The following is a 56497-nucleotide window of genomic DNA, read 5'->3' as shown; positions in this document are numbered from 1 at the left end:
TGATCGGACAGATTTTTCGCCATCGGCGACATCACCGCGCTCTGGCGCGCGCCGCTCTGGAAATCGAGCAGTTCCTTGTAGATCACGCTCGCGTACTGGCCCGCGAGATTCGGCGAATTGGCCTCGCTCATGCCGCGCGGACCGTGGCACATCGTGCAGCGCAGCGAGAGCGTCGCGCCGCGTCCGATCGACAGGCTGCTCGCGTCGTCGAGCATGTGCGGCGTGAGTTCGACCGTGCTCACCTTGTAGCCCGGCGTCAGCGAGGTTTCGCTCTGATGCCACTGGCGCGGCACGCCCGCCGCGCTGCAGATGGCGTTCCAGAGGCCCTGGAAATTCGGATCGCTTTGCGCCGAAGGCAGCCACACGAAGCCGATCAGCGCGGAGACGAAGAACGCGACGATCGTCGCGCCCACGCTCACGCGGAACCAGGGATTGCGTAACGAGAACAGGCGTTCGTCGCTCATCGCGGCGCTCCAATCGGAATCGCGGGCACGGCGGTGTCGGGCGTGGCGAGCAACTGCGCGATCGGATAACCGTAGTTGGCGACCGTGAGCGCGATCATCAGCACGATCCACAGCGCGAAGCTATTGAGCGCGACCGGCAGGCGCGGCGAGTCGTGCACTGGCGTGCTGAAGCGGTATTCCTCAGGCGCGGCCGCTTCGCTGCGATGACCTTGCCACAGCACGATGAAGAACAGCACCGCGGAAAGCACGAGGATGAAACCGCCGATCGCCGAAATCGCCACGAGCAGCGCCTGGCCCGCGAGCGCGGGATCGCTGTAATCGAAATAGGCCATGCGGCGCGGCATGCCGAGAATGCCCACCATGTGCCACGGGAACGTCGTCACGATCATGCCGATGAACCAGAGCCACAACTGCCAGCGCATGAGCCGCCAGTTGGTCAGCGCGCGGCCCGTGAGCTGCGGCCACAGATCGTAGGCGATGGCGAAGTACATGATGACGATCGCGCCGCCGTAGATCAGGTGAAAGTGGCCCGTGACCCATTGCGTGTTGTGGATCGGCTGGTCGAGCTGGTAGCTCATGTTGATGAGGCCGCCCGCGCCACCGAAGCCGAGCATCACGAACGAGAACGCCACCGCCAGCATCTGCGGGTTGTGCCACGGCAGCTTCGCGATCCAGCCGAACACGCCCGTGCCGCCGCGCAGCCGCCCCGCGATTTCGACCGACGCGCAGATCGTGAACACGGTCAGCAGCGTGGGCACCGCGACGAGCGCCGTGAACACCGACTGCAGGAACTTGAAGCCCGAGCCCACCTGCGGGTCGGTGAAGAGGTGGTGCAGGCCGATCGGCATCGCCACCACGAGGAACAGGATGAACGAGATGCGCGCCATCGAGTCGCTGTAGAGACGTCCGCCGATCGCGCGCGGAATGATCGTGTAATAGGCGATATAGGCGGGCATCAGCCAGAAGTAGACGATCGCGTGCAGCGTCCACGAGAAGAACACGCGCGCGAGGCCCGCGTCGATCGTGCTGCGCAGGCCGAGCGCCACGGGCAGGATCTGGAACAGCACCTCGATGGCCGCGCCCACGGCGGTCCAGCCCCACAGATACGCGCCCGCCACGGTCGCGAACATCGCGAGCGGCACCGGCTTGCCGCGGTTCTCGCGTTTCCACGCCGCGAGGTTCACGCCCATCAGCGCGACCCAGACCCACGAGCCCACCACCACGAGCACCACGCCGAGGTAATAGAACACGCTGCCGATCATCGGCGGATAGAAGGTGTAGAGCACCGAGGCGCGGCCGAGCGCGACGGGCACGCTCGCCGTGACCGAGCCGAGCGTGAGCAGGATGAAGCCGAGCCACGCCCAGCGCACGCCCACGAGCGGCTTTTTCAGGGCGAGTTCGGTGACGGCGTAGCCGAAGCCCATCGCGATGAGCGTGGGGAACGCGTAGCCCATCACGGTGCCGTGCTCGGTGACGGAGCGGTAATACAGCTCGGGGTCCTTGAGCCACGGATGCAGCGGGCTGCGCACGAGCATCTGCCACGCGCCCAGCACGAGCGCGACGCCGAACAGCACGAAGGCGAGCCAGAAGTGGGCGAGGACGAGGCGCTTGTTATTTAACACAGCTGAGTCTCCGCGAATTTCCCGCCTGGTTGGCCAGTTGCATGAACGCGTCGCGATCGATCACCTTCACGTGCGCCCACATGCCCTGGTGGCCCGTGCCGCAGTATTCGTGGCACGGCATCAGATGGTCGCCGGGCTTCTCGAAGGTGGTGCGGAAGGTGGAGACGTAGCCGGGCTCGACCATCGAATTCAGATTGGTGTCGGTGACGAGAAAGCCGTGCACGACGTCGGCGCTGGTGGCGCGGAAGGTGATCGGCGCGCCCGCGGGCACGACGATGCATTGCGGCGTGAACGAATACTGCTGCGCGAGCACGCGCACGGTCACCGAGCCGTCCGATTCGACCGCGCTGCCGAGATTGGTTTCGACGAACTCGCCGGAGACGTGCAGCGTTTCGGGGTCGATGGTTTCCACGCGCGAGGGCGGCATCATCGCCCAGTGCAGGCCGGTGAACACCACCATCGCCACCAGCAGCAGAACGAGCGCCACCATGAGCGTGGCCCAGCGGCGCTCCACGCGCGCGGCGACGTCGGCACTGGCGTGGGAATCGGTCGGATTCGTGGACATGGATGAGCGGCCCGCCTATTGAATGACGCCGCGAGGCAGGAACACGAGGAAGTAGAACGCGAACCAGATCGCGAACACGATGGCCGTGGCGATGCCCGCGAGCGCGAGCGCGCCGCCCGGACCGCGCCGCACGATCTCGTCGACCTGTTCGTGCTGCGGACGCTCGCCCGGCTGTTCGGGAACGGAAGTTTCGATCATCGCGGCCTCAGAAAAGCGGCGCCGAACGCAGCGCGTTCACTTCATGTTCGGAAACCGGCGTGCCGTGATTGCCCCACGCCGTGCGGATATAGGTCACCACCGCCGCCACTTCCTCGTCGGAGAGCGACTGCGCGAAGGGCGGCATGCCGTACGGCATCGGATTCTTGCGCGTGCCCGGCGCATAGCCGCCGTTGAGCACCATGCGGATCGGGTTCACCGCCGAGTTCATCTGGATCGACTGATTGTTCGCGAGCGGCGGGAAATGCGGCAGCTTGCCCTGGCCTTCGGTCGCGTGACACACGGCGCACTGCGCCTCGTAGATCTTCTTGCCGAGCGGCGCGAGCCGGTTCGCTTCCTCGGTCACGTAATTGCTTTTCGGCGATTTGTCGACTTCGCCCGAGTGGCCGGGCAGCGACTTCAGATAGACGGCGACGGCGCGCACGTCGTCTTCGGTGAGGTACTGGAAGCTGTCGTAGACGACTTCGGCCATCGGCCCGTAGACGGCGCCGCGATTCGACACGCCCGCGTGCAGCAGGTCGACGATGTCCTCGATGCTCCAGTCGCCGAGACCCGCTTCCTTGTTCGAGGTGAGCGAGGGCGCATACCAGTTCTGCAACGGAATCAGGCCGCCCTCGAAAGCCTTCGAAGCGGAGTTGCCGCCGAGCGCGTTGATGGCCGTGTGGCACATCGTGCAGTGGCCGAGACCTTCGACGAGATACGCGCCGCGATTCCATTCGGCCGACTGCTTCGGATCGGGCTTGAACTCGCCCTCGCGGAAGAACAGCGCGCGCCAGCCGAGCAGCAGCGAGCGCTGGTTATACGGGAAACGCAGCGAGTGCGCGCGATTGGGCTGATGCACGGGCTGCGTGGAGAGCAGGTAGGCGTAGATCGCGTCGGAGTCGGCGCGCGTGACCTTGGTGTATGAGGCGAAGGGCATGGCCGGATAGAGCAGCGTGCCGTCGCGCGACTTGCCGTCGTGCAGCATGCGGTAGAACTCGTCGGCGGTCCAGGCGCCGATGCCGAACTCCTTGTCCGACGAGATATTCGGCGTGTAGAGCGTGCCGAACGGCGTTTCCATCGGACGGCCGCCGCCGAACATCTTCTGCGACGGCACCGTGTGGCAGGCGATGCAATCGCCGGCGCGCGCGAGATATTCGCCGCGCGCGATCTGCACGGCGTTGGCCGCGACGGGCTTCGCGTTCGCCGCCGCGGCGGCGGCTGCGGCGCTCGCCGCATCGGCGGCATTGACCGAAGGCGCGCCAGTTTGCGCGCTCGCGCTCAGGGCGAACGCGCAGCACAAGGCCAGCGGCGCGAGCAGGGCCGTCAGGCGCGAAGGCGAGCGCGAAAGACCGCGCAGCGAAGTGAGGATTCGATGTTTGCGCACGTCGAGGCCTCGGCTAGTGGGGAACGCTGCCGCAGGCGAGCGGCAGAGGCGCGGGCGGCGCGGGCTTCGGATCGGCGGGGGCCGGCTGCGCGGCGAGCCACGCGGCGATGGCCGTAATGTCGCGCTCGGCGAGATGCGAGGCGATGTCGTGCATGCAGTCGGGGTCCGCGGCGCGGCGCGTGCCATAGCGGAACGCGCCCAGTTGCGCGCTGATGTAATCGGCGTGCAGGCCGACGAGGCCCGGAATCGCGGGCTCCATGCCGGTCAGGCCCGCGCCGTGACAGGCCGCGCACGCGGGCACGTTGCGGTTCGGCGCGCCGTTGAGCACGAGCGACTTGCCGAGCGCGAGCATCGCGGCGTCGACCTTCGGCGTGGCGGGCGGCGGGTAGGGCGGATGCTGCTGCGCGAAGAACTCCGCGATCTGCTTGAGGTAAGCGTCGGGGAGATACGCGAGCAGATAGTTCATCGGCGGATAGCTGCGGCCGCCGTCACGAAACGCGATCAGCTGGTTGTACAGATAACCGGCCGGCTTGCCCGCGAGCCGCGGGAAGTAGTCGTTGTCGGTGCCTTCGCCATGCGCGCCGTGGCAGGCGGCGCAGCCCATCACGCGCGCCTGCATCGTGTCGGGCGCGGGTTCAGCCGGCGGGGCCGCGAAAAGCGGCGCCCAGGGCAGGACGAGCGCGGCAATGAAGAGGACGAAGCGGGTTCTCAATGATTCCCTCGTTGCGGATTGTGGCGACACAAACGCGGTGCGATTCGATATCAGTTGAGGCGTCGTCCGGGTGGGGCAGCTTTCGTTCTCTTTGGCAGCCGATGTTCCGGCAGTCCGGCGCGCATCCTCTGTCGCAACATTATCAAAAAAATCGGATTCGATGCGCGCGAAGGTGTGCAAAAAATTCTTGGCGCGATTCGTGTGCACAGACGTTTGCTAACGCAACGGTGGGGCGTTGGCTTTTCTGTTTGTTTATCGTTTGTTTTCGTTCGTGAGTCCTTGCCTGGTATTTGATTCGTATCGCTAAGTAAATTTATCGGGCGCGTAAATCGTTTCGATGCGCATCCGCAAAGCGCGCTGCACGAATGCGCTGCCGGCACGGTTGTCGGATGACTGCGCGGCCGGTGATCCACACAGATGGATCGCTAAATCGTGAGTCATCAGGCGTACGGTTCAGCGCAAACCGCCAGTTGTCCGACGACGTATAATAAAACCCTAAACCGAACGACAAGGAGGGGACGATGGCCGTATCGCTCGCCGCGCCCATGCCCACGCGCACCCGCAATCTGGCCGAGCAGGTCGTCCACTTCATCAACGAGCAGATTGGATCGCGCGCGTTGAAACCCGGCGACAAGCTGCCCACCGAAAGCAGCCTCATGACCCAACTGGGTGTGAGCCGCACCGTGGTGCGCGAAGCCATTTCGCGCCTGCAGGCCATGTCGGTGATCGAGACGCGGCATGGCATTGGCAGCTTCGTGCTGGAGCCGCGCCGCGAGCCGCTCGAACTCGATGTCGTGCCCGCCAGCACGCTCAACGATCTGCTTTCGGTGCTGGAGTTGCGCATCAGCCTGGAAACCGAGTGCGCGGGGCTCGCCGCGCAGCGCGCGAGCGAACGCGATCTCGCGAACATTCGCACGGCGCTCGACGCGATCTCGGCTGCCACCCAGGCGGGCGGCGACAGCGCGGGCGCGGACCTGGCGTTTCATGTCTCCGTGGCGCGCGCCACGGGCAACCGCTATTTCGTGGACATCCTCACGCAGATGGGCGCCGCGCTCATTCCGCGTCACCGGATCGATTCGGCCGGTATTGCGCACCGCGATCCGAAAGCCTACGCCGAACTCGTGAATCGCGAGCACGAGAGCATCTTCGAGGCCATCGCGCGCCAGGACCCCGAAGGCGCGCGCGCCGCCATGCGTATGCATCTGTCGAGCAGCCGCGAAAGACTGCGCCGCGCGGCGACGGAGCAGGGCGGCAAGGTCTAGGCGCTCACCCGCCTGTCAGGCGGTATTCATCCACGCATCACGCACACAGTTCGAACCGGAACTTCTTCCCGAGCGCGGCGGCGGCGCTGGCGAGCGTGGTGAGCGTGAGGCTGGTGTCGTTCTGGTCGAGCAGACGATTGAGCGCCGCGCGGCTGGTTTTCATTTTCGCGGCCATCTGCGTCTTGGTCAGTTTCTGCGCCTTCATTTCCTGCTCGATCTGCCACGCGATGACGCGCTTGATGGCCGTCGCCGTGGATTCTTCGAGCAGTCCTTCTCCGGCGAGAAAGTCGTCGAAGTTTTCGCCGATATGCTTGTTCGCCACGTTTTGCTCCTTGCGCGCGAGGCGCGCTAGCCGTTCTTCAATTGACGTAACCGCGTTCTTGCCAGATCCAGGTCGTCTTGCGGCGTGGCTTGCGACTGCTTGATGAAGCCGTGCAGCAGGACCAGGGTGGTGCCCGCGACCGTGAAGAAGACGCGGGCGATGCGCATTGGCAAATGCACCCGGATTTCCCACAAGCCGCGCCCCAGCTTGCGCACGACCGGCATGCCCAGCGGCCAGCCGATCTGCACGACCTTGATTTCCTCGCCGATGGCCTTGCGCTCGGCCACCTCGAGTTCCTTGAGCCATCGGCGCACCGGTTCGTGACCGGCCTCCGTGCGGAAAAAATGCACGACGAGCGGTGTGTCGTGAGGGCTGAGGCGATTCGAGTGTATCAACATTGGTACGCAATATCAAGCTGATGGAGTTTGATCTTACGTAGCGAAAGGGCGCGAAAAGGATCGGCCGAATGGCCAGATCAGGCGTGGGGTTTGATGGAGATGCCGGTTCGGAGGCGAGCGGCGCGTGGTGCGCCTGAGCAGGTTATTCAGGCAACATAAGTCATCGTACAACTGAGCGCGCATACACAAATTCAGTGCGATAGAAAGCAACCACCAAGCGTACTGCAATGCCCATCAAAGCTCTATTTGACAACGAAATATCCCAATCTCCAGCCAATCGAGCAGGGTAAACACCCAATAGAATCGAACCCATCTCCCCCATACACTGTCGTCAGACAACGTACCATGAAGCGCGGCGCACGACATGCCGATGCGCCGCGCCGCTCAGGAGACAAGCCCAGATGTCCATTCCCGCCAAGCGTCACGACGACCTGCTGGATTCGGCCAGCGCCAAGGTCATGCGGCACGTGCTGCCGCTCTTTCTGATCATGTTCATCGCGAATTACATCGACCGTGTGAACGTCGGTTTCGCGAACGCGCATATGGAGGCCGATCTGGGTCTCTCCGCGGCGGCCTACGGGCTCGGCAGTGGGCTGTTCTTCATCGGCTACGCGCTGTTCGAAGTGCCGTCGAACATGCTGATGCAGAAGTACGGTGCGCGCGCCTGGCTCACGCGCATCATGGGGACGTGGGGCATTGTCGCGGGCGCGATGGCGTTCGTGCAGAACGACACCTCGTTCTATCTGCTGCGCTTTCTGCTCGGCATCGCCGAAGCGGGCTTCTTTCCGGGCGTGGTGTACTACTTCGCGCAATGGCTGCCGCAGCAGGCGCGCGGCAAGGCCGTCGCGGTGTTTCTCGCGGGCTCGGCGTTCGCCTCCGTGCTGTCCGGTCCGATCACGGGCGCGCTGCTTTCGGTGCGCGGCTTCGGCCTCGCGGGCTGGCAGTGGATGTTCCTGATCGAAGGCGCGTTCTCCATCGCGCTGTGCGCCGCGAGCTGGCTGCTGCTGAAGTCGCGCATCCGCGACGCGCACTGGCTCACGCACGACGAGCAGGGCGCGCTCGAAGCCTACATGGCGCGCGAACAGGCCGAGCGCGAAGCCGCGACCGGCGCGCACGTGCCCGTCATGCGCCTGCTGAAAGACCCGCAGATCGTGCTGTTCTGCTTCCTCTACTTCGCGATCCAGCTCACGATCTACGCGGCCACGTTCTGGCTGCCGACGATCATCCGCAAGATGGGCGGCCTCACGGATTTCCAGGTCGGCCTCTACAACGCGATTCCGTGGATGATCGCCATCGTCGCGATGTATTGCTTCGCGCTGCTCTCGGCGCGGTGGCGCTTCCAGCAGGCCTGGCTCGCGCTGGCGCTGGTGATCGCGGCGTGTGGGCTGTTCGCGTCGACTTCGTCGAATCCGGTGTTTTCGTTCGTGGCGATCTGCTTCTCGGCGATTGGCTTCAAGGCCGCCTCGTCGCTGTTCTGGCCGCTGCCGCAAGGCTATCTCGACGCCCGCGTGGCCGCCGCCGTGATCGCGCTGATCAATTCGCTCGGCAATCTGGGCGGCTTCTTCGCGCCGGCCACCTTCGGTTATCTGCAGCAGCACACCGGCTCGATCGCGGGCGGCCTGTACGGACTCGGCGTGACCTCGCTGATCGCCGCCGCCGCCGCGTTCCTCGCACGCAACAAACCGGCGCGCCGCGCGTTCGGCGACGAAGCAGAGTCCGTCCATCGTGGCGCACACTAAGGCTTTCGCCCACGACCGCGACCACTGAGGACACGCACATGCAAGACCGCTACTTTGTCTACGTCTCGAACGCCAACGACGGCGAAATCGACGTGCTGCATCTGGACGCCAACGCCGTCACGCTCACGCCGCACGCGCGCACGACGATTGCGCCGACCGTCATGCCGATGGCGCTCGCGCCGGACCGCCGCCATCTCTACGCCGTCACGCGCGGGTCGGACCTGCATCTGTATCGCTACGCCATCGACGCGCACGACGGCACGCTCACGACGCTCAGCCGCGCGCCGCTCGATTCGAGCTTCGCCTATCTGTGCGCCGATCCGCTCGGCCGCTTTTTGCTCGGCGCTTCGTATGGCGAGCATCGCGTCTGTCTGTATCGCGCGCAGGACATCGACAACGGCCTCGGCGCGCCGTTGCAGACCGTCCCGGGCGTCCAGAACGCGCATTGCGTGATCGTCTCCGCCGATGGGCGCTTCGCGTATGCCTCGTCGCTCGGCAGCGACCGCGTGTTCTGCTTCGCGCTGGAAAACGAAGGGCGCTTGCTCGAGATCGGCACCGTCGATCTGGGCCAGGGCTTCGGGCCGCGCCATCTGTGCCTGTCGCCCGACGAGAGCACGCTCTACGTGCTGAGCGAATTCCGCGCGACCGTGGCCGCGTTGACGCGCGACGCGCAGACCGGCGCGCTCGCGCCCGGACACGTCTCGCCGCGCGCCGCCGACCTCGCGCATCTGAACGACGGTTTCGCGCGCCCGAGTTCGTCGGACCCCGTGCAGCCCGATCCGGCCGAGCTGGCGAAACTGGTCTGGGCCGCCGATATCCACGTCTCGCCCGATGGCCGCTTCGTCTACGCCTCGGAGCGCACGACCAGCCGCCTGCTGACCTACGCGGTGCAGCCCGGCGGCGCGCTCGAGTACGCCGGTTTCGTCGATACCGAAACCCAGCCGCGCGGTTTCCGCCTCGATCCGTCGGGCCGCTTCGCGGCGGCCTGCGGAGAGAAGTCGCCGCATGTCTCGCTCTATCGCGTCGATGCGCAGAGCGGGGCGCTCACGCTCGCCGCGCGCTGCGCGGGCGGACATGGCGCGAACTGGGTGGAGATCGTCGCCGCGCCGGCCTGACTTTGCCACCAACCGTTTTGACCGTTTTCATCGTTTTGATCGACTGACTGGCGCGGGACGCTCGCCCGCGCCGATTTTCAACCGCGCTTTCAAGCAGGTAAGCCTTCATGTCCACACAGACCGTCCAACCGAACGCCACGCCCGTCGTGACCGAACTGCGCGTCGTGCCCGTCGCGGGCCGCGACAGCATGCTGATGAACCTCTCCGGCGCGCACGGCCCGTTCTTCACGCGCAACGTCGTGCTGCTGCGCGACAGCGCGGGCAACACGGGTATCGGCGAAGTGCCGGGCGGCGAGGCGATCCGCAAGACGCTCGACGATGCGCGCGCGTTCGTGGTCGGTCAGTCGATCGGCAATCTGCAGGCGGTGCTCAATACGGTGCGCAAGCAGTTCGCGGATCGCGACTCGGGCGGGCGCGGTCTGCAAACCTTCGACCTGCGCACCACGATCCACGCGGTGACGGCGCTCGAAGCGGCGCTGCTCGATCTGCTCGGCCAGCATCTGAACGTGCCGGTGGCGGCGCTGCTCGGCGAAGGGCAGCAGCGCAGCGAAGTGGAGATGCTCGGCTATCTGTTCTTTATCGGCGACCGGAAGCAAACCGATCTGCCGTACGCAAGCGGCGCCGATGGCCGCGACGACTGGGAGCGCCTGCGCACCGAAGCCGCGATGACGCCCGAAGCCGTCGTGCGTCTGGCCGAAGCCGCGAAGGCGCGTTACGGCTTCAACGACTTCAAGCTCAAGGGCGGCGTGCTGGCGGGCGACGCCGAAATGGACGCGGTCACGGCGCTGGCCGAGCGCTTTCCCGAGGCGCGCGTGACGCTGGACCCGAACGGCGCGTGGTCGCTGGCCGAAGCGATTCGCCTGTGCCGCGACAAGCACGACGTGCTCGCCTATGCGGAAGATCCGTGCGGCGCGGAAAACGGCTATTCGGGCCGCGAGGTCATGGCCGAGTTCCGCCGCGCGACCGGCCTGCCGACGGCCACCAACATGATCGCCACCGACTGGCGTCAGATGGGTCACGCGATCCAGCTGCAATCGGTCGATATTCCGCTCGCCGATCCGCACTTCTGGACCATGCAGGGCTCGGTGCGCGTCGCGCAGATGTGCAACGACTGGGGCCTCACGTGGGGCTCGCACTCGAACAATCACTTCGACATCTCGCTCGCGATGTTCACGCACGTGGCCGCCGCCGCGCCCGGCAAGATCACCGCGATCGACACGCACTGGATCTGGCAGGACGGCCAGCGTCTGACGCGCGATCCGCTGCAGATCGTCGGCGGCAAGGTGCAGGTGCCGCAGAAGCCGGGCCTCGGCATCGAGATCGATCTCGACGAACTGGACAAGGCGCACGCGCTGTATCAGCAGCACGGACTCGGCGCGCGCGACGACGCGATCGCCATGCAATACCTGATTCCCAACTGGACATTCGACCACAAGCGTCCGTGCCTCGTGCGCTGAACGCAAGCTCGCCCGACATCGCCATCATCACAGGATCCAAGACCATGACCACGCCGCAAGAACTCAAGCAGATCGTTTCCGAAGGGCTGCTGTCGTTCCCCGTCACCGACTTCGACGCGCAAGGCAACTTCCGCGCCGACACCTACGCCGAACGCCTCGAATGGCTCGCCCCGTATGGCGCGAGCGCGCTGTTCGCGGCGGGCGGCACGGGCGAGTTCTTCTCGCTGACGAAAAGCGAATACTCGCAGGTGATCAAGACCGCCACCGAAACCTGCAAGGGCAAGGTGCCGATTCTCGCGGGCGCGGGCGGCGCGACGCGCGTGGCCATCGAGTATGCGCAGGAAGCGGAGCGCAACGGCGCGCAAGGCATTCTGCTGATGCCGCATTACCTCACGGAAGCCTCGCAGGAAGGCATCGCCGCGCACGCGGAGCAGGTCTGCAAGGCCGTGCCGAAGATGGGCGTGATCATCTATAACCGCGCCAATTCGAAGCTCGGCGCCGACATGCTCGAACAGCTCGCGGACCGCTGCCCGAACCTCATCGGCTTCAAGGACGGCGTGGGCGAGATCGAGGCGATGGTGACGATCCGCCGTCGTCTGGGCGACCGCTTCTCGTATCTCGGCGGTCTGCCGACGGCGGAAGTCTACGCGGCCGCGTACAAGGCGCTGGGCGTGCCGGTGTATTCGTCGGCGGTGTTCAACTTCATTCCGAAGACCGCGATGGCGTTCTATCGCGCGATTGCCGCCGACGATCACGCAACGGTCGGCAAGCTGATCGACGAGTTCTTCCTGCCGTATCTGGCGATCCGCAATCGCCGCGCCGGTTACGCGGTGAGTATCGTGAAGGCGGGCGCGAAGCTCGTCGGCCACGATGCGGGTCCGGTGCGCGCGCCGCTTACCGACCTCGCGCCCGAAGAAGTGGAGCAACTCGATGCTTTGATCAGGAAGCTCGGCGCGCAGTAAGCAACAGCAGCAGAAGCGGCCACAGAAGCGAACAGGCCCGCGAGCTAATATGGCTCGCGGGCCTGTTGTATTTCACGCGTGTCGATGTGTCAGTGTTTCAATGCGCGCCGGAGCCGCCGAACAGATCGAGATTGCCGTGGTCCGCATCTTGCGCGGACGCATTTTTGCGCGGGCGGCCTGCGCCTTTTTTCTCGCGTTTCGCGCGCGGTTTGCCAAACAGGTCGTCGGGCGTGAAGCCGAATTCGGCGATGGCGGCGCGGGCGGCCGCGAGTGCTTCTTCGGCCGCCTCGGCGCGCAACGCATCGATACGCGCGTCGAGCGCGCGCTTTTCGGCGAGCAATTCGAGGTAGGTAGCCATCTGCGGTCGTGTCGAATGAAGTGAACGGGATCGCCCGATTTTACGTCAAGCGGCGCGCGCGAGGCATGTGACTTGCTAGCTGCATCGGCTGTTGCCCAATCGACGACCGACTGCCGACATGATTTCATTTCGCCTGCTGCCGCGGCGGCGCCTGATCGCCGTGCTGTGTCCACTTCTCATGACGTCCGGCTGCGCCTGGTTCGGCCCGCACATGTTGCGCACCGATCAGGTCGATTACGAGCGCGCGCTCGGCGACGCCAAGAAACGCGAGATGCTCGCGACCATCGTCGGCTTGCGTTTCGGCGATTCGCCGTCGTTCGTCGCGGTGAGCCAGATCATCGCGTCCTATACCTTCGAGGCGAACGCGGGCGTGATCGCGGAAGGCGGATCGAGCACGGCGGGCACGAGTTACGGCCAGGCGAGCGTGGGCGCGTCGTATTCGAATCACCCGACCTTCACGTTCGTGCCGACCACGGGCGAGGCGCTCGCCACCGGCTATATCCGCCCGCTGCCGACTGAACTCGTGCTGCCGCTCGCGGACAGCGGCGTGCCGATCGATTTGCTGCTGCGTCTTTCGGTGCAATCGGTGGGCGGTTTGCAAAACGCCGCGCCGCTCGGCGGACCGACCAGCGACGGCAGCCCCGGCTTTTTCGAACTGCTGCGCGCGTTGCGGCGCTTGCAGCTCGCGGGGCAGCTCACCGTCAGCTACAAGGAAGATCCGCAGGATCACACGCACCGCGTGACGATGACGCTCGGCAGCGACGGCGCGCCGCCCGAAACGAAAGCCGATCTCGACGACGTGCGCCGCCTGCTGAAACTCTCGCCGGTGGTGCGCGAATATCCGGTCGTGTACGGTCCCGCGAACGGCGACGGCCGCAGCATCCACATGGTCACGCGCTCGGTGATGGGCATTCTGACCAATCTCGGCGCGCAGATTTCCGTACCCGAGGACGACGTGAAGCGCGGCGCGACGATACCCACCGTGCATCTGATCGGCGGCGAAACGCGGCCCACGATCATCGTGCACGTCGGCAGCAAGGCGCCGCCCGATGCGTATGCCACGATCGGTTATCACGACGCGACTTACTGGATCGAGAACGACGACTTCGATTCGAAATACGCGTTGACGGTCTTGCAGAATCTGATCGCGCTCGCGCAGGCGAATCAGGATCAGAAAGCGCCGATACTCACGGTGCCGGCGGGCTAATGCGTTCGGGGCCTTGCTCGACGGCTCAGAGATACATCGCCAGCAAGGCCGTCACGAGCGCGGCGCAGCCCATCAGCAGCACCGCGAGCCACAACGAAGCGCGCGCGGGCGCACGCACGCTGGCGGGCAGGCGCTTGCGGCCCGTGAGCATCGGGCCGAGCAGATTGTGGCCCTTGGCGATCGCATAGACGACGATCGCGCACACGTGCAGCGCGACGGCCGCGGCCAGCACGTCCCAGCCGTAAGCGTGCAGCGCCGAAATCGCGTTGGCGAACGCGGCGCTCACGTGCTCGGAAAGCGGGCCTTCGTTCTCGATGTCGTTGTTGACGTAGAGGCCGCTGAGCGTCTCGACGGCCAGCAGCGCGAGCAGCAGCAACACCATCCAGCCGCCCGCCGCGTTATGGCCCACCTGGGCGTCGGGCTCGCGGCGCAATACATGGCGCAAATGCCGCCACGCGGCGGCGGGCGAGGCCACGAAGCGCGCGAAACGCGCGGTCTCGCTGCCGCACGCGCCCCACATCAAGCGGAACAGTACGAGCGCGAGCAGCGTCTCGCCCGCGCGCACGTGCAAGTCCATCCAGTTGAAATGCTGCGAAACCCACGCGACGGCCACGAGCAGCGCCGCGAGCCAGTGAAAGAGCCGCGTGGGCACATCCCAGACGCGCACGCTGCGCTCGGGCTCGGCGGCCGGCGTGGCGGAAGGCCTTGAATGGGCGGAATGCGGGGCGGTGGCGCGTCGTTCGGTATCCATGGCGGGGAGGGCCGATTCGTCAGACGATGCAGCACGCCGTGATTGGCGGCATCGCCAGATTATCGCGCGACGCCGATACGGCATAGCCTCGCGCGGCGGTTTCAGCCATACTTTCGGCCATTACTTTCGCGTGCCTTTCTCCGTCATGCGCACACTTCGAAAACAACACCTCGAATCATTTAGCCGATGAACAAGAACCGACTCGAAGCGTTCAGCGATGGCGTGCTCGCCATCATCATCACGATCATGGTGCTGGAACTCAAGGTGCCGCACGGCGACAGCATCGCGTCGCTCGCGCCGCTATGGCCGACGTATCTGAGCTATGTGCTCAGCTTCATTTACGTGGGCATCTACTGGAACAATCATCATCACATGATGCACGCGGCGCGCAGCGTGAACGGCACGGTGCTGTGGGCGAATCTGCATTTGCTGTTCTGGCTTTCGCTGCTGCCGTTCACGACCGGCTGGATGGGCGAAAACCATTTTGGACGCTGGCCGACCATGCTGTATGGCTTGAATCTGCTGCTGTGCGCGATTGCCTATGTCGTGCTGCAAGGCTGCCTCGTGCGCTATCACGGCGCGCAAAGCGCATTGGCGCTGGCGCTCGGACGCGATTACAAAGGCAAGGTATCGGTCGTGGGTTATCTGCTCGGCATGAGTTGTGCCGCCGCCGATTACGCGCATTTCGGCGCGCTGTTTTTCCTGCTGGTCGCGCTGCTGTGGCTCGTGCCCGATCAGCGCATGGAGCGTCTCGCGACCTCCGCGCACGAACATACCGAGGAATAAAAACTCGCGAGGCGGCGCGCGCGATGTGTCGCCGTGCCGCCGCCTCACAAGTCATGCGCTCACGCGCATGCGTTCATCAGCTGGCCAGATGCTTGCGCGTGGCCAGCGCCTTTGCCTTGGCGATATCCGCCTGAATCACGGGCAATCCTTCGGTCGCGGCTTTCTTCAGACCCGCATCGCGGCCCGATGCAATTTCCGCCTGAAATGCCGACAGCGTTTTTTGCTGGCCAGCGAGCGCGACCTGCTCGATATACGTCTTGTCGAATTCGGCGCCACGCAAATTCTTGATGCTCGAAAGCACGGCGGTGTCGGGATCGTCGCGCGGCACGTCCACACCGCGCGGGCTGGCGGCGCGCATCGAATCCGAGAGCTTCGTGTAATCGGCGACCAGTTGTTCCGCGAAAGCCTTCACTTCGCGATCGGTCGAACGCGAATCGGCGATACGCGCCGCGTCGCGCTGCGTGGCGACGGTTTGCGTGCCGTCCGCGATGAACGACTTGTCGGCGGCATGCAGTTCCTGCGTGGCGCCCGCAGCGGAGGCGGCCGGCGCGGCGGTTTGCGCGTGCGCGTTCAGCGAAAGCGCGAGCAGCGCGGTGGCGGAAACACTGGCGAGCGAGGCAAGCGAGAGGCGATTCATGCGAACTCCTTTTCTGCGTGATTAGTATCGATATCGCCAACGCGATTCGTGTTACGCCGAATGCACATGGCATCGCGCGTCGAATATTGTCGGCGGCCGCTGGCGTTCTGACTGCGCAACGGTTGAAGCATTCTAGAAAGGCATGGCGCGTACAGGTGCAACGATGACGTCGCTTCTGTAACGGTTGGTAAGAACGCGCGCGCACGCGAAATGCGCGGTGTGAATTCATCGCGATGTAATCTGAAGCGCGAAAGCGGTCGTGGTGTGATGCGGTTGCGCAGGCATCGATCGTGCAGTGATCGCACGCATTCGAAAGAGCCCTGATTTGCCCGGAGAAACCCGAATTCGCGACGGCGAATGCCATCGCCGGTGGCACAATACCTGCATAGATCCTGCACGACAGCAGGACATTCGAGAGACCGAGAATGTTACCCAGCACGAATCCGATGGCGGGCAAGGGGAGGCGCTTCGTCGAGCGCAGTTGGCGATTGCGCGTCGGCGGCCGCGCGCTCGCGTTTTTCTGCATGGCGTCGGTATTCGTGCAGCAGGGGCGCGGCGCGCCGTTCTGGGTGTTGCTCGTGCTCGACTGCCTGATCTGGCCGCATATCGCACGACGCGCCGCGCACGCATGGGCCGTGCCCTATCGCGGCGAACGCCTCAATTTAATGGTCGATTCCGCAATGGGCGGCGTATGGGTCGCCGCGATGCGATTCGATTTATTGCCGAGCGTGCTCATGCTCGTGATGACGAGCATGAATAACATGGCTGCGGGCGGCACGCGGCTGTTTCTGCGCGGCGTGGCCGCGAATCTCGCGGGGCTGGCGGCCGGTCTGCTGATGTTCGGCATGGCGTTCGAGCCCGCCACGCGCATGCCCACGCTGCTCGCGTGCCTGCCATTTCTCGTGATTTATCCGCTTGCGCTCGGTCTCGCCGTGTATCGCATATCGAAGAAACTCGCCGAACAATCGCGCATTCTCGAAGGCTTGAGCCGCACCGACGGCCTCACCGGTTTATTGAATCGCCGCCATTGGGAAAATCTGCTCGTGCGCGAATTCGAGCGCTGCCGCGCGACGCGCTATGCGTCGTCGCTGTTGCTGATCGATCTCGATCATTTCAAGCACGTCAACGACACGCGCGGGCATCAGGCCGGAGACGCCGTGCTGAGCGCGTTCGCCCGGCAATTGCGCGAGCATTTTCGCGCGAGCGACAGCATTGGCCGGTATGGCGGTGAGGAATTCGGCGTGGTTCTGCCGGGCGCGACGCTCACCGAGGCGCGCACGGTCGCCGAGCGTTTTGCGGGCGCAGTGCGGGCGCAAGCAAAGCACGCGGACAGCGTCTGCCCGTGCACGGTGAGCATCGGCGTGGCGCAATGCGACGAGGCGATGCACGATCACGCGGCATGGCTCAAGCGTGCCGATTCGAGCCTGTATCGCGCGAAGATGACGGGACGGGATCGCGTGGTCGCGGAGCAGGGCGAGCACGCGTGAGATGGGACGTGAAGCGCGATTTCAGCCCTTGTTTTCAGGGCTGAATCGAGCGCACGCGTGTTGTCACGTGCGCTCGATGTGTCGACGATACGTCTTCAAGGCAGCGAGATCGTGAGATTCGCCGATTGCGGGCCGAGCTTGACGATCTGCGTATAGGGCGCGAGCGTGCGCAGCGTGCTGTCGCGCAGCCACGTGCTCAGGCCGAGCCAGCCCAGCACGCCGACGAGCGCGAACACCGCGCCGATCGTCCACAGCGGCACTTCGCGCTTGAGGTGGTGCACGACTTGATCGGGCAGCGGCCAATGCGGTGCGAACGGCGCGCGCTTGCCCTTCATATGGGCGATTTCGTCGCCGATACGCGCAGTCAGATACGCGAGCTTTTCCGGCCCTTCGAGCATGTACTTGCCCTGGAAACCGAGCAGCAGGCACATATGAAAGACCTCGAGCGATTGCAGACGCGCGGCGCCTTGCGCGCGGCATTGTTCGAGATACTGGAAGAACTTCTCGCCCGCGAGCTGCTCGCCGAACAGCGTGAGCTGCAGCGGACGGCGCTCCCAGTCGGAGCGGATGCGGAACGGCGAGGACAGCACCGATTCGTCGATGGCCGCGCAGAACGCGAACTTGGCCGCATAGACGTCTTCGGCGGCGACGTTCAGCTTTTTCGCGCCGCGCTCGAAATCGCCGAGAAACTGCTGCACGCGTGCGCTGAACTCGGTGGCGTCGCCGGGCTCGCGGCCGTTCTTCAGCAGGAACAGCATGAAGAAGCCGTCGTAGAGCAGATCGAGCAGCGAGCGCACCTGATACGCAGGATCGCCGGCCGGCACTTGCGGCGTGACGGGCGGCGGCGCGACGTCGCCGAAAAGGGAGGGCGCGTTGGTCATGACGTCACCGCAATCAGTTCGAGTTTGAGATCGTTGAGGCCCGAGGGCGTGTACACCATCGCCGACTGCGCCTGAATCATGCGCTCATAAAGCGCGCTGCGCGATTCGAGCGCGAAATAGCACGCGCCGGGACGCACCGGAATGGCGGGCGGCACTTGCGGCGTGTAGACGAGGCGCACGCCCGGCATGGCCGAGAGCACGAGCTTGTCGACGTCGTCGGGCGCACCCACCTTGAAGCGCGCGGGCACGGCATCGACCAGATCGACGGCGGGCATGTCGGCCGATACGGCGAGGTAGAACGTGGTCTTGTCGTCGATCTTGCCGGAGTCGAGGCGGCCGATATGGAACGACGCACGCACTTCTTCCAGCGCGATCGCGAAGTACTGCGTGGAGATCACCGTTTCGAGCAGATCGCGCAGGATCGCGTCGAGGCGCGCAAATCCCGGGCCCGGATCGTCATGACGATAGGCGGGCAGGTCGGCGAGCGTGTGATTCTTCGAGAACGTGAGCAACTGGCCGGCGAGGCGCAGTTCTTCCTGAAAGAGCCGTTCGGGATGCAGCGCCGCGTGCTGGTACAGATGCGCGAGCGTCGCGAACGCGCCGCTCGCCGTATGCAGCAGCCAGAACGACGCAATATCTCCCGAACGGAATTCGATGATGTTCTTGGTCGGCTCGCGATGGAAACCGTAGAGCGCGTTGACCTTCGCCTGCAACGCGTCGATCAGGCGGCGCAGACGCTGATGCAGCAGCGGCGAAGCCTCGATCGCGAGGCTCGGCGGCACGAAGCTCTCGTCGGCCTCGAAGCCCGACGACGCCGTGCGCCGCACGCGCATCACCGGCACCGAGAGCAACTGGTCGCGCGGCTCCGTATGCGCCACGAGCTTCACGTTGTTCTTGAGGAACGTGATGTCGGCCTGCGCGGCGTCGGTGTAGTGATCGGCCACGCTCGACTGCTCGCTCACATAGCGCGCGACAAAACCGGCGTCGCGGTCGGGCGAATAGTTCGAGCCGTTTTCGCGCACCTGATGCAGCGCCAGATAGAACGTGAATTCGTTGATGCCTTCGGGCAGCGTGTCGAGCGCGACGGGCGGCGGCAGATCGTCGGCTTGCGGCGCGGAGTAGAGCGTGCCGTCGGGAAACACGAGCGACAACTCGCTGATGCGCAGAATATTGCTGCCGAGCGAGTCGTGATCGATGCGGATCGAGCGCACGCCCCAGTTATACGGCTGGATCGCCTGGATCGACTCGAAGAGTCGCGCTTCGTGATAGGCGTCTTGCCGCTGGAAGTGCTGAGGCCTGAGAAACAGACCTTCCCCCCAAAGCACTTTCGAGGAATAGCTCATGTTGATTCAGCGTTATGCGTCGATCGGGTCGCGCCTGGCGTGCGAGCCGCCGGCGGACTGAATTGGTTAAAGAGGTCCGTTTCCGTGCAATTCACCGCGCGACTGGGCGGTGCATTCATTCCCCATTGACACGTCGATTGCAGGCTCGATTGCAGCTTCGATTGCCACGCTTTCCGTCCCGTTTTAAATCCGCGCATTTGCCGTCGCCTATTCTCATTTAACCGCAGGTGACGGACGAAAGCAGATTGAGCGCTTGCGCCGGCTGAGCCGCATCTGCCGGGATCACCGTGCCGCTCGTGACTGTCATGGCGCAGTTGTGCAGGCCAACCATTATGCCGGATTTCTCCGATTTCGCCGGATCGAAAGCGAATTTCCAACGCTTCATTGCCGGATCGCGGAACAGCGCGACGATACCGAATGCCTGCGCCTCGCGCGAAACTTTCTCGGTCGCGTTATAGCGCTGGCCCGGAATCAGTGTGATTTCGCGCACGCTCAGCAGGTCCGCGCCCAAGGTGCTTTTTTCCTTGGCGGGATCGGTGAAAGTGTCGAACGGCGCTTGCTGAAACGAGGTCGGATCCTTGAGCGCGTAGAGGCGCACCACTAATGCGAGCGGCTTGTTGTCTGTCGCCGCATTGAGATTGCGCGCTGCATAAAGCGTGATGCCGAGATCGCGCGGGGGCTTCTGGCTATCGGGTACATCGGGCTTGCCGATGCCCGCGAGCTGCAGCGCCGCCGACGCCGCGCTGCCCAGCGCGGGCACGGCCGCCGCGCATCCGCCCAGCAAGGCGGCAGCGGCGCAGAGTATCGCCGCATTTGATGCGATTTGAATAATGCGCGCAGTCATTTTTATCGCGGGCTGAAGCCCGAACTCTCCGACAACGTTAAATAGACTTGAACGTTGGTAATGCACGGCGCATTGCGCGGGCATTATCCCCGTGATGCCTTCTCTAATTAAATTCCGGCAAATTTTCCTGACCGCAGGGCCTTGCACAATGGTTGCGCCGGAAATTATTTCCTCGCGCGACGTTTGCACCGCGTTTGCTCCGCGTTTTCGCCTTTAGTTTGCGGCTTCTGTCATGCTTCTTACTTGCTTCTCTACTTCACGCGCGGCCATTTTCTTTCAGGCACTTTTCACTGCGCAGTTGAATTATCGAAATTTGGCCTGTACTATACCCGCGCGTTGAGCAATAAGTAAAACTCTCGTTTCAATATTGAGGTGCGGCTTTTCGAGGCGAAGATCTCGGGCTGAATCCAATACAAACACAATCAAACTCTCTGGTCGGTAGAGAAAACATGAATAAGAGCGTCTTCTCGAAGCTAACGGGGGCTGTGATCGCGTGCGGCATCGTCGCGGGTTGCGCCACCCAGGGCAACAATCTTTCCGCCTCGCCCGAAGCATTCAACAAGGCGCTCGCCGATGCCGACGCGCTCTCGAAGGGCGGCGATCAGGATCAGGCCATCGCCGCTTATCAAAAGCTGGCCGCCGCCGATCCCACGCGTGAAGAACCGTGGTCGCGCATCGCGCAGATCCAGTTCCAGCAGCAGCATTACGGCCAGGCCATCGTCGCCGCGCAAGAAGCGCTGCAACGCGATCAGACCGATCGCGGCGCGAAGAGTGTGCTGGCTGTGGCCGGCCTGCGCGTGGCGACCGAGTCGCTCGGCGAACTGCGTCAGGATGCTTCGCTGCAAGGCGACGCGAAGTCGGACGCCCAGGCGCTCGCCAAGCAATTGCGCGACACGCTCGGCGAAGACGCACTGTTCCCGCCCGATCAGAGCACGAAGGCGGTGAAGAAGAAGCGCTACGTCAAGCGCGTCACCAAGGCCGCGCCGAAGGCCGCCGAAGCCGCTGAAACAGCAGCAGCGCCCGCCGCTCCGGCCGCGCCCGCAGCACCGGCACCCGCGAAGGCCGCGGGCAGCGCCGCCGATCCGTTCAGCGCGCTGCGCTGAGTTTCGAGCACCACACGCGACACGTCCGATAACAAGGTCATAACGGAAGCAGGGAGCCGTCGATGGCAAAGAAAGAAAGCATCCAGAAGCGCTTGCAGAAAGTGCGGCCGCCGCGCGTCCAGCTGACCTATGAGGTCGAGCTCGGCGATGCAATCGAAGTGAAGGAACTGCCGTTCGTCGTCGGCGTCATGGGCGATCTGGCCGGTCAATCGGAAATCGAGCAGCCCAAGCTGCGCGACCGCAAGTTCATCAATATCGATCGCGACAATTTCGACGACGTGATGAAAGGCATCGAGCCGCGCGCCGCGTTTCAGGTGGAAAACCGCCTGAGCGAAGCGGGCGGCAAATTCGCCGTCGATCTGCGCTTCAAGTCGATGGCCGATTTCAATCCCGACGAGGTCGTGGCTCAGGTCGAGCCGCTGCGCCGTCTGCTCGACGCGCGTTCGAAGCTCGCGGACCTGCGCAACAAGCTCGCGGGCAACGACAAGCTCGAAGATCTGCTGAGCGAAGTGCTCTCCAATACGCAGCAGTTGCAGGCGCTCGCGGAGAACGCACGCAAGGACCCGTCGGAAGACGAACCCAAGGGCGAATGAGGCGGGGGACGCAATGAACCAGCAAACCGCAGCCGCGCACAGCGCGGCCATCGAAGCCGAGCAAGGCGAAAGCACGTCTTCGCTGCTCGACAGCATCGTCGAGAAAAGCAAGGTCGCGAAATCGGATTCGGAGCACGCGCGTGCAAAGGATCTGATCGGCGAACTCGTGCATCAGGTGCTCGACGGCACCGTGGTCGTGTCGAACAATCTGTCCGCGACGATCGACGCGCGCGTGGCCGAACTCGACCGCCTGATTTCAGCGCAATTGAGCGCGGTGATGCATGCGCCGGAATTCCAGCGCCTCGAAAGCACGTGGCGCGGCCTCGATTATCTGTGCAAGGAAAGCAATACCGGCCAGACCATCAAGATCAAGGCGCTGCACGCACCGAAGCGCGACGTCGTGCGCGACTTCAAGAACGCGGTCGAATTCGACCAGAGCGCACTCTTCAAGAAAGTCTACGAAGAAGAATTCGGCACGTTCGGCGGCGCGCCGTTCGGCACGCTGATCGGCGACTACGAAATCACGCGCCAGCCCGAGGACATGTACTTCATCGAACAGATGTCACATGTCGCCGCGGCCGCGCACGCGCCGTTCATCGCGTCGGCGTCGCCCGAACTGATGGGCCTCGAATCGTTTGCCGATCTCGGCAAGCCGCGCGATCTGGGCAAGGTGTTCGACACCGTCGAATACGCGAAGTGGAAGTCGTTCCGCGACGCCGAAGATTCGCGCTATGTGGGCCTCACGCTGCCGCGTTTTCTCGGCCGCCTGCCGTTCAATCCGAAAGACGGCGCGACTGCCGAAGGCTTCAACTTCGTTGAAGACGTCGACGGCACCGATCACAGCAAATACCTCTGGTGCAACGCGGCGTGGGCCTTTGGCGCGCGCCTGACGGCAGCATTCGACGACTTCGGCTGGTGCGCGGCGATTCGCGGCGTGGAAGGCGGCGGTCTCGTGGAAGATCTGCCGACGCACACGTTCAAGACCGACGACGGCGAGATCGCGCTCAAGTGCCCGACCGAAATCGCCATTACGGACCGCCGCGAAAAGGAACTGAGCGACCTCGGTTTCATTCCGCTCGTCCACTGCAAGAATTCCGATTACGCCGCGTTTTTCGCCGCGCAGTCGGTGCAGAAAGCGAAGAAGTACAGCACCGATAGCGCGAATGCGAACGCCGTGCTGTCCGCGCAGCTGCAATACATCTTCTCGGTGTCGCGCGTGGCGCACTACCTGAAGGCGATGATGCGCGACAAGATCGGCAGTTTCGCTTCGGCGCAAAACGTCGAAGTGTTCCTGAACCGCTGGATTTCGCAATACGTGCTGCTCGACGACAACGCCACGCAGGAACAGAAGGCACAGTTCCCGCTGCGCGAAGCGTCGATTCAGGTGGCGGAAATTCCGGGACGTCCGGGCGCGTATCGTTCGGTTGCATTCCTGCGTCCGCATTTCCAGCTCGACGAACTGTCGATCTCGCTGCGTCTCGTGGCGGATCTGCCGAAGCCGGCCAATTCGTAAATAGCGCGTCGCAATGAGCGCGTCGTAACAAGCACATCAACGCAGCGGCAATCAATACGACGTAAAGAAAGCCGCACGACGAGCAACGAGAACGCGCCGAACGCGTTGGCATGCACCGCCATGACGGTGCATGCCACGCGATGCATCCGGTGTAGAGGCCCTGGCGTAAATGGGGCCCGCGCCAAGTGTGAGCGGTCCATCGGGCGGCCCGGCCTCGAGCCTCGCGCCGCCGTACAAACCACCTCTATGGGGAGCGATACGTTATGAAGGACATCTACCTAAAATTCGGCAATCCCGCGATCAAGGGCGAATCGCAGGATAAGGACCACGCCAACTGGATCGAAATCGATTCGTGGAATCACGCGATCCTGCAGCCGCGTTCGGCAACGGCATCGACGGCCGGCGGCCATACGTCGGAACGTTGCGAACACGCCGACATGCGCTTCACGAAGGACATCGACGTGGTCAGCCCGCTGCTGTATCAGCACGCTTCGGGCGGCACGACGTTCGACGAAGTCACCATCGACTTCATGCGTTCGGACGGCGAAGGCAACCGCATCAAGTACCTCGAAATCAAGCTCAAGTACGTGATCATTTCGAGCATCACGCCGACCGTCGTGGGCGAAGGCCTGCCGACCGAAGAGTTCTCGCTGAAGTACGCTGCCGTGCAGTGGAAGTACACGCAGCAGAAGATCGGCGGCAACCAGGGCGGTAACGCTCAGGGCGCATGGAGCCTGACGAAGAACGACAAGACCTACGCGGTCTAAGGTGTCGTTGAACCGGGTGGGGCGCCTCGCGCGCCGCCTGGTTTTCATTGCATGCGACGCCGGATGGTTTGATGAAACGTTTCGAGCCCAGTTTCTTCGACAAGCTGTTCGACGACGAACCGCATTCGCCGGCACCGGCCGCGATGCGGCAATTGTCGCTGGACGAATTGAAAGCGACGGTGGCGCGCGATCTGGAGTCGATCCTCAATACGCGGATCGCCTTCACCGAGCACATGCTCGCGCAATTGCCCGAGTGCCGTAAATCCCTGCTGACTTACGGCCTGAACGATTTCGCGGGTTTGAGCCTCGCGAGTCATTACGATCGCGCGTTCATCTGCAAGTCGATTCAACAGGCAATCGAGCGCCACGAACCGCGTCTGCAACGCGTGACGGTGTCGCTCGAATTGAATTCGCGCTCGACCAGCGTGCTGAATTTCGCCATTCAGGCATTGCTGGTCGTGCATCCGGCCGAGGAGCCGGTCAACTTCGATGCATTGTTGCAGCCTTCGACGCTGCAATATTCGGTCTCGCGCGCACGCGCGAAGACCTGAAGCACGGCAACGGCCGCGAGTTGTCACGCAGCCGCGGCTGCACAGGTGGTTTTGGGGGGGCGGGGAGTCGCGATGGAAGAGTTGTTGCCGTATTACGAGCGCGAATTGTCGTTCTTGCGACGCTATTCGCGCGAATTCGCCGAGCGCTACCCGAAGATCGCGGCCCGGCTCGCGATGAGCGGCGAGCACTGCGAGGACCCGCACGTCGAACGCATGATCGAGTCGTTCGCGCTGCTGGGCGCGCGCATCAACAAGCGTCTCGACGACGATTACCCGGAGTTCACCGAGGCGCTGCTCGAAGTCCTCTATCCGCATTATCTGCGGCCGTTTCCCGCTTGTTCTGTTGCGCAGCTCGGCACCACGGCGTCGTTTGCGCAACTCACTGCGCCCGCCACGATCGCGCGCGGCACTGAACTGAAGTCGCGCCCGCTGCGCGGTGTGCAATGCCGTTTTCGCACGGCCTATGACGTGACGCTCGCGCCGGTGCGCATCAGCGAAGCGCGCTATATGCCGGTCGCGATGGCGCCCAGTTCGATCGTGCTGCCCGGCGACGCCACGGGCGTCATTTCGATCACAATCGAATCGACCTCGCCGCAACTCGATCTCGCGGCGTTGAAACTGCCGCAATTGCGCACCTATCTGCACGGCGAGCAATCGTTTATTGCCGCGCTTGGCGACTGCCTGTTCGTGAATGCGCTGGGCGCGTGGGTCGAACCCGATCGCAGCGGCCGCTGGCGCGCGTTGCCGGACATGCCGTTTAGTCAGGCCGGTTTCGGCGAAGACGAAGCGCTGATCGATTTTCCCTCGCGCTCGCATCCGGCGTATCGCCTGCTCACGGAGTATTTCGCGTTTCCCGCGAAATTCGATTTCGTCGATTTCGATCTGGGCGCAATGGCTGCCGCCGCTGGCCGATGCCAGCGGCTTACGCTGCACGTGGTGCTCAAGGAAGTGCGTGGCGACTCGCACGAGGCGCGCCTGCTCGACACGCTCGCGGCCCATCATCTGCGGCTTTTTTGCACGCCGGTCGTCAATCTGTTCAAGCAGCACGGCGAGCCGATCCGCCTCAATCACCAGAGCATCGCGTATCCGGTGGTGGCCGAGGCGCGCCGCGCATTCGCGTACGAAGTCTATTCGATCGACTCCGTCAAACTCGTGCAGCAACGTGCCGATGAAGAATCGGTGGTTGAATTCCGGCCGTTTTATTCGCTGCGCCACGGCGAGAATTCGCGTGCGGGCCATTACTGGTTTGCGCGGCGCGATGAAGCTGTTGCGCAAAAGAGCCCCGGCTACGAAACCGAAATTTCGATCGTCGATATCGATTTCGATCCGGCGGTCGAACAGACCGATACGCTGAGTATCGAACTCACCTGCACGAACCGCGATTTACCCGCGGGTCTCGCCGTGGGTCTGGAAGGCGGCGACCTGTTTCTCGAAGGCGGCTCGCTCACGAATCAGATTGCGCTGCTCGCGCGGCCCACGTCGTGCGCGCGTTTCGAGCGCCGCCAGGCCGCGCACTGGCGCCTTATTTCGCATCTCGCGCTCAGTCACGTTTCGCTCGCGAGCGGCGGCGCGACCACGCTCAAGGAAATGCTCGCGCTTTACGACTTGCGGCGTAGCGCGGTGTCGTCGCGGCATATCGACGGCATCGTCGACGTGGAGCAGCGCGCCGCCGTGCAATGGCTGCCAGGCAAACCGTTCGCCACGTTCGTGCGCGGCGTGGAAATTCGCGTGACGGTCGACGAAGACCATTTCGTCGGCACGAGTCTCGGCACTTTCGCGCGCGTGCTCGATGTGTTTTTCGGCTTGTATGTGCATATCAACAGTTTTGTGCAACTGGTCGTGATTTCGAAATTTACCGGCGAGGAGATCCTGCGATGCAAGCCCCGCAGCGGCGATTCGATCCTCGTGTAATCGAGCGTCTGCTCGACGAACCGCACCGCTTCGAATTTTTTCAGGCGGTGCGTCTGCTCGAACGCTGGTTCGTCGACAAGAAGCAGGATCGTCAGCGCGACGTGCTCGCGCATCGCGTGGCATTTCGCAACACGCTTTCACTGGGTTTTCCGCCCAGCGAAATCGAGCAGGTCGCGTCGTACGACGAAGCGGGAACGCGGCTCGCCGAACCCGAACAACGCGCGGCTGCGCTCGACGACGAGCGTCTCGGCCAGGTGGAAATCACGCCCGCGTTCTTTGGCTTGCTCGGCGGGCAGGGTGCGTTGCCGCTGCACTATACGGAGCAGTTGATCGCGCGTGAGCAGCTCAAGCGCGATCGCGCCGCACGTGAATTCTTCGACGTCTTTTCGAATCGCGCGACTGCGCTGTTCTATTCGGCGTGGAAGAAATATCGTCTGCCGTTCCATTACGAACTCGACCGCGACGAGCGCTATATGCCCTTGCTGCTCGCGCTCGCGGGTGTGGCCGACAACGATTCGCGCGAGAGTCTGCATGGCGGGCGCGGCGAATTGCTCGATGAAGCGATCGCCGGTTATGCGCCGGCCGCGCGCCATCGGCCGGTGTCGGCGGCGTATTTGCAGAACACGCTGTCCGAGTATTTCAACGTGCCGGTGCGTATCGAGCAATTCGTGGGCAAGTGGTATGACGTGCCGCCCGATCAACTCTCGATGCTCGGCATGCGCAACGTCGCGCTGGGCGCGACGGCGCTCGCGGGTCAGCGCGTCTGGCAGCGCGACATGCGCGCGCGCCTCGTGATCGGCCCGCTTTCCAAAGCGAATTACGAGGCGTTTTTGCCCGGCGGCGAGCGCGCAATCGCGCTAGAGCACATGCTCACGCTGCTGGGCCGCGTGACGCTCGAATACGAAGTGCGGCTCGTGCTGCAGCGTGACGAGGTCGGGCCGAGCCAGCTTGGCGGCGGCTCGCGCCTCGGCTGGGATGCGTTCCTTTGCACGCACGAAGCCGATCGCGACCGCGCCGACGCGCATTACGAATTGCATGTCACCCACTGACGACTGACTGGAACTCCGCCCGGACCGACTTCACGACATGAGCACGCCTCTCAAGACCCTTATCACCAAGCTCAACTCCACCTGCCGTCTCGCGGCCGAGCGCGCTGCCAGCGCGTGCCTTTCGCGCGGGCATTACGAAGTCGATCTGGAGCATCTGTTCCTCGCCTTGCTCGAAGAACCCGCGAGCGATCTGGTGTGCGCGCTGCGCGCGTCGCGTATCGATCCGCATGCCGTGCGCGCCGATCTCGAACGCGAATTGCAGCAGCTCAAGACGGGCAATACGCGCACGCCGGTGTTCTCGCCGCATTTGATCGCGCTGTTTGAACAAGCCTGGTTGATCGCATCGCTCGACACGCAGATCGGCCGTATCCGCTCGGGCCATTTGCTGCTCGCGCTGTTGAGCGCGCCCGATCTCGCGCAATTCGCGCAACGCATGTCGGCGCGTCTGGCCGAGGTGCCGGCTGCTGAACTCAAGCATAGCTTCGACGAATTGACCGAAGGTTCTGTCGAGGCCGCGCCGCGCGACGCCGAGCGCGCATCGGCGCAACCGTCTGCATCGGATGCGGACAGCGAGACACAAGCGAGTGGTGGCCCGTCGAAAACCCCCGCGCTCGATACCTATACGACCGATCTCACGCAGCGCGCGCGCGAAGGCCGCGTCGATCCGGTGATTGGCCGTGAAGGCGAGATTCGCCAGACCATCGACATTTTGATGCGCCGCCGCCAGAACAACCCGATTCTCACGGGCGAACCGGGCGTCGGCAAAACGGCGGTGGTCGAAGGTCTCGCGCTGCGTATCGCGGAAGGCGACGTGCCGGAGTCGCTGCGCAATGTGGCGCTGCGCGTACTCGATATGGGTTTGCTCCAGGCGGGCGCAAGCGTGAAGGGCGAATTCGAAAATCGCCTGAAAGGCGTAATCGACGAAGTGAAGAAAAGCCCGCAGCCTATCGTGCTGTTTATCGACGAAGCGCACACGATTATCGGCGCGGGTGGTCAAGCTGGCCAGAATGACGCGGCCAATCTGCTCAAGCCTGCACTCGCACGCGGAGAATTGCGCACGATCGCGGCGACCACGTGGAGCGAGTACAAGAAATACTTCGAAAAAGACGCTGCGCTTGCACGCCGATTCCAGGTCGTGAAAATCGAGGAGCCGAGTGAGACGCTCGCGGCCTCGATGTTGCGCGGCATGACCGCGTTGATGGAAAAGCATTTCAACGTGCGTATTCTCGACGAGGCGATTACTGAAGCCGTGCGCCTTTCGCATCGCTATATCAGTGCGCGTCAATTGCCCGATAAGGCCGTGAGCGTGCTCGATACCGCGTGCGCGAAAGTCGCGCTCGCCCATAGCGCGACGCCCGGTGCAATCGACGACGGCAAGCGCCATATCGAACGCGTCGATGCTGAAATTGCTGCGCTCGAACGCGAAGCCGCGAATGGCGCGGCACACGAAGAACGGCTCGCTGCGCTGAAGGTGGAGCGCGAGGCCAGCGCCGCCGAAGTCGCGGAGGACGAAGCGCGCTACGCTCAGGAGCGCGAACTCGTCACGCAGATCGCGGCGCTGCGCGCGCGTATCGACGCCTCGCGCGAAACGGGTGCCGACGCCGCGCTCGCACGCGACGCCGACGAAGCGCGCGCCGCACTGCCTGCGCTCGTCGAGCAATTGCATGCGTTGCAGGGCGAGGGCCCGATGGTGCCGTTGCAAGTGGATGCGCACGTGGTCGCCGAAGTCGTGTCTTCGTGGACCGGCATTCCACTCGGGCGCATGGTGAAAGACGAAATCAAAACGGTGCTGAACCTGAATCCGCTGCTGGGCGAGCGTGTGATTGGTCAGGACCATGCACTCGAAGCCATCGCGCAACGCGTGCGCACGGCAGGCGCGAATCTGGAAGACCCGGACAAGCCGCGCGGTGTGTTCATGTTCGTTGGACCCTCGGGTGTCGGCAAAACGGAAACGGCGCTCGCGCTCGCCGATATTCTCTATGGCGGCGAGCGCAAACTCGTCACCATCAATATGAGCGAATATCAGGAAGCGCATAGCGTGTCGGGGCTTAAAGGCTCGCCGCCGGGCTATGTGGGTTACGGCGAAGGTGGCGTGCTGACCGAAGCCGTGCGCCGCAATCCGTATTCAGTCGTGCTGCTCGACGAAGTGGAAAAAGCCCATCCCGACGTGCTGGAAATGTTCTTCCAGATTTTCGACAAGGGCACGATGGACGACGCCGAAGGGCGCGCAATCGATTTCCGCAATACGCTCATTATCTTGACCTCGAATGTCGGTTCGTCGGCGGTCATGCAGGCGTGCCTGAATAAAACCGCAGAGGAATTGCCCGACGCCGACGCGCTCGCCGAATTACTGCGTCCGCAACTCTATAAGACCTTCAAGCCCGCATTCCTCGGGCGCATGAAAGTCGTACCGTATTACCCGATCTCCGACGACGTGCTCGCCGAGATCATCGAACTCAAACTCGAACGCATTCGCCGGCGTATCGAAGCGAATCATGGCGCCGCTTTCGAATGGGACGACACGCTCGTCGAAGCCGTGCTCGCGCGCTGCACCGAAGTCGATTCGGGTGCGCGCAATGTCGATCACATCCTCAACGGCACGCTGCTGCCGGAACTGGCGCAATACGTGCTCGAACGCATCGCGCAGGGCACCGCGCTTGCGCGCGTGACGGTGCGCGCCAGCGAGGCCGGCGAGTTCGAATACACCGTGAATTGATATGTCGAACGATTACACCGCGCTGCTTGCGCCCATTAACGAAGCGTCGCCTTGCGGCGAAGACCTGCTGTTTTCGGCGGACTTCGACACGATTGCTTACGCACGCCGCTTCGACGATCCGTCGCTCGATCAGGGCGAATGGGTCACGGACATCAAGGAAGCCGACTGGCCGCTCGTGATCGAGCGCTGCACGTCGCTGCTCGCCACGCAGACGAAAGACTTGCGCCTCGCCGTGTGGCTCACCGAGGCGCTCGCGATTCAGGAAGGCGTGCCCGGCCTGACACAAGGCTTCTCGGTGCTCACGGGCCTCGTCGAGCGATTCTGGGACGGTGTGCATCCGCTGCCCGAGGGCGACGACGTGGAATCGCGCCTCGGCAACGTTGCGTGGCTCGCGGGGCGCGCGGCGGAATTGCTGCGCGCGGTGCCGCTCACGCAATCGGGCACGGCATTCAGCACGCTCGACTGGGAGGTCGCGCAGCACGTCGCGCAAGCGATCAAACGCGATCCCGACAATGCCGCCGATATCGCGCGCGGCAAACCTTCGGTCGAACAGATCGACGCGTCACGACGCGCCACGTCGCCCGCGTTTTATGAAGCACTGCTCGCGCAATTCAAAACGTTTGAAGCGGCACTTGGCGCGCTCGATACGGAACTCGAACGGCGTGCCGGTGATGCCGCGCCGAGCTTTCGCCAGACGCGCAATGCCTACGACGATGTGTATCGGCTGCTGGAACGTTTCGCGCGCGACGTGGGTGTCGATCCGAACGCCGCGCCGAAGCCGCCCGTGGAGGAGCAATCCGCACAGGGCGACGGCCACGTTGCATCGCGCGCCGCGCAGGACCGCTCGGAGCCGAGCTTCAAGACGCCTTTGCCTAATGAGGAACATGTGCTGACTCCGGCTCGCATTCCACCCCGCGCGCATGGCGGCATTGAAAGCCGCGCGGACGCCGTGGCGCAATTGCGTGCGGTGGCCGATTATTTCCGCCAGACCGAGCCGCATAGCCCGGTCGCCTATCTCGCCGATAAAGCGGCTGAGTGGGCCGGCATGCCGCTGCATCAATGGCTTTCGACAGTGGTCAAGGACGACAGTACGCTCGCGCATATTCGCGAGATGCTAGGCGTGAAATCGGACGAATGACCTTCACCCGGTGAGCGAAATGGGCGCACAGGACATCATGAGTCTCATCAGCGGCGGCCTCGTGCAGGACGGCCGATTGCTGAAACTGGACACACCGCTCGGCGACAACGCGTTGCTGCCGCAGCGGGTCATCGGCCGTTCGCGCATGGGCCGCGATTACGGCTTCACGGTGGATGCGGTGTCGCTCAGCGGCGATATCGCGTTGAAGAAACTGATTGCGCAGCCGGTGACGCTCTGGTTCGAACAGACCGATAAATCGTATCTGCCGCATCACGGTTACGTGCATACGGCGCGCCGGCTCGGTTCGGATAGCGGCTTGACGAGCTATCAACTCGAATTCGCGTCCTGGCAGCATTTTCTGAAATTCAGAAAAGACGCGCGCATCTGGCAAGATAAAACCGCCGACGCCATTCTTACCGATGTATTCAACGCACACCCACAGGCGCAGTGTGCATTTCGCTTCGCTTTGCAGAATTCGCTGCCGCAGCGTTCGTTCTGTGTGCAATACGAAGACGACTGGCATTTCTGCCAGCGCATCATGGAATCGGAAGGGCTTTATAGCTACTTCGAGCAAGGTAGCGACGGCAAATCGCATACGCTGGTCGTGATCGATAATCTGGCTGCGTTACCGGCACTTTTTCCGCAAACGGTGCAGTTCTATCGCGCCGGCACGAACAGCGAAACGAATGCGCTCGTGCAATGGAGTGCCACGCGCACATTGCAGAGCGTGACGCTCACGACGCGCACGTTCGACTACAAGTCGCCTTCGACGGGCAGCAATGCGAAAGGCACGTCGGTGCCGACGCTCGACACGGCGGGCAATCTTCCGCAGCAGACCGAGGTGCATGAATACAGCGGCGCCTATAGTTTCGGCGATCAGGCGCGCGGCGACGCGCTCTCGACGTTTCGCATGGAAGAGTGGGAGTCGCGCACGAAACGCTATGAAGGCGGCGGCGCGGTGCGCAACCTCGACGCGGGCCGCTGGTTCACGCTGAGCGGGCATCCCGCGCACGACGCGGACAGCGAGCAGGATCGCGAACTTACGAGGGCAAACAATACCGGATCAAACAACTGGTGGAAGCGTATCGGAAGGTCGTGCGCAATAACGCCGGTGTCGATTTCCTGCCGCACGCGGAAACGTTCCTGCGCTGGATTGCGGTGCGCTATCAGGACGCGGACTTCCGTCACTCCGTGACCGATCCAGTGGCGGAATGGCGCAAAGAGGTTGAAAAGGCCGACTACGATCGCCGCGCGGCGGCCGCGAAACTTCAATGGGAAATGCAGGGCAGTGGGCCGATGGACTCACCGAAGATCCAGCAATTGCGCCAGGAAAAGCAGGCCGCCGATGCGCACTGGAACGATCTGTTCGCGCACGCGCCTTCGAACAATTACACGACGGTGTGGAAGCGACTCGACGCCGAAGCGAAGGAAATGACGTCGAAGTGGGAAAAGATGCGGCCGGGCTACGAAGCGGAGCAACAGCGCCGTTTCACGCATTCGTTCGATACCCAAATGCATTACACGCCGCTTTTTCTTGCCCCCGCATTCGCGAACAAGGACCCGCTCAACACTAATCAGATCGCATTGGTGAAAGCGTGGCAAGAGGGATTCTCTGGCAAGAACCCGCTCCCCGACGACGTCATGGCGCTATTCGACATGCTCGTCCACGACACGCTGCTGACCAGCTGGCAGGATCACGTGCTGGCGCCTTCGCTATACTTCCGCACCCGCGACAAAGACGTATTCGGCGTCACCGACTACGACGCGGAAGACAAGAAGCGCAAGGAAGACGACGCGAACGCAGCGCGCATCGACAAAATGGCGGCCGATCAAGCCGCCATGCAAAAGGCGCGTTCAGCGCTGTAAAGACGATGTGAAAGCACGGCGCGGGTCTTCACCCCCGCGTCGTGCTGCAACACTCAAATCCCCGCGCGAAACTCAATACGCCGATTCCGCGCCCGCCCATCTGAAGTATCGTTTGACGCCACCGGCTGATCGGGGCCCACGCCATTGGTCGTGAGCTGCTGCGGCGAAATCCCCTTGGCGACGAGATAGCCCTTCACCGCATCGGCGCGCGCCTGGCTCAACGCGATATTCGAAGCGCGATTGCCCGAATTGTCGGTATGACCGATGATTTCCACGGTACGCGTATTCATCTTTGCCAACACAGCGGCCATCTGATCGAGAATCGCGCGGCCTTCCGGCGCGAGCGTCGCGCTGCCGGTTTCGAATTCGATCGTGCGGTTCGCGAGCGTCTGATCGAGCAGACCCTGTTCGGACGCGCTCACACGCAATCCATTGCGAATCGTATAAGTGGGATTCAACGCATTCGCCATATCGCTCGCGATCTGCTGGCGCTGCGCTTCGTTGCCCACTTCGCCACGCACATCGATCTGCGTGCCGTCGATCTTCAGCTGTCCTTTATGAATCTGCTTGAGCGGCGAACCAATCAGCTTCTGCACATTCGATGACCAGTTCGGCGGCGTCGCCACATCGCCCACTTCGATCTGATCGACCACATTGCCTGCGCCATACGTATCGCGCAGACGTTGCAACACGGCCGCGTGCGTGGCTTCGTCGGGCACCTTGCCGCCCACCACGACCTGGCCCGGCGCATTGTCCATCGGCGCGGGTGTCGACGTCACCGCACTGCGCGTACCCGAAGCGGCGGGCGCGGCATTCGCCTGGCCTGTCGAGGAAGACGCCGAGCCGGGCAGGACCGTCGTGCGAATCTGCGAGCCGCTGTTGTCGATCGGCGTCACGCGAGCGGGGCTGCCGTCGTCGGCGAAAACGGGCGTAGTGGTGGCACAGAACGCCAGCGTCACCGCAGCCGCCAGCGCGCGGCGCGCGCGCGAATCAAGCACGGCGGCCATTGACCGGCTCCCCGATAAACGCCTCGCGGAACGTGTCGATCGAGACGCGCAGCGACAGTTGCGGTTGGTCGAGGTAGCTGACGAGTTTGCTGATGCCATGGTCGCTTTGTGCATGATCGTCGATCCATTCGGGATCGTCGATGTCGATATTGTGGGCTGCGTAGGTTTGCGGATCGACCACGCTGTGCAGGGTCTTCGCCGATGCGCCGTTGAAGCCGACGATGAGACGTTCGCGTTGCGCAATCGTGCCGATGAAAATCGCTAGTTCGAAATCGGCCTTCGAAACGAATGGCGCGATCAGTTCGAGCCAGAACGCGGCGACGAGGCTGCGATAGAACGGATCGGTCGGCAGCGGCAGCGTGAGGCCGCGTTCGAGATGGGCCGCGCCGCTCTCCATCACGGGACGCAACAGCGAGCCGAGCGCGAGCATCGCACCGCGCAAACGCACCGGATGGCCGCTGGCAAGCAGCATCTGTTCGAGGCCAGAGAGCGTCTGATGTTCGACGAAGTCGGCGAAGGTGCCGTCGTGCGGATTACCCGTGCCGCCTACGTCGACCGGCACGAACGTTTCGCCGAGCGACTGCAGTGCGCCCGCGGGTTCGCTCGGTCCGAGCAGCGGCTGCATCTGCGCGGCAACGCGCGACCAGAGACGCGCGAACGCGAGCGGGCTGCGCGCGAGAAAGGCGAGCGGTTGCTCGACTTCCAGCGCAGTGGCCGCGAGAAACGGAAAGCGCCGCGACGACTGATCGTGGCTCGCGACCATATGACCCGCGATCGCGAGCTTGCTTTGCGAGCCGAGAAACGCGAAGTGCATCGGCTTCGCTTCTTCGTAGACGATCTTCCAGCGCGGATCGTCGGTGAGCAGTTCCATCGCTTGCGCGATCCAGCGATCGAGCGTTTGCAGCAGCTGCGGATTGTGTCCGCTTTTCACGAAGTCGCCGCGCGAAGGGATCTTGCCGAAATAGGCGATCTGCGCCTGAACGGTTTGCGTCATTGCGCACCTCCCGCGTTGTTGTTGGCGCTCACTGCATTGGCCGTCGTCGTTGCCGCTTGCGACGCGCTCGTGGCGGCCGCCGCGCTCACGTTCGTTGTGTTCGCCGTGTTCGATGCGTTCGCAGGCGCGGCCGGATTCATGGCCGGATTCACCGCATTCGGATTCGCGGCCGTGCCCACGCTGGCGATCGACGACGGCAGCTGCACGCCGCGCAGACCTTGCTGTTGCGGCGCGTCGCCGCTCGCCGCGGTCGGCTGCGAGGTGCTGATGATGCGCATGCTCACCGACACCGTCACGCTGCCTTGCGTCCACGTGAGGTCGAACGTGCCGTCCGGGCGGCGGCTGCGTTGCGCCGAGTTGATCAGCTTCTCAAGACCGTAGCGGCCCGGCTCGTTGACGAGCTGGATCGTGCGGCCGTCGAACGTGGTCGCCGAGAGCGTCGCGCCCGGCGAGCCCGCCGGATTCGGCCACACGAAGTTGGTCCACTGCGGCGGCGTGTTGCGATAACGAAGCTGCTGGCCGTCGATCGCGATCGTGTACTCGGTCGTGCCGCTCGACGGCTGCGGCAGGATCTGGAACACGGTCTGCGGTTCGCTCGCGCCGCCGTTCGCACCGGCTGCGCCGCCCGCAAGCGGAGCGACCCAACGCGCGAAGCTGCCGGTGAAATCAGGCGTGAGCGACAGACCCATGTCGCCCCACGTGCGGGCCGACAGCGTGTCGCCGCGACGAACCGCGAGCGGGCCGAGCGTGGTGCTCACGAACTTCGAGATCGCGCCGTCCGGGCCGAACATCTGCGCGATTTCGCTCGCACCGGCTTCGACCTTCGCCGTGCCCGCAAACGGATACTTGTTCGCGAGCGACGCCTGGAACGGCTGATACACCTGCGCATTCCACACCTTGTTCACTTCGACGCTGGCCGGCTGGATCACCACTGCATACGCCTGCATCAGCGGACGCACGAGCAGCGGACGCAGTGCCTTGCGCTGATCGTCGGTGAGGCCGGTGAGCATCTGCTCGTCGACGAACTTCAGCGAATCGGCGAGTTCCGAACCGTTGCCGTCGAGCGTCTGCTGCATCAGCTGGCGCGCGCCCGGTCCCGGATCGCCCTGATTCTTGATGGTGTTGAAGCGCGTGCGCACCTTCGAGAGCGAATCCATATAGCCCTTGAGCATCGAGCCGTTGTCGTGCGTGACGACGATACGGCCGAGGCCCGCGAACGCCTGCCCAACCGGTCCCATCGGCAGTTCGATCGGATTGCCGTTGATGTCGATGTTGGCCTGCAGCGGACCGCTCGACGCGCGCGAGAACAGATTCTTGAACCAGCCCGTGATGCCGCTCTGCGCACGCTTGATACTCGTGTTCATGAGCGACGGGTTGTCCCACGACGTCTGGTCATACGCGGTTTCGAGGATCTTGCGGATCGGCGAATCCTGCGGGTCGCCGAGACGGTTCATCGCGTCGACAGCCTGCCCGAAGGTGCCGAAGTCCTGCACCGCGATGCCCTGCATGAACTTTTGCCAGTGCTGCGCGTACTCCGTTTTGTACATGCCGACGAGCGTTTTCTGGATCTGCTCGGGGCTGCCTTCGAGCGTGAGATCGTCGGCGGCCGAGGTGTTGAGCACCCAGTCCTTCGCCTGCAGTTCCTTGGTGGCGGCGTCGCGGATCGCGGGCTGCACATACTGGAACCACGCTTCACGCGTGAAGGTGCCCGGAATCGCGTAGCTGCCCGCCACGAGACTCGTGTTGCCGTCGCCGACAATGCGCGCGACCGTCATCGGCGCGAAACGCGTGGAGGCGCGTGCCTTGATCTCTTCATACACGCGCTGGCGTGCGGGCATGCCGCGCACCACATGGCGCAGGTTTTCGCGCGTCTGGTCGACGAGCGCGAGATTCGCGTCGATCATCGGCCAGTCGTCGTCGTTCACGCGCGCGAGATAGAAGGTGATCATGCGCTCGGCGCTCTTGATCATCTCGTCGCGAGGCATGTTGCCACGATTCTGTTCGAGCCAGCCGCGCCAGAAGCGTGCGATCTGGTCGGTGAGGTGAGCGGTCTCGACGTGGCGCTTGTCGGAGAGCATCAGGTAGGTCTTGAGCGCGTTGTACGCGTCTTCGACGCTGCTCGGCGAGGCGTCGCTATAGAGGCCGCCCTGGCTCGTGTTCGCCATCGCGGCGTGCGCGGAAACCGGCACGGCGCCCGAGTCCGGCGCATGCGTCATCGGCGCGAGCTGATCGGGATGCGCGTCGACGTCCTTGAGGAACGAAGCGAGATTCTGCGAGACCGGCGTGAGCATGATCTGGCGAATGCCGTTGTAATACTCCTCGAGCAGATGCTGTTCGAGGCGGTCGCCCTGATACAGACCGAGCGACACCGCGAGCGGCTTGTCGTGACGGAACTGTTCGAGCTGATCGATGCGATCCTCGAGAATATCCATCGCCTGCAGGCGCGATTGCAGATCGTTGCGGTTCTGCTGCAGCTTTTCGACGTTGTCGAGGTCGGCCTGCACGTTCGCGACGAGCTGCTGGTTGTTGATCGCCGACCACGTCCAGCCGCCGAGTGCGAGCGCGAGCGCGGCCACCACGCCAAAGAACGTGGCGTAGCGCAGACGTGTTTTCGCGGGGCTCGCAAACTGGCGAACGGTGTGGCGATCCGCGAAAATCACCTTGGAAAACAGGTCTTTCAGGAAGAAACCGTTCTTCGAGAACGCGGCTTGCGGCTTGGGCAGACCGTCGGCGGACAGCGCGAAGCGATTGGCGATGCGTTGCGCGGCGGCGCTATTGGTTTCGCCTTCCTGCAATGCGCTCGTGAAATAGAAGCCGCGGAAAATCGGCTTGTACTGGAACGGATTGTTTTCGAACAGCGTGGCGAGGAACGCGCGCAATGCGGGTTTGATGGTCGAGAATTCCAGCGGAAAACTCAATTGGCCCGGCGTGAGCGCATTGCCTCGGCTCATCGACATCTGCGCGATGCTGATTTCCTTCAGGCCGTCATACAGTTCTTCGAAGCGGTCGTCGAACAGCGTGACGATGTCGCGCTTCTCGTCGGGTTCGTAGGGCAGGGTAGCGCCCCACACACGGTCGTATTCGTGCCGTTCGCTGCCGCTGAAGAATTCCGTGAAGCCCGTGATGAGGTCGACCTTCGTGAACATCACGTAGACCGGTGCGAACACTTCGAGCTTTTCGGTGAGTTCCTGCACGCGCTGGCGCAGGTTCTTCGCGAGGTCGATCGCGAACTCGGGCTTGCTGCCCGTGAGTTCCGCGATGCTGGCCGTTACGATGATGCCGTTGATCGGCGCCTTCGGACGGAAACGCTTGAGCAGGCCCAGAAAGCCGAGCCATTCTCCGCGGTCTTCCTCGTGAATCGAATAGCGGCCGGCCGTGTCGAGCAGAATGCCTTCATTGGTGAAGAACCAGTCGCAATTGCGCGTGCCGCCGATGCCGTGAACGATGGCTTCCTTTTTATCGGCGAAAGGAAATTGCAGGCCTGAGTTCAGCACGGCGCTGCTTTTACCGGCCGCCGGATTGCCGATCACGATGTACCACGGCAATTCGTACAGGGCGGAGCCGCCCGACATCTGGCCGATCTTCGAGGACTTGATGGTCTTGACCGCGTCGACGAGGCGCGTGCGCAGCGCATCGAGTTCGGCCTGGGTGCCGCGCGCGGCGACGGCGGCAGGGCTTTCGACCTGCGCCTGCTGTTCGAGCATGTCGCCGAGCTTGCGGTTCGCGCGATGCACGCGGATGCGACGCACGATCCACACCAGCAGCCAGATCGCGAGCAGCGCGCCGAGCACGACGCCGACCCAGATGAGCCCGATCTGCAGCGTGTCGGCTGCGATGAACAACACGGCGGCGAGCGCGATGAAGCCGATGATGGAAAGCGTGCGCCTGTGAGTCAACACGTTGAGGATGCGTTGCATAAGCCGGTCAGGTCCTGGTGCTTTGTGTGCTGTTCTGGTGATTCGTTGCGAGGCGCGACGCGCGCGGCGGCGTCACGCGGGCAGGGCGCGTGGGCGCGCGCGAACGCGGCGCTCAGGCATGGCGCCGCGTTGGCAAGAAATGGGAAAGGGAATGGCGCGGCCAATGCGGCGCGCGGCGCAAGATATTGAAAGAACGCCCCATAACATCCTCTTTATTGTCCGCATTGCGTCCTGCATCGGCCCAAAATGCATATATGCGTCTATGTGTATCCGCATTCGGTTACACCATTGCGTCATTTCATGCCGGGCGGCTTGCGCCCGAGTACAAAACCGGGCTTGTGATATTCGACGTGCCCGAGATCCATCATTTTCCATCGGCCGCCCCACGTCAGACCGACTTGCTCGGCGACCTGTCCATAGAGTTGATAGCCGCGCATGGCCCAAGGATCTTTTTCTGAAATGACGAGCTTGCCGTCGCGCAAAAACGCGTTATCCGCCGCGAGACCGTATTGGTGATAGCTTTGAAACGCCGCGGCATTGGTCACGCTGCCACCCAGCTTTGCCAGACGGTCTTGCCGATCGGGGCTGCGATAACCTTCCAGCAAAGCCATGTCGTAACCGTATTGCTCGTGCATGATTTTATAGACGAGCAAAAGACGCGTACGGAAATCCGCATCGAGCAGATTCCAGTCGCGGCTCGCATCGACCAGCGCGGGCCGGATCTGCTCGACCTCCCGTGTGGCGAACACTTCGGGCGGCAAGGGCGGCGGCGGTACAAGCTGCTCGCCATTGAGCAACGCCGAGATTTTTTCATCGGGTGCCCGAAGCGTGTCATCGTATTGGAATAACTGGTGGCCGCGAAGCGCAATTGCAATCAACGGCGGCGTCGCAAGAATACCTGTCGTCGCCAAAATCAGCAAGCGCCGCTTAATCAGCAAATTTTGCAGGAATGAAATCGCCGATATAGAATTTTTTGCCGACTTACCAACGTGACTACGCGCTTGCATTGCACGTGCTGAAGCGCGCTTTGCAATCGAATTATGCAAATTGAATACGCCGCCAAAAACAGCGGCTCTCACCGCAGGCAACAACAGTAAAGCCGCGATCAGAACGGCAATGGCGAAATAGGCGACGAGTGCAATGGCAACCAAAAGCGACCCCGAGAACTGAGGCAATTGTTTTTTGTAATGCTTGATTTTAGAATCAGGCCTGCCCGAAGTCGGGCCGACACGTATTATTACGTCGAAAATGGCCTGATTCAATGTGCACGATTCGAATGAGACTCTAATGAGTGTGCCGGACAACTCCCGCCCTAAAGCTCCACCCAGCCTGCTGGCCGACGGTCCCGGCAAGCCGGCCGGCGCGCCTGCCGCCAATGGCGCGCCCAATGGCTCGCGCATCCTCGCGAACCTCGAAGGGCGCGTCGTGCCGCCCGCGGCGCCCGCGAACAAACAGCAGCGCTCCTCGAAAGCGCCCGCGCTCGTTGCGCTGCTCGTGGTCGGCGCCGGCGCGTTTGGCGCCTGGCATCTGATGACTCGCACGCCGTCCGCGGTATCGGGTGCGCCCGCAACGGCCGGCACGATCGCGAGCGCCACGACGATCGCTTCGGCGGTCAGCGCGACGCATGCCGTGGCGAGTACGCAAAACGTGCAGAACGCACAGAACGCGCCGGAGGCGGCTTCGGCCTCGCAAGCCGCCACGATCGTCGCCGACGACGATACCGCCAAGCCGGCGGCGGACAACGCAGCCTCGGCGCCCGGCAACGACGCAGACCGTCTGTCGCGCGCGTTGTCCGACGGCGCTCACGACGGGCTGGCGAGCGCGCCTGCCGTTGCCGCCGTGGCGCCGTCGAGCGCCGCGCCGGAAAAGGGCGCCGCGAAGTCGAAGCACGAGAGCGCCGACGCGAAGCATCAAACCGCGAATGCGCATCGCCAGGAAAGCAAGACGAGCGTCGCGCAATCGAAGAAGACCACGCATCACGAAGCGTCGAAGAAGGACGACTCGGATGCGGATCTGCTCGCCGTGCTAGTGGCGCGCACCAAGCCCGCCGATCCGAAGCGCGAGGCCGGTTCGCGTGGGAGCAAATCCGCCGCGGCGGGCAACGCGTCGCTCGCGCAACAGGTCAAGGCTTGCGGCGAGCGAGGATTCTTCGAGGATCAACTGTGCCGCTGGCGCGTTTGCGACGGCCATTGGGGCAAAGATCCCGCGTGTCCTTCGACGGCACGCGCCAACAACGAGCATTGACGGTACGAGCCATACGCGCTTTGTCCCTGTGCCGAAGAATCGCTTGATTCTTCGGCATGCTAAATGTATTGCGTGCAATCTGATTGAGCTGGTGATAGCAAAACCCCGTAATCGTGCTGCATTCTTCAGTATTTAACATAATGCAAATTAGCGCACTTTTACTATAGCCAAGTATGCCAGGATTGCTGCATCGATCCTGCCCACGCGCAAAGTTTCTCTCGATAGCGCACCATGAGTTCTCCGACCTCGGTATAACGCGCCGGTCCCGATCCACTCAACCGCACCCAGACGCCTCATGGACGACAATCGACGCCCGATCAAATCGCGTTCCAACGCGGCAATCGTCGCGCTTTCCTCATTCCTCGCGGGCACGCGCGTCACGCCCAACCAGATCTCGTGCGCAAGCGCGGTATTCGCGTTCATCGGCGCGCTCGCGCTGCTCAATCCCGAGAGCATTGCCGCCATGATCGCGGCGATCGTCTGCATCCAGTTGCGCTTGCTGTGCAATGTCGTCGATGGACTGGTGGCCGTCGAAGGCGGCAAAAAGTCGATCGTCGGGCCGATCTTCAACGAGTTTCCCGACCGCGTCGCCGACAGCCTGTTGCTGGTGGCCGCGGGCGTAGCGGCCGGCGTGCCGTGGCTCGGCTGGGCGGCCGCGCTGTTCGCGGCGCTCACGGCTTACGTGCGCGTGTTCGGCGGCTCGGTGGGCGTGCCGCAGCGCTTCATCGGGCCGATGGCCAAGCAGCATCGCATGGCCGTGCTCACGCTCGCCTGCGCCGCAACGATGGTCGAAACCTGGCTGCATCGCCAGCACGTTTGCCTGTTCATCGCGCTCGTCGTCATCGTTGCCGGCAGCGCGCTGACCTGCGTGACGCGCACACGCGCGCTCGTGCAGGACCTGCACGCCCAGCAGCAGACCACGGAGGAAAACCGCCATGCGTAACGTGATGCAGCGCTGGCTGCTCGGCGTCGTGCGGCTCGTGGTGGGCGCGCGCGGACGCTATGCGAGCACGCCGCCCGATGCGCGCCAGACCATCTATTTCGCGAATCATTCGAGCCACGTCGATACGCTCGCGATTCTCGCCGCGCTGCCGCCGGACCTGCGCGCGAGCGTGCGCCCGGCCGCCGCGCGCGACTACTGGGACGCCACGCCGATGCGCCGCTTCATCGCCAATCGCGTGCTCGGCGTGGTCTACGTGACGCGCCAGGGCGCGGCGGGCGAAGATCCGTTGCAGGCTGTGCGCGACGCGCTCGCCGCGGGCTGGTCGATCATCATCTTCCCGGAAGGCACGCGCAGCGCGACCGGCGAAATCGGCCCGTTCAAGAGCGGCCTGTACTGGCTTTCGCGTGAATTTCCCGAGGTGCGGCTCGTGCCCGTGCATCTGTCCGATCTCGTGCGCGCGATGCCCAAGGGCAAGCTGTTGCCGGTGCCGATCAACTGCCATGTCTCGTTCGGCGATACCGTGCCCGGTGCGGCAACGCTCGACAAGGACACCTTCCTGGCCACGGCGCGCGAGGCCGTCATCCACCTTCAAGAATCGGTACGGGGATAAGCGATGCCGCACGTTTTCTGGATCACGATCATCGGCGTTCTCGCCCTGCTCTGCGTGTTCACGCTGGTCGGTGCGGTGTTGCGCGCGCGACTGGGCGCGGGCAATGCAACCATCGTCAACATGAACCAGCGCATCTCGGCCTGGTGGGTCATGATTGCCGTGGTCACGGCCGCGCTCTGGCTCGGCCCCTATGCGACGCTGTTCCTGTTCTTCATCTGCGCGTTCTTCGCGCTGCGCGAATTCATCACGCTCACGCCGACCAAGCCCGCCGATTACTGGTCGCTCGTGCTGGCGTATTACGTCGCGCTGCCGGTTCAGTTTCTGCTGGTGGCGCTCAACTGGTACGGCCTGTTCGCGATCTTCATGCCGGTGTACATGTTCTTCGTGCTCGCGGCCGCCGCTGCATTCGCGCAGGACACGGCCGAGTTTCTCGAACGCAACGCGAAGATCCAGTGGGCGCTGATGGTGTGCGTCTATTCGCTGAGCCATGCGCCCGCGCTGCTGTTGCTGCCCTTGCCGCATTACTTCGGCAATAACGGTCCGCTGTTGCTGTTCTTTTTGCTGGTCGTGCAGTCGAGCGACGTGTTTCAGTATGTCTGCGGCAAGCTGTGGGGCAAGCACAAGCTTTCGCCGCACGTGAGCCCGTCGAAAACCTGGGAAGGGCTGATCGGCGGCGGCGCGCTCGCCATCGGGCTCGGCACCCTGCTCCACGGCCTCACGCCATTCAATCTCTGGCAGGCCGTGCTGATGTCGGCGGTCACGGTGATCGGCGGCTTCGTCGGCGGCCTCGTGCTCTCCGCCGTCAAGCGCTCGATGGGCGCGAAGGACTGGGGCGTCATGATCGCCGGCCACGGCGGCATGCTCGACCGCGTCGATTCCATCTGCTTCGCCGCACCGATCTTCTTCCACCTCACCCGTTATTTCTTCGTGCCGCCCGGCTGCTGAAGCGTGCGGGCTCGCTCGCTTCATGCGCATTGTGCTGCGCATGAAGCGGTCAGCTCGCTTGCGCCCGCGTGATACAGCCTATAGGCTGTATTTTTCATTTACAGCCTTAAGGTTGTATTTTGCATTTACAGCTTATAGACTGTGGATATGTCATCCGCCGCGTCATCGGTTTCGGAGCTTCGCGTGGACTATCCGCTCAAGACCATCAGCCAGTTGCGCCCTCTGCTGCTGGGTTTCCGCAAAAAAAACGGCTTCACCCAGGAGAAGGTCGCGCAGCGTCTCGGCATCTCCCAGCAAAGCTACGCCGCTTTCGAAGCCAATCCCGGCGCCGCTAGCGTCGAGCGGCTCTTTCGCGTTCTGCGCCTGTTGAGCGTCGACATGCGCCTGTTCTCCAGCGAGCCCGACACGGTGTCTGCGCCGCGCGCAACGCCGTCGAAACCGCGTGCCGCCGCCGTGAAGAAAAGCGCCACAGCGGCGAAATCAGCGAAACCGAATACGAAGCCGAATACGAAACCGAAGCCCCAGGCCGTCACGCCGAAAAAGCGCCCTGCCGCCCCGGCAAGCGCGAGCGGCGTGAAGCCTGCGAAAGCAGCAAAAGCCACGAAGACGACAAAAGCCACGAAAGCCAGGAAAACCACGCCCGCGAAGCAAGCACCCAAAGCCGCCCCAACCCCGCCGCGTAAAACGCAAACCGCCTCGAAACCCCGCAAGCGGGAGGACTGGTAATGGCGCGTCCACGCCTCGCCAACCGCCTCGATCTCTGGATGAACGGCCTGCCGGTCGGGCATTGGGAAATCGTGCGCGGCGTCGAGCGGCTCGCCTATGCCGAAAGCTGGCTCGCGGACGAGCAAGGCCGCCCGCTGTCGCTTTCGCTGCCGTTTACACCCGGCAATCAGCCCTTGCGCGGCGAGATCGTCACCGATTACTTCGACAATCTGCTGCCCGACAGCGAACGCATCCGCCGCCGCATCGCCACGCGTTACCGCACGGGCGGCACCACGCCGTTCGAACTGCTGGCCGTGCTCGGCCGCGATTGCGTGGGCGCGCTGCAACTGCTGCCCGCGGGCGAGGCGCCTGTGGATCTGGAGCGTATCGAAGGACGTCCGCTCGACGAGAACGCCATCGCCCAGTTGCTGCGCGACACCACGGCCACGCCGCACGCCGCCGAACACGACACCGTCGGCGACCTGCGTCTGTCGATCGCCGGCGCGCAGGAAAAAACCGCGCTGCTCTGGCATGACGGCCAGTGGCTGTTGCCCACGGGCAGCACGCCGACCACCCACATCCTCAAGCTGCCGCTCGGTCTCGTCGGCAATATGCGCGCCGATATGCGCACTTCGGTCGAAAACGAATGGCTCTGCGCGCAGATCGTCGCGGCGTTCGGCCTGCCGATCGCGCCCTGCGAAATCGCCGAATTTGAGGACGTGAAGGCGCTCGTGGTCGAGCGCTTCGACCGCCGCCTGTCGCGCGACGGCCGCTGGATCGTGCGGCTGCCGCAAGAGGATCTGTGCCAGGCGACCGGCACGCCGGGCCTGCTCAAATACGAAGCCGATGGCGGCCCCGGCATCAACGCCGTGATGGCGGTGCTCGGCGGCTCGGTGCGCGCGGCGGACGACCGTCGCCACTTCTATCTCGCGCAGATGATCTTCTGGCTGCTCGCCGCCACCGACGGCCACGCCAAGAATTTCAGCATCGCGCATCTGCCTGGTAGCCGTTACACGGCGACGCCGCTTTACGACGTGCTGTCCGCGCATCCGATCATCGGGCGCGGCCGCAATCAGGTCGCCGCGCAGCGCGCGAGCCTCGCCATGGCCGTGCGCGGACGCAACGCACATTACCGCATCGCGCAGATCTTGCCGCGTCACTGGATCGCGCAAGGTCAGCGTGTGGGGTTTTCAATCGATCAGGTCGAGGAAATGATGGCGACGGTCGTGGCGCAGACCGAACCCGTCATCGACGAAGTGGGCGCGCGGATTCCGCGTGAATTTCCGCTCGATGTCGCCGATGCCGTGTTCGCGGGCATGCGCAGGCTCGCGCGGGTGCTGGGCGGCTGATCGACGAAAAGATGAAAAAGCGGACGTAAAAGCGACGAAAAAGCGACGACGCCGAAACCGGCGCCGTCGCGGATAAAGATGCCGCCGCGAAAAGCGGCGGCGAAGGTTGTCGTGGCGCAGCCGCGCTTAGTGATGACGCTTGGTCATGTCCTTCGCGGCTTCCTTCAGGTCGCCCATATTCTTGCGCGCCTGGCCGGCGGCCTGTTGCATGTCGCCCTTCAGTTCGCGCTGCGGGTTGTCGGTGGCGCGGCCCACTGCTTCGTTGACCTTGCCCTTGATCTTTTCTGCCGTGCCCTTCACCTGGTCCTTGTTCATGGTGCATCTCCACGTAGAAGCGACGGTGCGTCGCGACACCTTCGTTATCGCACGCGCCGTGCCCGACGCCGCGCGATCCCTGCGTGACGCGCGCGGTGTTCAGCCCGCCGTCCGCCCCGGTGTTCAGTAACTGAACGCTTTACCGCGCGCGGCCCCGCCGCGACGGGGCCTTGCGGGACGCGAACAATTCCCGATTGTGACGCTGGCCCTCATTCCTTAACCTCGCGTCGTTGCGTCGATGGCGCGTGCCGTCGATACCGCCGCCCCCATTTCCAGGTTCCAGGTTTCAAGGAGTCAGCATGAGCGTCACCTCTTCCCCCCGCATTCTCGACAGCGACGTCTGGCAAGGCCGCCTCTTCACCGGCGCCTGGCGCGACGGCACCACGAGCGCCGACGTCCTCGAACCCGCGACGGGCAAGCGTCTCGCGAGCATCGGCATGGCCGACGCCGCGTTGGTCGCCGAATCGTCGAAGGCCGCGTTCGACGCGCAGCAGGCGTGGGCCGCGCTGCCCTACGACGAACGCGCCGCCGTGCTGCGCCGCGCCGCGCGCCTCGCCGAAGACGCCTTCGACGAAATCGCCGGCTGGATCGTGCACGAAAGCGGCTCGACGCGCGGCAAGGCCGGCTTCGAAACCCAGGCGACCGTCAAGGCGCTGCACGAAGCGAGCGCGCTGCCCTCGCGCTCGGCGGGCGAAGTGCTGCCCTCGGTGCCCGGCCGCCTCTCGCTCGCGCGCCGCCGCCCGCTGGGCGTGGTCGGCGTGATCTCGCCGTTCAACTTCCCGCTCTATCTGGCGATGCGCGCCGTTGCACCCGCGCTCGCGCTCGGCAACGCCGTGGTGCTCAAGCCCGATCCGCGCACCTCGGTTTGCGGCGGCTTCGCGATCGCGCGTCTGTTCGAACTCGCGGGCCTGCCCGCGGGCGTGCTGCACGTGCTGCCCGGTGACGGCGCGGCGGGCGCGGCGCTCACGAGCGATCCGCACATCGCCATGATCCAGTTCACGGGCTCGACGGGCGCGGGCCGCAAGGTCGGCGAGGCGGCCGGACGGCATCTGAAGAAGGTTTCGCTCGAACTGGGCGGCAAGAATTCGCTGATCGTGCTCGACGACGCCGATCTCGATCTGGCCGTCGCCAACACCGCCTGGGGCGCGTATCTGCATCAGGGGCAGATCTGCATGGCGACGGGCCGCGTGCTCGTGCAGCGCAAGATTTACGATCGTTTCGTGGAAAAACTGGTCGCGAAGGCCCAAAGCCTCACGGTCGGCGACCCGGCCACCGAAAACGTCGCGCTCGGCCCGATCATCAACGCCGCGCAGCGCGATCACGTCGCGCGCGTGCTGGCCGCCGCAAAGGACGCGGGCGCGCGCGTCGAAACGGGCGGCGGCTTCCGCGACCTGTTTTTCGAGCCGACCGTGCTGAGCGGCGTGACCGCGCAAAACCCCGCATTCAACGAGGAAATCTTCGGCCCGGTAGCCGTGGTCGTGCCCTTCGATAGCGACGACGAAGCCATCGCGCTCGCCAACGATACGGAGTACGGACTATCGATGGCCGTGGTCACGTCGAACGTGGGCCGTGCGCTGCGCATGGGCGAGCGGCTGCGCACGGGCCTGCTGCATATCAACGATCAGACCGTCAACGACGAAGTGATCAATCCGTTCGGCGGCGTGGGCGCGTCGGGCAACGGCACGAGCATCGGCGGCCCGGCGAACTGGGAAGAATTCACGCAATGGCAATGGCTCACGGTCAAGGGCGAAGCGCCGCTCTACCCGATCTGAACCTCGACACAATCGAAGCCATCGACACAAGGAGACGCAACATGAGTACGACAACCGTCACGGCAGCCGTCGCGCGCGGCAAAGGCGAGCCGTTCACGATCCAGAAAGCACGCCTGCGCGGCCCGAAAGACGACGAAGTGCTGGTGCGTGTGGTGGCCACCGGCCTGTGCCACACCGACCTGATCGTGCGCGACCAGTACTATCCCGTGCCGCTGCCCGCCGTGCTCGGGCACGAAGGCGCGGGCGTGGTCGAAGCGGTCGGCCCCGGCGTGAAGAACCTCCAGCCCGGCGATCACGTCGTGCTGACCTATGGCGCGTGCGGACATTGCCAGCCTTGCGCGGGCGGCCACGGCGCGTATTGCAGCCACTTCTTCGGCCTGAACTTCGGCGGCGCCGATCTCGAGGGCCACACCGCCATCGAAGACGAGGAAGGCCGTCCGCTGCACGATCACTTCTTCGCCCAGTCGTCGTTCGCGAGCCACGCGCTCGCCCGCGAAAACAACGCGATCAAAGTGTCGAAAGACGCGCCGCTCGAACTGCTCGGGCCGCTCGGCTGCGGCATCCAGACCGGCGCGGGCGCCGTCATCAACTCGCTCAAGGTCACGCCGGGCAGCAGCTTCGCGAGCTTCGGCGCGGGCGCGGTCGGCCTCTCCGCGGTGATGGCCGCGCGCGTGGCGGGCGCGACCACCATCATCGCCGTCGATATCGTGCCCTCGCGGCTCGAACTCGCGAAGGAACTGGGCGCGACGCACACGATCAACAGCCGCGAAGTCGACGTGGTCGAGACGATCCGCGCGATCACGGGCGGCGGCGTGAACTTCGCGCTCGAATCGACGGGCATTGCGCCGGTGCTGTCGAGCGCGATCGAATCGCTCGGTACGCTGGGCGCGATCGGCGTGGTGGGCGCGCCGCCGCTCGGCACCAAGGCCGAGTTCGACATCAACAGCCTGCTACTGAACGGCCGCACGATTCGCGGCATCGTGGAAGGCGACAGCGTTCCGCAACGCTTCATTCCGCAACTCGTCGAGCTGTATCAGCAAGGGCGTTTTCCGTTCGACAAGCTCGTGAAGTTCTATCCCGTCGAGCAGATCAACGAGGCCGCCGAGGACAGCACGCGCGGCGTCACGCTCAAGCCGATCCTGCGTTTCTCGCACGCCTGACGTTCTCATACGTTGCAGCGTGTGACTGCGGGCGCGACGTCAGGCGCGCGCCGGCTGCGGTATCCTCGCATGAGCCCGCCTGCGCCGCGCCCCGCGCGCGGCTTTGGCCCGGACGGACGGCATGGCGCCCCTAAAGTGCCGCGCCGCCCGTCCTTTCGTTTTCGCACCACCCTTGTTGCTTCACCCCATGCCACGACGGGAGCCCGCATGAATCGCAAGTCCGCGCCGGAAACCGTGCAGGCCAGCGCGCTCGCGCGGCTGCATTCGGCCCGCGAGCGTTTCGGCGACGGCGAGCAACTGCCCGCCGCGCTCATGCCGGATCTGCTGCCCGAATCGGTCGCGCGCTCCTGGGCGCGTTCGCGCGACGCGGGCGTGCTGCCGCGGCAGGCGCCCGAATACGAGTTGCTCAAGGGCACGCGCAGCGTGCGCGAATCGCACGAAGACCGGCGGCTCTATAGCTGCATCGTCGATGAAATCGAGCAGCTCTGGGACGCCTTCGGCGGCGACGACTGGACCATCTTCTGCGTGAATCCGCACGGCACCGTCGTCCATGCACGCCGCAGCCCCGCCTGCGATGACGATCTGATCCTGCCGATCATCGCGGGGCGGCGCATTCTCGAATCGCATATCGGCACGACGGCGCCCAGTTGCGTGCTGCACGAAGGCATCGAGGTGACGGTCGCGAACGGCCAGCATTATCTCGACCAGTTCGAGCGCGTGTCCTGCCTCGCAGTGCCGCTGTTCGGGCTGCATGGCGAAGTGATCGGCGCGCTCGATCTCACCGGCACGGGCCAGCGCGATCTCGCGCAGGTCAAGGAGCAGTTCCGGCTGGCCGCGCTCGCGGCTGAACAGCGTTTATTCGCGACTTTGCGCGGCTGTCATTTGCTGCGCGTTCAGCACGATCCGCGCTGGCTCGCCACGCCGCTCGCGGGCGTGCTGGCCGTCGAGGAGAACGGCGATTTGCGCGCCGCGAGCCGCATGGCGCGGCGCATTCTCGGCTTGCCCTACGGCGCGCCGCTGCCGGGTGTCTCGCTGCACGATCTCTTCGACGACGCGCCGCCCGCGCTGCTCAGGCGTCTGCTCAAACCTCAGCGCGGTCCGCAGCGCATCGCGCGCGCGGACGGCAGTCACGTGTGGATGCACTATGCGCGCGCGCCGCTCAATCGCAGCACGGCGCGGCGCGTGGGGGCCGGATTCGGCGATCATGCCGATTACGCAGGACATGCCGGTCATGCCGCCCCTGCCGGAGCAGCGCCGAAAGACGGGGCGCGGGAACCGGCTGAGCCCGCTGACAAAACCGCCGCTAAAACCGGCGCGAGTCTCGAAGAACACACGCTCGGCGCAGTGCAGCAGGCGATGCTCGACCACAACGGCAACGTGGCCGCCGTGGCACGGCAATTGCGCATCTCGCGCACGACCGTCTACGCGCGGCTGAAGCAGTTGCGCGAAACCGGCATGTTCAACGATGACGCGACAGGTAGCACCGATTGACGAATCATCGGCGCCAGGTCGGCGTGAACGGACGTGACGCTGGCCGACAATTCAGGCTGTAACTGCGAATAATTCTGGTTGACGCCGTCGTTCGCGCGGTCGCCGCGCCGACTGTCTATCCTCCTGGTATGCCCACGCGCCCACCGACACGGTCAGGAGAACCTCATGCAAGCCGATCCGAAAGTTATCGAATATCTGAACGCCGAACTCAAGAACGAGCTCACGGCCATCAATCAGTATTTCCTGCATGCGCGCCTCTACAAACATTGGGGGCTGACCGCGCTCGGCAAGCATGAATATGACGAATCGATCGAGGAGATGAAGCACGCGGACAAGCTGATCGAGCGCATTTTCATGCTCGACGGCCTGCCCAATCTGCAAGACCTCGGCAAGCTGTTGATCGGCGAAAGCACGGGCGAAATGCTCGAATGCGATCTCAAGCTCGAACGCATCGCGCAGGCGCAATGCAAGGAAGCCATCGCGTATTGCGAATCGGTGAGCGACTTCGTGTCGAGGGAAATCTTCGTCGAAATTCTCGACGACACCGAAGATCATATCGACTGGCTCGAAACGCAGATCGACCTGATCGACAAGATCGGCATCCAGAATTATCAGCAGTCGAGCATCGGCTCGGTTAGCTGATTCAGCGACGCATAAAAAAGCCCCGCGCGGCTCACACCGCGCGGGGCTTTTATTCGAGAATTCGCGATCGAAAGCAATCGAACGCGATCGCCTCAATCGTGCGCCATCGCGCGCTCGACGCTGATATGCGTCGGCATCATGTTGACGTTCGCGTTGTGCATGACCCACAGCGACAGCCCGACGATCACCGCAATCAGAAATGCCGTGCAAATAAAGATGCCGGTGTTCGCACGCTGGCTGCGCGACGATCCGATATGCAGAAAGTAGCCGAGCTGCACGACGAGCTGCGCGACGCACAGCACGACGATCGCCACGAGCCCCATCGCGGGCGGCACGAGATGAAACATCACCACGCCGAACGACGCGAGCGTGAGCACGAGCGACAGCACCGTGCCGATCATGTAGCCCTTGAAGCTGCCGTGGCCGCTCTGCGGGGCCGCATGATTAACATGAGAATGGCTCACAGCACACCTCGCAGATAGACAAAGGTAAACACGCAGATCCACACGAGATCGAGAAAGTGCCAAAAGAGGCTCAGGCACGCGAGGCGGCGCTGGATCGCGTCGGTCAGACCGAACTTGAAGGTCTGGTGCATCATGATCGCGATCCACAGCAGACCCGCCGTCACGTGCAGACCGTGCGTGCCGACCAGCGTGAAATACGCCGAGAGATACGCGCTCGTATGCGGACCCGCGCCATCGGCGATGAGCTTCGCGAACTCGTTCACTTCCATGCCGACGAAACCTGCGCCGAACGCGAACGTGATCGCAAGCCACACGATCACCTGCGCGCGCTTGCCTGCGTGCAGATTCAGCATCGCCATGCCGAACGTCACGCTGCTCGCGAGCAGCAACAGCGTTTCGCCCAGCACATAAGGCAGTTCGAACAATTCCTTCGCGCCGGGACCGCCGGCCGTCGCGTTCGCGAGCACGCCGAAGGTGGCGAACAGCGTCGCGAAGATCAGACAGTCGCTCATCAGGTAGATCCAGAAGCCGAGCGTCGTCTTGGTGTTGTCGCCGTGGCCGTGATCTTGAGCGTGTCCGTGATGTGTCGTTGCAGCGTGCGCCATGACTTACGCAGCCTCCTTGATGTCCAGTTCCGCGAGCTGCGCGAAGCGCGCGTTTTCGATGCGCGCGACTTCCGCCGCCGGCACCCAGTAATCGACGTCCTGGTCATAGCTGCGCACGATGAACGTCACGATCATGCCGATGAGCCCCGCCGCCGCGAACAGCCACATGTGCCACACCGCGGCGAAGCCGAACAGCAGGCTGAACGCAGCGATGATGAAACCCGCGCCCGTATTGCGCGGCATGTGGATGTCTTCGTAGTGCTCGGCCTGCTTGTACGCGGTGCCCGCTTCCTTGTTGTCCCAGTGCTGTTCCATCGAGGTGATCTTCGGCATCACGGCGAAGTTGTAGAACGGCGCGGGCGACGAAGTCGACCATTCGAGGCTGCGGCCATCCCACGGATCGCCGGTAACGTCGCGGTTCAGATCGCGGTCGCGGATGCTCACGTAGATCTGCACGACCAGCGCGAGAATGCCGAGGCCGACGAACACCGCGCCCACCAGCGCCACCACGAGCCACGGATGCCACGACGCCACTTCGTAATGGTTCATGCGGCGCGTCATGCCTTCGAAGCCGAGGATGTAGAGCGGCGTGAACGCGAGCCAGTAACCGATCAGCCAGCACCAGAACGAGACCTTGCCCCAGAACTCGTTGAGCGTGAAGCCGAACACCTTCGGGAACCAGAAGCTGATGCCCGCGAGGCAGCCGAACACCACGCCGCCGATGATCACGTTATGGAAGTGCGCAACGAGGAACAGCGAGTTGTGCAGCACGAAGTCCGCGCCCGGCACGGCCAGCAGCACGCCCGTCATGCCGCCCACGGCGAACGTCACCATGAAGCCGATGGTCCAGAGCGTGGCGCTGTGATAGCGGATGCGGCCGCGATACATCGTGAACAGCCAGTTGAACAGCTTCACGCCGGTCGGGATCGAAATCACCGTGGTCATGATGCCGAAGAACGCGTTCACGTTCGCGCCCGAGCCCATCGTGAAGAAGTGATGCAGCCACACGAAGAACGAGAGAATGCCGATCGAGGACGTCGCGTACACCATCGACTTGTAGCCGAACAGCGGCTTACCGGAGAACGTCGCGATGATTTCCGAGTACGCGCCGAACGCGGGCAGGATCAGGATGTACACCTCGGGGTGGCCCCACACCCAGATCAGGTTGATGTACATCATCGCGTTGCCGCCAAGCTCGTTCGTGAAGAAGTGCATGTCGAGATAGCGGTCCATCGTGAGCAGCGCGAGCGTGCCGGTGAGCACCGGAAACACCGCGACGATCAGGATGTTGGTGATGAGCGCGGTCCACACGAACACCGGCATCATCATCAGCTTCATGCCCGGCGCGCGCATGCGCAGGATCGTCACGATGAAGTTGATGCCCGAGAGCGTCGTGCCCAGACCCGACACCTGCAACGACCAGATGTAGTAGTCCATGCCCACCGTTGGACTGTAGCCCAGTTCCGAGAGCGGCGGATACGCGACCCAGCCCGTGGCCGCGAAATCGCCGACGAACATCGAGACCATCACGAGAATCGCGCCCACGACCGAGAGCCAGAACGACAGCGAATTCACGAACGGATACGCGACGTCGCGCGCGCCGATCTGCAACGGCACGACCACGTTCATCAGTCCGAGAATCAGCGGCGTGGCCACGAAGAAGATCATGATGACGCCGTGCGCCGTGAAGATCTGGTCGTAGTGATGCGGCGGCAGATAGCCGGCCGCGTCGCCGTAAGCGAGCGCCTGTTGCGCGCGCATCATGATCGCGTCGGCGAAACCGCGCAGCAGCATCACGATCGCGAGAATGATGTACATGACGCCGATGCGCTTGTGATCGACCGAGGTCAGCCACTCGCGCCACAGATAGCCCCACTTCCCCGCGAACGTGATCGCGGCGAGCAGGACAAGGCCGCCGAGCGCCACGACGGCGCCGGTGCCCATGATGATCGGCTCGTGCCAGGGTACGGCATCGAGCGTGAGTTTTCCGAACATGTGTGATTACTCCGCTGCCAGGATGGCGGGCGCGCGCGCGCCGCTGCGTTCGAGGGTGAGCGCCGGCACGTTCGCGCCGGTGCCGCAAATCGGGTTGCCGTGAACGTCGCGCATGTATTTGTCGACGACGCCTTCGAACAGGCCCGGCGCGACGTTCGAATAGAGCGTCACGGGGGTCTTTTCGCCGGGGATCGCGAGGCGCTCGTAGGCGCCGCGGCTCAGCATCGTGGGCGAGGCTTTGGCGCGGGCGATCCATGCGTCGAAGTCGGCGCGGCTGGTGGCGAGCGTGTCGAAGTGCATGTCGGAGAAACCCGGTCCGCTGAAGGCGGCCGAGCGGCCCGCGTAGACGCCGGGTTCATTCGCGATCAGATGCAGCTTCGTTTCCATGCCCGACATCGCATAGACCTGGCTGCCCAGTTGCGGAATGAAGAACGAGTTCATCAGCGACTCGGCGGTCAGACGGAACGACACGGGCGTGTCGACCGGAATCGCCAGCTGGTTCACGGACGCAACGCCGTAATCGGGATAGATGAACAGCCACTTCCAGTTGAGCGCGACCACATCTACGCGGATCGGCTTCGTCTGCGATTCGATCGGCTTGTACGGATCGAGCGAGTGCGTCGTGCGCCAGATCAGCACGCCGAGCGTAAGCACGATCACACAGGGAATCGACCACACGATGACTTCGATCGCGGTCGAATGCGCCCACTTCGGCGCGTAGGTCGCGTCCGTGTTGGACGCGCGGTAGCGCCACGCGAACCACAGCGTGAGCGCGATCACGGGAATCACCACCAGCAGCATCAGGCCGAGCGCGATCAGGATCAGGTTCTTTTCCTGCACGCCGATGTCGCCTTTCGGGTCCATCAGCACGGAGCTGCAACCGCCGAGCAAGGCCAGCGCGCCGCTCGCGGCGAACGTTGCGGCCGCGCGTAACGGCCTGCTTGTCGGCGGGTGAAAACGGGAGGTGTGGGTGGAGTGTGGCTGCGGCGGGCCGCCTTCAAAGGACGGTCCTCTTCGAGAAAGGGATTGGCGCATGTCGGGTTCCAGGGTTGACGAACGCGCAAACCCGTCGATACAGCGCGTGCCCGGAATGCCTCGCCGCTTTGGTCAGGCTCCGCCGCGGCAGTGGCCATACATGCACCATATGTATGGATTTACGCGATTCGTGTCCGCATGCTAGAGTAAGACATGATACATACATGGTGCGTCAGGATGACGCAAGGTCAATGACGCAGCCCATCGAGCACGAATCCGAATCCGATCACGCCGCCTCGCCGTGGGCGTCGGCGCTCACGCGCGGCAGCGGTCCGCGTTACCTCCAGCTCGTCGATTTCATCGAGCGCGCCGTGGCCGACGGCACGCTCGCGCCCGGCGACCGCGTGCCCGCGCAGCGCGGGCTGGCCAACCTGCTCGGCGTCGATCTCACCACCGTCACGCGCGCCTTCAACGAGGCGCGGCGGCGCGGACTGATCGAGGCGCGCGGGCCGCTCGGCACCTTCGTGTCCGCGCCGCGCGCGGAACTCGCGCAGCGCGTGGACCTGAGCATGAACATCCCGCCGCCGCCCGTGGGTATCGACACCAACGCGCTGCTGCGCGAAGGGCTTTCGCGCCTGCTGCTGCGCAGCGACGCCGATCTGC

At 63.9% G+C, this 56497-nt stretch carries 52 protein-coding genes and 1 pseudogene (1 of these 53 cut by a window edge); 30 read left to right on the top strand and 23 right to left on the bottom strand.

The annotated features are described in order from the left end of the window. The 6 genes from LDO54_RS14990 to LDO54_RS14965 all read right to left on the bottom strand — a co-directional run. A protein-coding gene (locus tag LDO54_RS14990; RefSeq protein WP_224011474.1) for a c-type cytochrome crosses the window boundary here: on the bottom strand, positions 1-464 show its 5' portion. 325 nt of this gene lie to the left of the window's left edge; the window shows 464 of its 789 coding nt (coding positions 1-464); its start codon is at positions 462-464; its stop codon lies beyond the left edge, outside the window. Then, positions 461-2086, bottom strand: coding sequence for a cbb3-type cytochrome c oxidase subunit I (locus LDO54_RS14985; RefSeq protein WP_224011473.1), 1626 nt, complete (start codon positions 2084-2086; stop codon positions 461-463). The genes LDO54_RS14990 and LDO54_RS14985 overlap by 4 nt, the downstream gene beginning before the upstream one ends. Continuing rightward, on the bottom strand, positions 2076-2651 hold the full coding sequence (locus tag LDO54_RS14980; RefSeq protein ID WP_224011472.1) for a cytochrome C oxidase subunit II: 576 nt from the start codon (positions 2649-2651) through the stop codon (positions 2076-2078). Before LDO54_RS14980 ends, LDO54_RS14985 begins: the two co-directional genes overlap by 11 nt. A gap of 15 nt (positions 2652-2666) precedes the next feature. Then, positions 2667-2849 carry a hypothetical protein gene (locus LDO54_RS14975; RefSeq protein ID WP_065058906.1) on the bottom strand — a complete coding sequence of 61 codons (183 nt, stop codon included), beginning with the start codon at positions 2847-2849 and terminating at the stop codon, positions 2667-2669. 7 nt (positions 2850-2856) lie between these two features. Beyond that, the gene (locus LDO54_RS14970; RefSeq protein WP_405045142.1) at positions 2857-4131 is read right to left on the bottom strand and encodes a c-type cytochrome; all 1275 of its coding nucleotides are present in this window, start codon (positions 4129-4131) and stop codon (positions 2857-2859) included. Positions 4132-4246: 115 nt separating this feature from the next. Continuing rightward, entirely contained in the window at positions 4247-4852 is a 606-nt protein-coding gene (locus LDO54_RS14965) for a c-type cytochrome (protein WP_224011538.1), read from the bottom strand. Between the two features lie 614 nt (positions 4853-5466). On the opposite strand from LDO54_RS14965, the gene LDO54_RS14960 reads away from it, so the two are divergent. Continuing rightward, on the top strand, positions 5467-6207 hold the full coding sequence (locus LDO54_RS14960) for a FadR/GntR family transcriptional regulator (RefSeq protein WP_224011471.1): 741 nt from the start codon (positions 5467-5469) through the stop codon (positions 6205-6207). 37 nt (positions 6208-6244) lie between these two features. Here the strand turns inward: LDO54_RS14960 and LDO54_RS14955 are convergent, their stop codons facing one another. Together LDO54_RS14955 and LDO54_RS14950 are read right to left on the bottom strand one after the other, a co-directional pair. Further along, on the bottom strand, positions 6245-6529 hold the full coding sequence (locus LDO54_RS14955; protein WP_224011470.1) for a helix-turn-helix domain-containing protein: 285 nt from the start codon (positions 6527-6529) through the stop codon (positions 6245-6247). Positions 6530-6555: 26 nt separating this feature from the next. Further along, a complete protein-coding gene (locus tag LDO54_RS14950) occupies positions 6556-6927 on the bottom strand; it encodes a type II toxin-antitoxin system RelE/ParE family toxin (protein ID WP_224011469.1) in 372 nt (123 codons plus the stop codon). Between the two features lie 401 nt (positions 6928-7328). Between LDO54_RS14950 and LDO54_RS14945 the strand changes: the two genes are divergently transcribed. The 4 genes from LDO54_RS14945 to kdgD all read left to right on the top strand — a co-directional run bounded on the left by LDO54_RS14945 (position 7329) and on the right by kdgD (position 12200). Then, positions 7329-8666 (top strand): MFS transporter, encoded by a 1338-nt coding sequence (locus LDO54_RS14945; protein WP_224011468.1) that lies wholly within the window; start codon positions 7329-7331, stop codon positions 8664-8666. 38 nt (positions 8667-8704) lie between these two features. Beyond that, positions 8705-9781, top strand: a complete 1077-nt coding sequence (locus tag LDO54_RS14940) for a lactonase family protein (protein ID WP_224011467.1) — start codon at positions 8705-8707, stop codon at positions 9779-9781. Positions 9782-9888: 107 nt separating this feature from the next. Next, positions 9889-11238 carry a glucarate dehydratase gene (gene gudD, locus LDO54_RS14935; protein ID WP_224011466.1) on the top strand — a complete coding sequence of 450 codons (1350 nt, stop codon included), beginning with the start codon at positions 9889-9891 and terminating at the stop codon, positions 11236-11238. A 44-nt stretch (positions 11239-11282) separates the two neighbouring features. Then, entirely contained in the window at positions 11283-12200 is a 918-nt protein-coding gene (gene kdgD / locus LDO54_RS14930) for a 5-dehydro-4-deoxyglucarate dehydratase (RefSeq protein ID WP_224011465.1), read from the top strand. A gap of 97 nt (positions 12201-12297) precedes the next feature. Here the strand turns inward: kdgD and LDO54_RS14925 are convergent, their stop codons facing one another. Beyond that, positions 12298-12558 (bottom strand): H-NS family nucleoid-associated regulatory protein, encoded by a 261-nt coding sequence (locus LDO54_RS14925; RefSeq protein WP_224011464.1) that lies wholly within the window; start codon positions 12556-12558, stop codon positions 12298-12300. Positions 12559-12691: 133 nt separating this feature from the next. On the opposite strand from LDO54_RS14925, the gene LDO54_RS14920 reads away from it, so the two are divergent. Next, on the top strand, positions 12692-13765 hold the full coding sequence (locus LDO54_RS14920; protein ID WP_405045141.1) for a hypothetical protein: 1074 nt from the start codon (positions 12692-12694) through the stop codon (positions 13763-13765). Positions 13766-13790: 25 nt separating this feature from the next. Here LDO54_RS14920 and LDO54_RS14915 read toward each other — a convergent pair whose 3' ends face one another. Continuing rightward, the gene (locus LDO54_RS14915; RefSeq protein WP_224011462.1) at positions 13791-14516 is read right to left on the bottom strand and encodes a cytochrome b/b6 domain-containing protein; all 726 of its coding nucleotides are present in this window, start codon (positions 14514-14516) and stop codon (positions 13791-13793) included. Between the two features lie 186 nt (positions 14517-14702). On the opposite strand from LDO54_RS14915, the gene LDO54_RS14910 reads away from it, so the two are divergent. Continuing rightward, positions 14703-15302, top strand: a complete 600-nt coding sequence (locus tag LDO54_RS14910) for a TMEM175 family protein (RefSeq protein ID WP_224011461.1) — start codon at positions 14703-14705, stop codon at positions 15300-15302. Between the two features lie 76 nt (positions 15303-15378). On the opposite strand, the gene LDO54_RS14905 is transcribed toward LDO54_RS14910, so the two are convergent. Beyond that, the gene (locus tag LDO54_RS14905) at positions 15379-15939 is read right to left on the bottom strand and encodes a DUF4142 domain-containing protein (protein WP_224011460.1); all 561 of its coding nucleotides are present in this window, start codon (positions 15937-15939) and stop codon (positions 15379-15381) included. 425 nt (positions 15940-16364) lie between these two features. Between LDO54_RS14905 and LDO54_RS14900 the strand changes: the two genes are divergently transcribed. Further along, positions 16365-17426, top strand: a complete 1062-nt coding sequence (locus LDO54_RS14900) for a diguanylate cyclase (RefSeq protein ID WP_224011459.1) — start codon at positions 16365-16367, stop codon at positions 17424-17426. Positions 17427-17521: 95 nt separating this feature from the next. Here the strand turns inward: LDO54_RS14900 and icmH are convergent, their stop codons facing one another. The 3 genes from icmH to tssJ all read right to left on the bottom strand — a co-directional run bounded on the left by icmH (position 17522) and on the right by tssJ (position 20494). Next, positions 17522-18307, bottom strand: coding sequence for a type IVB secretion system protein IcmH/DotU (icmH, locus tag LDO54_RS14895; RefSeq protein ID WP_224011458.1), 786 nt, complete (start codon positions 18305-18307; stop codon positions 17522-17524). Continuing rightward, entirely contained in the window at positions 18304-19650 is a 1347-nt protein-coding gene (gene tssK / locus LDO54_RS14890; RefSeq protein WP_224011457.1) for a type VI secretion system baseplate subunit TssK, read from the bottom strand. Before tssK ends, icmH begins: the two co-directional genes overlap by 4 nt. 217 nt (positions 19651-19867) lie before the next feature. Next, positions 19868-20494, bottom strand: coding sequence for a type VI secretion system lipoprotein TssJ (tssJ, locus tag LDO54_RS14885; protein WP_224011537.1), 627 nt, complete (start codon positions 20492-20494; stop codon positions 19868-19870). Positions 20495-20943: 449 nt separating this feature from the next. Here tssJ and LDO54_RS14880 point away from each other — a divergent pair, with 449 nt between their 5' ends. From LDO54_RS14880 to LDO54_RS14830, 11 genes and pseudogenes are all read left to right on the top strand, one after another. Beyond that, positions 20944-21597, top strand: coding sequence for a hypothetical protein (locus LDO54_RS14880; RefSeq protein ID WP_224011456.1), 654 nt, complete (start codon positions 20944-20946; stop codon positions 21595-21597). 62 nt (positions 21598-21659) lie between these two features. Beyond that, positions 21660-22190: a type VI secretion system contractile sheath small subunit gene (gene tssB / locus LDO54_RS14875; RefSeq protein ID WP_224011455.1), complete on the top strand. Its 531-nt coding sequence runs from the start codon at positions 21660-21662 to the stop codon at positions 22188-22190. Between the two features lie 13 nt (positions 22191-22203). Next, positions 22204-23703: a type VI secretion system contractile sheath large subunit gene (gene tssC / locus LDO54_RS14870; protein WP_224011454.1), complete on the top strand. Its 1500-nt coding sequence runs from the start codon at positions 22204-22206 to the stop codon at positions 23701-23703. Between the two features lie 263 nt (positions 23704-23966). Next, positions 23967-24470, top strand: a complete 504-nt coding sequence (locus tag LDO54_RS14865) for an Hcp family type VI secretion system effector (RefSeq protein ID WP_224011453.1) — start codon at positions 23967-23969, stop codon at positions 24468-24470. Positions 24471-24541: 71 nt separating this feature from the next. Beyond that, the gene (tssE, locus tag LDO54_RS14860; RefSeq protein ID WP_065058887.1) at positions 24542-25021 is read left to right on the top strand and encodes a type VI secretion system baseplate subunit TssE; all 480 of its coding nucleotides are present in this window, start codon (positions 24542-24544) and stop codon (positions 25019-25021) included. A gap of 72 nt (positions 25022-25093) precedes the next feature. Continuing rightward, positions 25094-26932 carry a type VI secretion system baseplate subunit TssF gene (gene tssF, locus LDO54_RS14855; RefSeq protein WP_224011452.1) on the top strand — a complete coding sequence of 613 codons (1839 nt, stop codon included), beginning with the start codon at positions 25094-25096 and terminating at the stop codon, positions 26930-26932. Next, positions 26896-27981, top strand: coding sequence for a type VI secretion system baseplate subunit TssG (gene tssG / locus LDO54_RS14850; RefSeq protein ID WP_224011451.1), 1086 nt, complete (start codon positions 26896-26898; stop codon positions 27979-27981). The genes tssF and tssG overlap by 37 nt, the downstream gene beginning before the upstream one ends. Before the next feature lie 37 nt (positions 27982-28018). After that, positions 28019-30697, top strand: coding sequence for a type VI secretion system ATPase TssH (gene tssH, locus LDO54_RS14845; protein ID WP_224011450.1), 2679 nt, complete (start codon positions 28019-28021; stop codon positions 30695-30697). Between the two features lies 1 nt (position 30698). Beyond that, complete coding sequence (tssA, locus tag LDO54_RS14840; RefSeq protein WP_224011449.1) at positions 30699-31835, top strand: type VI secretion system protein TssA; 1137 nt, start codon at positions 30699-30701, stop codon at positions 31833-31835. Between the two features lie 19 nt (positions 31836-31854). Continuing rightward, positions 31855-32874, top strand: a pseudogene (locus LDO54_RS14835) (phage late control D family protein); the annotation flags it as partial. A gap of 152 nt (positions 32875-33026) precedes the next feature. After that, a complete protein-coding gene (locus LDO54_RS14830) occupies positions 33027-33701 on the top strand; it encodes a hypothetical protein (protein ID WP_224011448.1) in 675 nt (224 codons plus the stop codon). 53 nt (positions 33702-33754) lie between these two features. On the opposite strand, the gene LDO54_RS14825 is transcribed toward LDO54_RS14830, so the two are convergent. From LDO54_RS14825 to LDO54_RS14810, 4 genes are all read right to left on the bottom strand, one after another. After that, positions 33755-34708, bottom strand: a complete 954-nt coding sequence (locus tag LDO54_RS14825) for an OmpA family protein (protein WP_224011447.1) — start codon at positions 34706-34708, stop codon at positions 33755-33757. Further along, positions 34692-35702: a type VI secretion system-associated protein TagF gene (gene tagF / locus LDO54_RS14820; RefSeq protein WP_224011446.1), complete on the bottom strand. Its 1011-nt coding sequence runs from the start codon at positions 35700-35702 to the stop codon at positions 34692-34694. The genes LDO54_RS14825 and tagF overlap by 17 nt, the downstream gene beginning before the upstream one ends. Further along, the gene (tssM, locus tag LDO54_RS14815; protein WP_224011445.1) at positions 35699-39619 is read right to left on the bottom strand and encodes a type VI secretion system membrane subunit TssM; all 3921 of its coding nucleotides are present in this window, start codon (positions 39617-39619) and stop codon (positions 35699-35701) included. The genes tagF and tssM overlap by 4 nt, the downstream gene beginning before the upstream one ends. 293 nt (positions 39620-39912) lie before the next feature. After that, positions 39913-40770, bottom strand: a complete 858-nt coding sequence (locus tag LDO54_RS14810) for a M15 family metallopeptidase (protein WP_224011536.1) — start codon at positions 40768-40770, stop codon at positions 39913-39915. Positions 40771-40906: 136 nt separating this feature from the next. Between LDO54_RS14810 and LDO54_RS14805 the strand changes: the two genes are divergently transcribed. From LDO54_RS14805 to LDO54_RS14780, 6 genes are all read left to right on the top strand, one after another. Then, the gene (locus LDO54_RS14805) at positions 40907-41863 is read left to right on the top strand and encodes a hypothetical protein (RefSeq protein WP_224011535.1); all 957 of its coding nucleotides are present in this window, start codon (positions 40907-40909) and stop codon (positions 41861-41863) included. A 295-nt stretch (positions 41864-42158) separates the two neighbouring features. After that, positions 42159-42806: a CDP-alcohol phosphatidyltransferase family protein gene (locus LDO54_RS14800; protein WP_224011444.1), complete on the top strand. Its 648-nt coding sequence runs from the start codon at positions 42159-42161 to the stop codon at positions 42804-42806. Next, on the top strand, positions 42799-43416 hold the full coding sequence (locus LDO54_RS14795; RefSeq protein ID WP_224011443.1) for a lysophospholipid acyltransferase family protein: 618 nt from the start codon (positions 42799-42801) through the stop codon (positions 43414-43416). Before LDO54_RS14800 ends, LDO54_RS14795 begins: the two co-directional genes overlap by 8 nt. Positions 43417-43419: 3 nt before the next feature. After that, positions 43420-44361 carry a phosphatidate cytidylyltransferase gene (locus tag LDO54_RS14790; RefSeq protein WP_224011442.1) on the top strand — a complete coding sequence of 314 codons (942 nt, stop codon included), beginning with the start codon at positions 43420-43422 and terminating at the stop codon, positions 44359-44361. 183 nt (positions 44362-44544) lie between these two features. Beyond that, complete coding sequence (locus tag LDO54_RS14785; RefSeq protein WP_224011441.1) at positions 44545-45087, top strand: helix-turn-helix domain-containing protein; 543 nt, start codon at positions 44545-44547, stop codon at positions 45085-45087. Continuing rightward, positions 45087-46415: a type II toxin-antitoxin system HipA family toxin gene (locus LDO54_RS14780; protein WP_224011440.1), complete on the top strand. Its 1329-nt coding sequence runs from the start codon at positions 45087-45089 to the stop codon at positions 46413-46415. The genes LDO54_RS14785 and LDO54_RS14780 overlap by 1 nt, the downstream gene beginning before the upstream one ends. Before the next feature lie 126 nt (positions 46416-46541). On the opposite strand, the gene LDO54_RS14775 is transcribed toward LDO54_RS14780, so the two are convergent. Further along, positions 46542-46730 (bottom strand): CsbD family protein, encoded by a 189-nt coding sequence (locus LDO54_RS14775; RefSeq protein ID WP_224011439.1) that lies wholly within the window; start codon positions 46728-46730, stop codon positions 46542-46544. Between the two features lie 299 nt (positions 46731-47029). Here LDO54_RS14775 and LDO54_RS14770 point away from each other — a divergent pair, with 299 nt between their 5' ends. The 4 genes from LDO54_RS14770 (at position 47030) to bfr (ending at position 51795) form a co-directional block, all read left to right on the top strand. Beyond that, positions 47030-48502, top strand: coding sequence for a benzaldehyde dehydrogenase (locus LDO54_RS14770; protein ID WP_224011438.1), 1473 nt, complete (start codon positions 47030-47032; stop codon positions 48500-48502). Between the two features lie 41 nt (positions 48503-48543). Continuing rightward, positions 48544-49662: an NAD(P)-dependent alcohol dehydrogenase gene (locus LDO54_RS14765; RefSeq protein ID WP_224011437.1), complete on the top strand. Its 1119-nt coding sequence runs from the start codon at positions 48544-48546 to the stop codon at positions 49660-49662. Positions 49663-49869: 207 nt separating this feature from the next. Further along, complete coding sequence (locus LDO54_RS14760; protein WP_224011436.1) at positions 49870-51153, top strand: helix-turn-helix domain-containing protein; 1284 nt, start codon at positions 49870-49872, stop codon at positions 51151-51153. Between the two features lie 165 nt (positions 51154-51318). Next, positions 51319-51795 carry a bacterioferritin gene (bfr, locus tag LDO54_RS14755; protein WP_224011435.1) on the top strand — a complete coding sequence of 159 codons (477 nt, stop codon included), beginning with the start codon at positions 51319-51321 and terminating at the stop codon, positions 51793-51795. A gap of 92 nt (positions 51796-51887) precedes the next feature. On the opposite strand, the gene cyoD is transcribed toward bfr, so the two are convergent. Genes cyoD through cyoA form a run of 4 tightly spaced genes read right to left on the bottom strand, consistent with a single transcriptional unit; the run spans position 51888 to position 55894 of the window. After that, complete coding sequence (cyoD, locus tag LDO54_RS14750) at positions 51888-52259, bottom strand: cytochrome o ubiquinol oxidase subunit IV (protein ID WP_224011434.1); 372 nt, start codon at positions 52257-52259, stop codon at positions 51888-51890. Beyond that, positions 52256-52864, bottom strand: a complete 609-nt coding sequence (cyoC, locus tag LDO54_RS14745; protein WP_224011433.1) for a cytochrome o ubiquinol oxidase subunit III — start codon at positions 52862-52864, stop codon at positions 52256-52258. The genes cyoD and cyoC overlap by 4 nt, the downstream gene beginning before the upstream one ends. Positions 52865-52867: 3 nt before the next feature. Next, positions 52868-54859, bottom strand: a complete 1992-nt coding sequence (cyoB, locus tag LDO54_RS14740; protein ID WP_224011432.1) for a cytochrome o ubiquinol oxidase subunit I — start codon at positions 54857-54859, stop codon at positions 52868-52870. Between the two features lie 6 nt (positions 54860-54865). After that, a complete protein-coding gene (cyoA, locus tag LDO54_RS14735) occupies positions 54866-55894 on the bottom strand; it encodes a ubiquinol oxidase subunit II (RefSeq protein ID WP_436975594.1) in 1029 nt (342 codons plus the stop codon). A gap of 191 nt (positions 55895-56085) precedes the next feature. On the opposite strand from cyoA, the gene LDO54_RS14730 reads away from it, so the two are divergent. Next, on the top strand, positions 56086-56497 hold a 412-nt coding region (locus tag LDO54_RS14730), incomplete at its 3' end, for a GntR family transcriptional regulator (RefSeq protein WP_224011430.1).

Origin of the sequence: Paraburkholderia tropica, from assembly GCF_914484835.1 — a bacterium.
Lineage (GTDB): Bacteria > Pseudomonadota > Gammaproteobacteria > Burkholderiales > Burkholderiaceae > Paraburkholderia > Paraburkholderia tropica_A.
The sequence above is the reverse complement of the archived record's forward strand: the minus strand, read 5'-3'. Positions and strand labels throughout refer to the sequence as shown.

What these genes read in the sequence shown, in the direction of transcription:
- tssH (WP_224011450.1), top strand. Translation starts at nt 28,019, where the DNA reads ATGAGCACGCCTCTCAAGACCCTTATCACCAAGCTCAACTCCACCTGC.
- LDO54_RS14975 (WP_065058906.1), bottom strand. Translation starts at nt 2,849, where the DNA reads ATGATCGAAACTTCCGTTCCCGAACAGCCGGGCGAGCGTCCGCAGCAC.
- tssG (WP_224011451.1), top strand. Translation starts at nt 26,896, where the DNA reads ATGCAAGCCCCGCAGCGGCGATTCGATCCTCGTGTAATCGAGCGTCTG.
- icmH (WP_224011458.1), bottom strand. Translation starts at nt 18,307, where the DNA reads ATGACCAACGCGCCCTCCCTTTTCGGCGACGTCGCGCCGCCGCCCGTC.
- LDO54_RS14945 (WP_224011468.1), top strand. Translation starts at nt 7,329, where the DNA reads ATGTCCATTCCCGCCAAGCGTCACGACGACCTGCTGGATTCGGCCAGC.
- LDO54_RS14825 (WP_224011447.1), bottom strand. Translation starts at nt 34,708, where the DNA reads ATGGCCGCCGTGCTTGATTCGCGCGCGCGCCGCGCGCTGGCGGCTGCG.
- LDO54_RS14800 (WP_224011444.1), top strand. Translation starts at nt 42,159, where the DNA reads ATGGACGACAATCGACGCCCGATCAAATCGCGTTCCAACGCGGCAATC.
- tssA (WP_224011449.1), top strand. Translation starts at nt 30,699, where the DNA reads ATGTCGAACGATTACACCGCGCTGCTTGCGCCCATTAACGAAGCGTCG.
- LDO54_RS14765 (WP_224011437.1), top strand. Translation starts at nt 48,544, where the DNA reads ATGAGTACGACAACCGTCACGGCAGCCGTCGCGCGCGGCAAAGGCGAG.
- LDO54_RS14950 (WP_224011469.1), bottom strand. Translation starts at nt 6,927, where the DNA reads ATGTTGATACACTCGAATCGCCTCAGCCCTCACGACACACCGCTCGTC.
- tssC (WP_224011454.1), top strand. Translation starts at nt 22,204, where the DNA reads ATGAACCAGCAAACCGCAGCCGCGCACAGCGCGGCCATCGAAGCCGAG.
- LDO54_RS14790 (WP_224011442.1), top strand. Translation starts at nt 43,420, where the DNA reads ATGCCGCACGTTTTCTGGATCACGATCATCGGCGTTCTCGCCCTGCTC.
- tssJ (WP_224011537.1), bottom strand. Translation starts at nt 20,494, where the DNA reads ATGACTGCGCGCATTATTCAAATCGCATCAAATGCGGCGATACTCTGC.
- LDO54_RS14980 (WP_224011472.1), bottom strand. Translation starts at nt 2,651, where the DNA reads ATGTCCACGAATCCGACCGATTCCCACGCCAGTGCCGACGTCGCCGCG.
- cyoC (WP_224011433.1), bottom strand. Translation starts at nt 52,864, where the DNA reads ATGGCGCACGCTGCAACGACACATCACGGACACGCTCAAGATCACGGC.
- LDO54_RS14915 (WP_224011462.1), bottom strand. Translation starts at nt 14,516, where the DNA reads ATGGATACCGAACGACGCGCCACCGCCCCGCATTCCGCCCATTCAAGG.
- LDO54_RS14910 (WP_224011461.1), top strand. Translation starts at nt 14,703, where the DNA reads ATGAACAAGAACCGACTCGAAGCGTTCAGCGATGGCGTGCTCGCCATC.
- LDO54_RS14905 (WP_224011460.1), bottom strand. Translation starts at nt 15,939, where the DNA reads ATGAATCGCCTCTCGCTTGCCTCGCTCGCCAGTGTTTCCGCCACCGCG.
- LDO54_RS14780 (WP_224011440.1), top strand. Translation starts at nt 45,087, where the DNA reads ATGGCGCGTCCACGCCTCGCCAACCGCCTCGATCTCTGGATGAACGGC.
- LDO54_RS14880 (WP_224011456.1), top strand. Translation starts at nt 20,944, where the DNA reads ATGAATAAGAGCGTCTTCTCGAAGCTAACGGGGGCTGTGATCGCGTGC.
- cyoA (WP_436975594.1), bottom strand. Translation starts at nt 55,894, where the DNA reads ATGCGCCAATCCCTTTCTCGAAGAGGACCGTCCTTTGAAGGCGGCCCG.
- tagF (WP_224011446.1), bottom strand. Translation starts at nt 35,702, where the DNA reads ATGACGCAAACCGTTCAGGCGCAGATCGCCTATTTCGGCAAGATCCCT.
- LDO54_RS14770 (WP_224011438.1), top strand. Translation starts at nt 47,030, where the DNA reads ATGAGCGTCACCTCTTCCCCCCGCATTCTCGACAGCGACGTCTGGCAA.
- tssM (WP_224011445.1), bottom strand. Translation starts at nt 39,619, where the DNA reads ATGCAACGCATCCTCAACGTGTTGACTCACAGGCGCACGCTTTCCATC.
- LDO54_RS14760 (WP_224011436.1), top strand. Translation starts at nt 49,870, where the DNA reads ATGAATCGCAAGTCCGCGCCGGAAACCGTGCAGGCCAGCGCGCTCGCG.
- LDO54_RS14960 (WP_224011471.1), top strand. Translation starts at nt 5,467, where the DNA reads ATGGCCGTATCGCTCGCCGCGCCCATGCCCACGCGCACCCGCAATCTG.
- tssB (WP_224011455.1), top strand. Translation starts at nt 21,660, where the DNA reads ATGGCAAAGAAAGAAAGCATCCAGAAGCGCTTGCAGAAAGTGCGGCCG.
- LDO54_RS14900 (WP_224011459.1), top strand. Translation starts at nt 16,365, where the DNA reads ATGTTACCCAGCACGAATCCGATGGCGGGCAAGGGGAGGCGCTTCGTC.
- gudD (WP_224011466.1), top strand. Translation starts at nt 9,889, where the DNA reads ATGTCCACACAGACCGTCCAACCGAACGCCACGCCCGTCGTGACCGAA.
- LDO54_RS14925 (WP_224011464.1), bottom strand. Translation starts at nt 12,558, where the DNA reads ATGGCTACCTACCTCGAATTGCTCGCCGAAAAGCGCGCGCTCGACGCG.
- tssK (WP_224011457.1), bottom strand. Translation starts at nt 19,650, where the DNA reads ATGAGCTATTCCTCGAAAGTGCTTTGGGGGGAAGGTCTGTTTCTCAGG.
- LDO54_RS14865 (WP_224011453.1), top strand. Translation starts at nt 23,967, where the DNA reads ATGAAGGACATCTACCTAAAATTCGGCAATCCCGCGATCAAGGGCGAA.
- LDO54_RS14805 (WP_224011535.1), top strand. Translation starts at nt 40,907, where the DNA reads ATGAGTGTGCCGGACAACTCCCGCCCTAAAGCTCCACCCAGCCTGCTG.
- bfr (WP_224011435.1), top strand. Translation starts at nt 51,319, where the DNA reads ATGCAAGCCGATCCGAAAGTTATCGAATATCTGAACGCCGAACTCAAG.
- LDO54_RS14795 (WP_224011443.1), top strand. Translation starts at nt 42,799, where the DNA reads ATGCGTAACGTGATGCAGCGCTGGCTGCTCGGCGTCGTGCGGCTCGTG.
- LDO54_RS14775 (WP_224011439.1), bottom strand. Translation starts at nt 46,730, where the DNA reads ATGAACAAGGACCAGGTGAAGGGCACGGCAGAAAAGATCAAGGGCAAG.
- kdgD (WP_224011465.1), top strand. Translation starts at nt 11,283, where the DNA reads ATGACCACGCCGCAAGAACTCAAGCAGATCGTTTCCGAAGGGCTGCTG.
- tssF (WP_224011452.1), top strand. Translation starts at nt 25,094, where the DNA reads ATGGAAGAGTTGTTGCCGTATTACGAGCGCGAATTGTCGTTCTTGCGA.
- cyoB (WP_224011432.1), bottom strand. Translation starts at nt 54,859, where the DNA reads ATGTTCGGAAAACTCACGCTCGATGCCGTACCCTGGCACGAGCCGATC.
- LDO54_RS14940 (WP_224011467.1), top strand. Translation starts at nt 8,705, where the DNA reads ATGCAAGACCGCTACTTTGTCTACGTCTCGAACGCCAACGACGGCGAA.
- tssE (WP_065058887.1), top strand. Translation starts at nt 24,542, where the DNA reads ATGAAACGTTTCGAGCCCAGTTTCTTCGACAAGCTGTTCGACGACGAA.
- LDO54_RS14965 (WP_224011538.1), bottom strand. Translation starts at nt 4,852, where the DNA reads ATGCAGGCGCGCGTGATGGGCTGCGCCGCCTGCCACGGCGCGCATGGC.